Origin of the sequence: Amazonocrinis nigriterrae CENA67 (assembly GCF_016056305.1) — a bacterium.
Lineage (GTDB): Bacteria > Cyanobacteriota > Cyanobacteriia > Cyanobacteriales > Nostocaceae > Amazonocrinis > Amazonocrinis nigriterrae.
This window is the reverse complement of sequence record NZ_JAECZC010000001.1, coordinates 219,303-276,973: the sequence shown is the minus strand read 5'-3', so window position 1 is coordinate 276,973 and position 57,671 is coordinate 219,303. Positions and strand designations below refer to the sequence as shown.

41 protein-coding genes and 1 tRNA gene (1 of these 42 only partly in view) are annotated in these 57,671 nt (G+C 42.2%); 21 read left to right on the top strand and 21 right to left on the bottom strand.

Translation table 11 applies throughout. From position 1 onward, the window contains the following. Positions 1–101 precede the first annotated feature (101 nt). Positions 102–554, top strand: coding sequence for a globin domain-containing protein (locus I8748_RS01160; protein ID WP_198122855.1), 453 nt, complete (start codon positions 102–104; stop codon positions 552–554). A 241-nt stretch (positions 555–795) separates the two neighbouring features. On the opposite strand, the gene I8748_RS01155 is transcribed toward I8748_RS01160, so the two are convergent. The 3 genes from I8748_RS01155 to gap form a co-directional block, all read right to left on the bottom strand. Continuing rightward, positions 796–1,800: a transaldolase gene (locus I8748_RS01155; protein WP_198122854.1), complete on the bottom strand. Its 1,005-nt coding sequence runs from the start codon at positions 1,798–1,800 to the stop codon at positions 796–798. 289 nt (positions 1,801–2,089) lie between these two features. Continuing rightward, positions 2,090–3,520: a pyruvate kinase gene (pyk, locus tag I8748_RS01150; protein ID WP_198122853.1), complete on the bottom strand. Its 1,431-nt coding sequence runs from the start codon at positions 3,518–3,520 to the stop codon at positions 2,090–2,092. 261 nt (positions 3,521–3,781) lie between these two features. After that, complete coding sequence (gap, locus tag I8748_RS01145; RefSeq protein ID WP_198122852.1) at positions 3,782–4,825, bottom strand: type I glyceraldehyde-3-phosphate dehydrogenase; 1,044 nt, start codon at positions 4,823–4,825, stop codon at positions 3,782–3,784. Positions 4,826–5,530: 705 nt separating this feature from the next. Between gap and I8748_RS01140 the strand changes: the two genes are divergently transcribed. Beyond that, positions 5,531–5,848 carry a hypothetical protein gene (locus tag I8748_RS01140; protein WP_096558289.1) on the top strand — a complete coding sequence of 106 codons (318 nt, stop codon included), beginning with the start codon at positions 5,531–5,533 and terminating at the stop codon, positions 5,846–5,848. Between the two features lie 295 nt (positions 5,849–6,143). Here the strand turns inward: I8748_RS01140 and I8748_RS01135 are convergent, their stop codons facing one another. Next, positions 6,144–6,284 (bottom strand): hypothetical protein, encoded by a 141-nt coding sequence (locus tag I8748_RS01135; RefSeq protein ID WP_198122851.1) that lies wholly within the window; start codon positions 6,282–6,284, stop codon positions 6,144–6,146. A gap of 249 nt (positions 6,285–6,533) precedes the next feature. Here I8748_RS01135 and I8748_RS01130 point away from each other — a divergent pair, with 249 nt between their 5' ends. The 3 genes from I8748_RS01130 (at position 6,534) to I8748_RS01120 (ending at position 9,520) form a co-directional block, all read left to right on the top strand. After that, positions 6,534–7,148, top strand: coding sequence for a hypothetical protein (locus I8748_RS01130; RefSeq protein WP_198122850.1), 615 nt, complete (start codon positions 6,534–6,536; stop codon positions 7,146–7,148). A 33-nt stretch (positions 7,149–7,181) separates the two neighbouring features. After that, on the top strand, positions 7,182–7,679 hold the full coding sequence (locus tag I8748_RS01125) for a zinc ribbon domain-containing protein (protein WP_198122931.1): 498 nt from the start codon (positions 7,182–7,184) through the stop codon (positions 7,677–7,679). A 113-nt stretch (positions 7,680–7,792) separates the two neighbouring features. Beyond that, the gene (locus I8748_RS01120) at positions 7,793–9,520 is read left to right on the top strand and encodes a succinate dehydrogenase/fumarate reductase flavoprotein subunit (RefSeq protein WP_198122930.1); all 1,728 of its coding nucleotides are present in this window, start codon (positions 7,793–7,795) and stop codon (positions 9,518–9,520) included. A 242-nt stretch (positions 9,521–9,762) separates the two neighbouring features. On the opposite strand, the gene I8748_RS01115 is transcribed toward I8748_RS01120, so the two are convergent. Then, positions 9,763–10,905 (bottom strand): CobW family GTP-binding protein, encoded by a 1,143-nt coding sequence (locus I8748_RS01115; protein ID WP_198122849.1) that lies wholly within the window; start codon positions 10,903–10,905, stop codon positions 9,763–9,765. Between the two features lie 191 nt (positions 10,906–11,096). Here I8748_RS01115 and cysS point away from each other — a divergent pair, with 191 nt between their 5' ends. Next, entirely contained in the window at positions 11,097–12,542 is a 1,446-nt protein-coding gene (cysS, locus tag I8748_RS01110) for a cysteine--tRNA ligase (RefSeq protein ID WP_198122848.1), read from the top strand. A 522-nt stretch (positions 12,543–13,064) separates the two neighbouring features. Then, a complete protein-coding gene (locus I8748_RS01105) occupies positions 13,065–14,504 on the top strand; it encodes a TldD/PmbA family protein (protein ID WP_198122847.1) in 1,440 nt (479 codons plus the stop codon). A 407-nt stretch (positions 14,505–14,911) separates the two neighbouring features. On the opposite strand, the gene I8748_RS01100 is transcribed toward I8748_RS01105, so the two are convergent. From I8748_RS01100 to I8748_RS01090, 3 genes are all read right to left on the bottom strand, one after another. Beyond that, positions 14,912–15,832 carry a phosphodiester glycosidase family protein gene (locus I8748_RS01100; RefSeq protein WP_198122846.1) on the bottom strand — a complete coding sequence of 307 codons (921 nt, stop codon included), beginning with the start codon at positions 15,830–15,832 and terminating at the stop codon, positions 14,912–14,914. Positions 15,833–16,047: 215 nt separating this feature from the next. Next, positions 16,048–17,292 (bottom strand): DUF4912 domain-containing protein, encoded by a 1,245-nt coding sequence (locus tag I8748_RS01095; RefSeq protein ID WP_198122845.1) that lies wholly within the window; start codon positions 17,290–17,292, stop codon positions 16,048–16,050. 1,088 nt (positions 17,293–18,380) lie between these two features. Further along, positions 18,381–20,690, bottom strand: a complete 2,310-nt coding sequence (locus tag I8748_RS01090; protein ID WP_198122844.1) for an IMS domain-containing protein — start codon at positions 20,688–20,690, stop codon at positions 18,381–18,383. Positions 20,691–21,488: 798 nt separating this feature from the next. Here I8748_RS01090 and pdhA point away from each other — a divergent pair. The 3 genes from pdhA to I8748_RS01075 all read left to right on the top strand — a co-directional run bounded on the left by pdhA (position 21,489) and on the right by I8748_RS01075 (position 23,626). Continuing rightward, complete coding sequence (pdhA, locus tag I8748_RS01085; protein WP_198122843.1) at positions 21,489–22,523, top strand: pyruvate dehydrogenase (acetyl-transferring) E1 component subunit alpha; 1,035 nt, start codon at positions 21,489–21,491, stop codon at positions 22,521–22,523. A 100-nt stretch (positions 22,524–22,623) separates the two neighbouring features. After that, a complete protein-coding gene (locus I8748_RS01080) occupies positions 22,624–23,493 on the top strand; it encodes an aldose epimerase family protein (protein WP_198122842.1) in 870 nt (289 codons plus the stop codon). Between the two features lie 61 nt (positions 23,494–23,554). Continuing rightward, positions 23,555–23,626, top strand: a tRNA-Lys gene (locus I8748_RS01075). A gap of 88 nt (positions 23,627–23,714) precedes the next feature. On the opposite strand, the gene I8748_RS01070 is transcribed toward I8748_RS01075, so the two are convergent. Both I8748_RS01070 and I8748_RS01065 read right to left on the bottom strand, forming a co-directional pair. Continuing rightward, the gene (locus I8748_RS01070) at positions 23,715–23,948 is read right to left on the bottom strand and encodes a type II toxin-antitoxin system HicB family antitoxin (RefSeq protein ID WP_198122841.1); all 234 of its coding nucleotides are present in this window, start codon (positions 23,946–23,948) and stop codon (positions 23,715–23,717) included. After that, positions 23,948–24,238: a type II toxin-antitoxin system HicA family toxin gene (locus I8748_RS01065; RefSeq protein WP_225896273.1), complete on the bottom strand. Its 291-nt coding sequence runs from the start codon at positions 24,236–24,238 to the stop codon at positions 23,948–23,950. Before I8748_RS01065 ends, I8748_RS01070 begins: the two co-directional genes overlap by 1 nt. A 24-nt stretch (positions 24,239–24,262) precedes the next feature. Here I8748_RS01065 and I8748_RS01060 point away from each other — a divergent pair, with 24 nt between their 5' ends. Beyond that, positions 24,263–24,949: a Uma2 family endonuclease gene (locus I8748_RS01060; RefSeq protein ID WP_198122840.1), complete on the top strand. Its 687-nt coding sequence runs from the start codon at positions 24,263–24,265 to the stop codon at positions 24,947–24,949. 280 nt (positions 24,950–25,229) lie between these two features. Further along, a complete protein-coding gene (fba, locus tag I8748_RS01055) occupies positions 25,230–26,312 on the top strand; it encodes a class II fructose-bisphosphate aldolase (protein WP_198122839.1) in 1,083 nt (360 codons plus the stop codon). Between the two features lie 292 nt (positions 26,313–26,604). Here the strand turns inward: fba and I8748_RS01050 are convergent, their stop codons facing one another. Both I8748_RS01050 and I8748_RS35580 read right to left on the bottom strand, forming a co-directional pair. Then, on the bottom strand, positions 26,605–27,150 hold the full coding sequence (locus I8748_RS01050) for an EF-hand domain-containing protein (protein WP_198122838.1): 546 nt from the start codon (positions 27,148–27,150) through the stop codon (positions 26,605–26,607). A 560-nt stretch (positions 27,151–27,710) separates the two neighbouring features. Continuing rightward, positions 27,711–27,842 carry a hypothetical protein gene (locus I8748_RS35580; RefSeq protein ID WP_263975711.1) on the bottom strand — a complete coding sequence of 44 codons (132 nt, stop codon included), beginning with the start codon at positions 27,840–27,842 and terminating at the stop codon, positions 27,711–27,713. On the opposite strand from I8748_RS35580, the gene I8748_RS36195 reads away from it, so the two are divergent. The 5 genes from I8748_RS36195 to I8748_RS01025 all read left to right on the top strand — a co-directional run bounded on the left by I8748_RS36195 (position 27,781) and on the right by I8748_RS01025 (position 33,799). Then, positions 27,781–27,999: a chitin binding peritrophin-A domain-containing protein gene (locus I8748_RS36195; protein ID WP_225896277.1), complete on the top strand. Its 219-nt coding sequence runs from the start codon at positions 27,781–27,783 to the stop codon at positions 27,997–27,999. The genes I8748_RS35580 and I8748_RS36195 overlap by 62 nt on opposite strands. A 380-nt stretch (positions 28,000–28,379) precedes the next feature. Beyond that, complete coding sequence (locus I8748_RS01040; RefSeq protein ID WP_225896272.1) at positions 28,380–29,189, top strand: DsbA family protein; 810 nt, start codon at positions 28,380–28,382, stop codon at positions 29,187–29,189. Between the two features lie 150 nt (positions 29,190–29,339). Continuing rightward, positions 29,340–30,539, top strand: a complete 1,200-nt coding sequence (locus I8748_RS01035; RefSeq protein WP_198122836.1) for a hypothetical protein — start codon at positions 29,340–29,342, stop codon at positions 30,537–30,539. Positions 30,540–30,687: 148 nt separating this feature from the next. Continuing rightward, positions 30,688–33,189, top strand: coding sequence for a phosphoenolpyruvate--protein phosphotransferase (gene ptsP, locus I8748_RS01030; RefSeq protein WP_198122835.1), 2,502 nt, complete (start codon positions 30,688–30,690; stop codon positions 33,187–33,189). A 307-nt stretch (positions 33,190–33,496) separates the two neighbouring features. After that, on the top strand, positions 33,497–33,799 hold the full coding sequence (locus tag I8748_RS01025; RefSeq protein WP_198122834.1) for a protealysin inhibitor emfourin: 303 nt from the start codon (positions 33,497–33,499) through the stop codon (positions 33,797–33,799). A gap of 87 nt (positions 33,800–33,886) precedes the next feature. Here the strand turns inward: I8748_RS01025 and I8748_RS01020 are convergent, their stop codons facing one another. The 9 genes from I8748_RS01020 to I8748_RS00980 form a co-directional block, all read right to left on the bottom strand. Next, positions 33,887–34,909 carry a tetratricopeptide repeat protein gene (locus I8748_RS01020; protein WP_198122833.1) on the bottom strand — a complete coding sequence of 341 codons (1,023 nt, stop codon included), beginning with the start codon at positions 34,907–34,909 and terminating at the stop codon, positions 33,887–33,889. Between the two features lie 271 nt (positions 34,910–35,180). Next, positions 35,181–37,517, bottom strand: a complete 2,337-nt coding sequence (locus I8748_RS01015; RefSeq protein WP_198122832.1) for a WD40 repeat domain-containing protein — start codon at positions 37,515–37,517, stop codon at positions 35,181–35,183. Positions 37,518–38,083: 566 nt separating this feature from the next. Beyond that, positions 38,084–38,473 (bottom strand): hypothetical protein, encoded by a 390-nt coding sequence (locus I8748_RS01010; RefSeq protein ID WP_198122831.1) that lies wholly within the window; start codon positions 38,471–38,473, stop codon positions 38,084–38,086. 373 nt (positions 38,474–38,846) lie between these two features. Next, the gene (locus I8748_RS01005) at positions 38,847–39,452 is read right to left on the bottom strand and encodes an exopolysaccharide biosynthesis protein (RefSeq protein WP_198122830.1); all 606 of its coding nucleotides are present in this window, start codon (positions 39,450–39,452) and stop codon (positions 38,847–38,849) included. A 317-nt stretch (positions 39,453–39,769) separates the two neighbouring features. Beyond that, positions 39,770–40,699, bottom strand: coding sequence for a lipid kinase (locus I8748_RS01000; protein ID WP_198122829.1), 930 nt, complete (start codon positions 40,697–40,699; stop codon positions 39,770–39,772). 505 nt (positions 40,700–41,204) lie between these two features. After that, the gene (locus I8748_RS00995) at positions 41,205–42,071 is read right to left on the bottom strand and encodes a nitrate ABC transporter ATP-binding protein (RefSeq protein ID WP_198122927.1); all 867 of its coding nucleotides are present in this window, start codon (positions 42,069–42,071) and stop codon (positions 41,205–41,207) included. Positions 42,072–42,284: 213 nt separating this feature from the next. Next, entirely contained in the window at positions 42,285–44,288 is a 2,004-nt protein-coding gene (locus I8748_RS00990) for an ABC transporter ATP-binding/substrate-binding protein (protein ID WP_198122828.1), read from the bottom strand. A 127-nt stretch (positions 44,289–44,415) separates the two neighbouring features. Continuing rightward, positions 44,416–45,255 carry a nitrate ABC transporter permease gene (gene ntrB, locus I8748_RS00985; RefSeq protein WP_198122827.1) on the bottom strand — a complete coding sequence of 280 codons (840 nt, stop codon included), beginning with the start codon at positions 45,253–45,255 and terminating at the stop codon, positions 44,416–44,418. Positions 45,256–45,362: 107 nt separating this feature from the next. Next, on the bottom strand, positions 45,363–46,745 hold the full coding sequence (locus I8748_RS00980; RefSeq protein ID WP_198122826.1) for a CmpA/NrtA family ABC transporter substrate-binding protein: 1,383 nt from the start codon (positions 46,743–46,745) through the stop codon (positions 45,363–45,365). An 853-nt stretch (positions 46,746–47,598) separates the two neighbouring features. On the opposite strand from I8748_RS00980, the gene I8748_RS00975 reads away from it, so the two are divergent. The 4 genes from I8748_RS00975 to I8748_RS00950 form a co-directional block, all read left to right on the top strand. Beyond that, positions 47,599–49,056 (top strand): protein adenylyltransferase SelO, encoded by a 1,458-nt coding sequence (locus tag I8748_RS00975; protein ID WP_198122825.1) that lies wholly within the window; start codon positions 47,599–47,601, stop codon positions 49,054–49,056. Positions 49,057–49,699: 643 nt separating this feature from the next. Next, positions 49,700–55,888, top strand: a complete 6,189-nt coding sequence (locus I8748_RS35970; protein WP_318781175.1) for a PAS domain S-box protein — start codon at positions 49,700–49,702, stop codon at positions 55,886–55,888. Further along, positions 55,885–56,868 carry a GGDEF domain-containing response regulator gene (locus tag I8748_RS00955; protein ID WP_198122824.1) on the top strand — a complete coding sequence of 328 codons (984 nt, stop codon included), beginning with the start codon at positions 55,885–55,887 and terminating at the stop codon, positions 56,866–56,868. The genes I8748_RS35970 and I8748_RS00955 overlap by 4 nt, the downstream gene beginning before the upstream one ends. Before the next feature lie 336 nt (positions 56,869–57,204). Further along, positions 57,205–57,671 carry the start of a S8 family serine peptidase gene (locus I8748_RS00950; RefSeq protein ID WP_318781174.1) on the top strand. Its footprint extends 1,441 nt past the window's final position, so 467 of the gene's 1,908 nt are visible here — the first part of the coding sequence; its start codon is at positions 57,205–57,207; its stop codon lies off the right edge, out of view.

The following is a 57,671-nucleotide window of genomic DNA, read 5'->3' as shown; positions in this document are numbered from 1 at the left end:
CCTACACATAATTTAACCCCTTCTCTGAGCTAGCTCATAGTCATTAATATCAATATCCTTTAAATTGAAGTTAATCAAGATTCCAACTGAGTAAAGAAAGAATGGTTAGCCAAAAAACAATAGATATCGTGAAGTCTACAGCACCTGTCTTAAAAAAGAACGGTCAGCAAATTACGACTCGGATGTATGAAATTATGTTTCATAACCATCCAGAGATTAAAGAACAATTTGATATGTCTGCTCAAGCAAATGGTTCTCAACCAGCAAAGTTGGCTTCAGCAGTTTATAGTTATGCTACTCAAATAGATAATCTACCTGCTTTAACTTCAATGGTCGAAAAAATTGCCCATCGTCATGTAGATACTCATGTTTTACCAGAACAATACCCGATTGTCGGAGAGAGTTTGCTGCAAGCAATCAAGGATGTATTAGGTGAAGCAGCCACAGAAGAAGTAATGGCAGCTTGGACAGAAGCTTATCAAGCCTTGTCTGAAGTTTTCATTAACAGAGAAGATAATATCTATAGGGATGAATTGGCAACTCAAACGCCCTAGTTAACATATGAAGTGGCTTCTGTCTCAAATTAATATTTTTTACATATTTAAATGGAAGCGGCTGTTGTTTTTGATAATTTGACTAATAAATGCGATCATCTTGATCGCATTTTGTTTTATAGAAAAGCCTTTTGCAATTCTGTTGAAAAAGGGTAAAAGAAAGGAGAAAATTCTCTTTCCTTTACCCTGGCACTTTTTCTAACTTTTGCAATAAGTTTTGATGACTATCATCATTCACTTGCTAGTGGCTGACTACTACCTCTTCTTCAAGGCGAGTTAGTCTTTGTGCCAACAGTTTTTCTAATTCTTCCAACGCTTTAGTAAAGCCTTGAATACCTTCTGATAGTTTGTCAGTTGCCATGCGGTCAGCAGCGTGCAATTGATCAAAGGTAGCTTTGTCGATGGATATCTTTTCAACTTCCAGGTCTGCTACTTTGGCGGGGTCAAGTTTGCGTGGTAGTTCGCCGATGGTCGCTTGTAATTCAGCTAAAAGTGACGGAGAAATTGTTAGCAAGTCACAACCGGCAAGTTCGGTAATTTCGCCGACGTTGCGGAAGCTGGCCCCCATAACTTCGGTTTTGTAACCAAATTTCTTGTAGTAGTTGTAGATTTTGGTGACTGACAAAACTCCTGGATCTTCAGCAGAAGGGTAGCTATCCCGTCCAGTATCTTTCTTGTACCAGTCGAGAATGCGTCCGACGAACGGAGAAATCAAGGTGATACCGGCTTCTGCACAGGCGATCGCTTGGTGCAAACCAAATAACAATGTTAAGTTACAATGAATACCTTCTTTCTCCAGAATTTCCGCAGCGCGAATGCCTTCCCACGTAGAGGCAATTTTAATCAGCACGCGCTCTGGGCCAATTCCCGCAGCTTTGTATTGGGCAATCAATTCTCTAGCTTTAGTGACAGTCGCTTCTGTATCGTAGGACAAGCGAGCATCTACTTCTGTGGAGACTCTTCCGGGGATAATTTGTAAAATCTTCAATCCGAAGGCTACTGCTAGACGATCAAAAGCTAGAGAAACCACCTGTGCTTGGCTGGCTCCTGCTCCTGCATCTTTCTTGGCCTGGAGTAAAGTTTGATCAACAATTTCTTGATACTCCGGCATCTGGGCCGCAGCAGTAATCAGTGAGGGATTGGTGGTAGCGTCTTGGGGTTTGAACTTCTCGATAGCCTGAATATCCCCTGTATCTGCAACCACAACAGTCATTTGGCGCAATTGTTCTAGTAAAGTCTTAGACATAAAAGCCTCCGTGATGTTTTTTTTAGGATTTACCCTATTCCCTCTTTTTTAAATTCGTTCCTGCTCCTTACAATTCTGATTTTGGCAATTTTTCTTAACTATTGCCGTCTTTTACTAGCTTCAGCCTCATGTCAGGGGATGAGGGGGATGAGGAGGATGAGGAGGATGAGGGGGATGAGGGGGATGTAAGAGAATAATAGTTCTTCCCCCACTCCCTCATCTCCTCCCACTCCCTCATATCCTCCACTCCCTCACCTCCCCTCACTCTCTCAGCCTTATTCTAGATGCCCTATGCAGTAATTGGCTGTCCAATAGAATGCACTTTAATTAAACTAGTTGTTCCTGATTTACCAATTGGCACGCCAGAGGTAATTACCACTTTGTCACCTTCGTTCACCAAACCCATGTCTAGGACTGTGTTCACCACATTCATAAACATTTCTTCAGCATGATGGACTGGCGGAATGAGTAAGGGTATCACACCCCAAGAAAGAGCTAGCTGATGGTAAGCAGTTTTATCAGGAGTCAGGGCAATGATTGGCGTGGTTGGTCGGTATTTAGACACTAGTTGCGCTGTACCCCCTGAAGAGGTGTTACAAAGAATTGCCTTCGCGCCGGTTTCATAGGCGATGCGACACACTGCTTCTGCCACAGATTCTGTGACGCTGAGACTACCTGCTTCATGACACCATGCATGTCTGCTACCTTCTTGCAAAGACTTTTCTGTCCGTACAGCGATATTGTGCATTACTTCTACGGCGGCGGTGGGGAATTGCCCCACGGCAGTTTCACCAGAAAGCATGACTGCATCCGTACCATCCAAGATGGAGTTGGCAACATCGGTGGCTTCGGCACGGGTGGGATCGGGGGCGCTAATCATGGACTCCAGCATTTGCGTAGCTGTAATCACTGGCTTACCAGCTTGATTACAACGGCGAATAATATCTTTTTGAATCAGCGGTACTTCATGAATGGGCACTTCCACCCCCAAATCACCACGGGCTATCATGATGCCGTCGGCAACTTTGAGGATAGAATCAATTTGCTCTACTGCTTCTGGTCGTTCGATTTTGGCAATCAAGCGAATCGAAGCACCAGCTGCTTCAATCATGCGCTGGGCAGGTTCTAAGTCTTGTGGCGATCGCACAAAGGAAACTGCCACCCAATCCACACCCAACTGAATCCCAAAACGCAAATCCATCAAGTCTTTTTCTGTAATGGAACTTACAGGTAAGGGAGTTTCTGGTAAATTTACGCCTTTATGAGTGGAAATTAAGCCGCCAATCTTCACCAGCGCTCGAATTTTATCAGCATCGCGATCGCTAACTATCAATTTGACGCGACCATCATTAATCAAAATTGATTCGCCTGGACGCACCATTGCAAACAAAGTTGGTAATGGTAGCGGCAGTTCGTCAATACTATCGCCTTTCTCTTGCAAGACAAAAGTAACTTCATCGCCAGCTTCGACTTTTAGCCCTTCTGGTGGTAGGGTTCCCAAGCGAATCTTGGGGCCACACAAGTCTTGCATGATGGCGATCGGCTTTTGCTTCTCAGTACTAATCTGCCGCAGATGCCTGGCAGTTTGAGCATGAAATTCATAGGCACCGTGAGAGAAATTCAGCCGTGCCATGTTCATCCCAGCTTCTACCAAAGCTTGTAGCCGATCAGGTGCAGATGTAGCAGGGCCAACAGTACAGATAATTTTGGTTCGGCGCATAGGGATTAGGGGGTTGAGGAATAACCTGCAACATGGACGCTTTGTGCTTGTGCGATCGCCTAGCTCATCCATATTACAGGTGTTTCATATTACTGCTGTTCTATGTAAAAATACTTTTTATTCAGTTCTTGCAGTCATATATCATTTGTCCCAAATCCCGAAAGTTGGTAGTTAGTTGTTAGTTGTTAGTTGTCAGTTGTTTATGTAATTGTTAACTCCTAACTCCTAACTCCTAACTCCTAACTCCTAACTTTTAATTAATTAAACTGCGGCGCCCACGGGAGCGAGTTGTTCTTTCTGTGCCATCGCCAAAATTAGGTCAACTACACGATTCGAGTAGCCCCACTCGTTGTCATACCAAGCAACTACCTTAAAGAAGTTGGAATTTAGTTCGATTCCAGCACCAGCATCGAAGATACTAGAGTGACTATCACCTTGAAAATCGGTAGAAACCACTTCTTCATCGGTGTAACCTAAAATACCTGCTAACGGCCCTTCTACAGCTTGCTTCATCGCCGCACAGATTTCTTTGTAACTGGTAGCTTTGGCAGTTTTGAAGGTTAAATCAACCACAGAAACATCGGGAGTGGGTACTCGGAATGCCATACCTGTTAACTTGCCCTTCAATTCTGGTAAAACTAGTGCCACAGCTTTAGCTGCACCAGTGGAAGAAGGAATGATATTTTGGGCTGCGCCTCGACCACCGCGCCAGTCTTTTTTACTGGGGCCGTCTACGGTTGGCTGGGTGGCAGTCATGGCGTGGACTGTGGTCATCAACCCTTCGGTCAAACCAAAGTTATCATTGATGACTTTAGCGATAGGAGCCAGACAGTTGGTGGTACAGCTAGCATTGGAGACAATTGTATCTTTGCTAGGGTCAAATAGGTGATGATTGACACCAACTAGCAAAGTAGGAACCTTTTCTGGATCTTTAGTAGGAGCGGAAATTACCACTCGCTTTGCACCAGCTTTCAGGTGGTTTGTTGCTCCTGCATGGTCGGTGAACAATCCTGTAGATTCTACAACATAATCTACACCTAATTGTCCCCAAGGTAATTCTGCCGGATTTCTTACCGACACGCAAGGGATAAAATGCCCATCAATAACAATACCGTCATCTTTGGCTTCAATTTTGTTGTTCAACTTACCATGCGTTGAATCATACTTCAAAAGGTAAGCAAGGTTATCTGGTGGTACTAGGTCGTTAATGCCTACAAACTCGATATTGGGGTTGTTGAGTCCAGCGCGAAGCACAAGCCGTCCGATGCGGCCAAATCCATTGATGGCAACTTTCAACTTCGTCAAAATTAAACCTCCTGTCGTGGAAAGCTGAAGAAAAAAACAAGGTTAAAAGTCAACGGGTCGCGGCGTTAGCCAAGTACAAACATCAGAGTCCCTAACCAGATTTTGAATTGGTTGGAGATGAACGCCGCTCCGTGACTGGGTACTGGGTACTAGGTACTGGGAAATTGTGACAAAATTCGGGAGGGGTTTGAACCGCCTTCCATCATTTTTCTGTTTTAAACCCAATACCCAATCCCTAATCACCCTTCGGGTTCGCCAGTCGCTCATGGGGGACTCGGGGCCCCCACGACCGAAGGGAGTGGGGATTGGGGGAGAACCCCCAATCCCCTTACGGGTTCGGCAGTTACTCCACTTGGTGAGGGAGTTGCCGTCTTGGCGCTTTGCGTCGATGGCAAACTCCCGAACCCGAAGGGAGAAACCCCAAGACCGTACTGCCTCACCGCGCTGGCTCACCAGTCCCCAGTCCCCTTTACAAGAAATTGCTTTTTACTCTTTACTTATAACGATCCTGACAGTATCAGTCGGTTAAAGCATATTTGCTTGGCATATTTTAAGGTTTGCACAACCTTCACTTACATCCCTCTCTGACTCAAAAAGATTTATTGTGAAGTGATATTACAAACCTTGCAAAAATATTTAGAAATTGTCAGCAAGCCAAACATGGTTCTAACGTAGAACCTATAGGAGAGACTTGAGGCAAATATGATGAACAAGAATAATATTCAAAACTATCGGTTTGTCTGTACCCTGACATTTGGTGATATATACGGTCAAATAATTGTTTGGTTAATCACAATTACTATAAGTTTGGCATCGGCTTTGGCGTTGATGGGTGCCAGACGACCAGTTTATGCCTTAGCAACGGTGGGACTTGTAGTGCTGCTATCGTTGCCTTTCTTGCTATTTGCTTTTGTGACTACATTATTAAATCATATTGAATTAGTTTCTGTAGACGCAAATACAAAAACTGAACCTATACCTGGGAATGTTTCCCAGCAAAAACCTATACAAGCAACTAGCTGAAGAGTTAGTAGGGACGCCATACCTTGCGCCCCTACAGGAGTTTGGAAGCTGAAATTATGTCCCTGTCTCTAGGCAGGGAATTTTTTTGTAGAGACGCGATCGCAGTTGGTAGGGTAGCCAGTGCGTTGCGGTGTTAGCGTAGCGATCTTCGACGTAGGAGCGTCAGGGGTCGCAGACAGGCGCGGTGAGGCAGTCCGGTCTTGGGGTCTCACGCCACTCCCTTTGGCTGTCGGGAGACCCGCCCACGGGGGTGGCTCCCCAAGTGGAGGAACTGCCGTTAGCAAGAGCGGTAGCGTTAGCGAAGCGGTAGCGAGGAACGAGCGTCGGTACGAGCGTCACCCGTAAGGGTTTCCGGCGATCGCTCTTGAGAGCGCGATTTTCGACGCAGGAGCGTCACCCCCGATCTTCGCAGCAGTAGCGAGCTTGCGAGCGTCACCCGTTCGCTCTCCTGCGTTTCCGTTCGCGGCCTTCGTCTTTGAAGGAGAAGGGTAGGGAGGTTTCCTCCGTTGAGTGCAACTGGCGTTGTTTTGTCGTGTAGCGCAACGCACCAACACTAATTTACCGTGCGTTAGGACGTTCCGTCCATAATGCAGCCTCCATGCTTTTAGCCAGAGAATGAAAATGAGGAGAGACGATTGCTCCTCTCGTATCCTACAAACTCTGTAGGATATAATAAAATCTAGGTATGGTAAATCTAACACTGACGCTAAAACTTCCATTTTATCGACTCAATCAGGCCAAAGCGGTTGAGTTTGATCGGCTAACTGCTATCAATACTCAAGTTGCAAATGAACTGTTGCAGATTGATATTAAGGAGCGAAAAAAGCTAACTAGTGCGGCATTTCATCATGTTGAGATTGGTTCAATGTGGATCAATCAAACAATCAGGAATGCCAATGCAAAAACTAAAGTTAAGAAGTTCAAGCAGATGTGGCTTGAGGTGAATAACCAAGGTTTTGAGATTTTCAGAGCGGGAGATTTATACACGGTTTCTTTCAGCCTTTATCGAGGCATAAAAGGCCGCATCCCTATTTCTATTCATCAAGCTTCCCATACTGATATTTTGGACAAACTAATTTCTCTTGAAGCCAAATTAGGTTCTCTAAAACTCTGTAAGTCCAAAAAAGGTATTTGGTATGCACTCATTTCTGTGTCGATGGATGTTCCCGACGCAAGTGAAGTTAAAGGCTGGATGGGAGTGGATAGAGGACAAAATAATATTGCTGTTGCTGCACTGCCAAAGGGGTTTGGTAAATTCTGGAAAGGTGGACGGGTCAAGCAGTTGAGAAGACAATTTTAACGCACTCGCTGCCGACTCCAGCAAGCTAATCAAATCAAAGAAGTAAAGCGACTAGAGCAACGTGAAAGACGTATCATCACCCATATTAACCATGTCATTTCAAAGCAATTGGTACAGTTGGCCAAAGACTTTGGAATGGGATTAAGGTTTGAGAATTTGTCTGGTTGTCGTCAGACAATGAAACAGAAGAAGAAAACTAAATCTGATGCTGCTAAAAACCGAGATACATGGGCATTTTATCAGCTTGAATTGTTTATTAGATATAAAGCAATTCGTGCAGGTGTACCGATTGAATCTGTACCAGCACCATATACAAGTAAATCTGATCACCGTAATGGTGTTCTGGGTGTCAGAAATGGTGATTGGTTCAGAGGATTAGACGGGTATCGTTGTAACGCTGATTGGAATGCTTCACAGAATATAGGTCAATGGGTAGGTTTTTCATGCCCTTTGGATTTTCAGAAAGCTGTAGCTGTAATGGCTATAGTTGATGTAGAGGGTGGGGTCAATGACAGTCCCCAATTAGTGTGAACTGTCTAATCGGGTGGATTTATCCCCCGATTAGACAACTGCTAGAATCACCGTCGATTTATCGTGGTGAGTGTCAAAATAGAACAGCAGTTATTTGCGATCAACGTCTAAGTATGTTGGAACATGATGTGATTATTGTTGGGGGTGGGTTGGCGGGATGTCGCGCGGCTGTGGAAATTGCCCGAACTGACCCCCAATTAAATATTGCTGTGGTTGCTAAAACCCATCCGATTCGTTCTCACTCGGTGGCTGCACAAGGTGGTATGGCTGCATCACTAAAAAATGTGGATTCACAAGACAGCTGGGAAGCACATGCTTTTGATACTGTTAAGGGTTCTGATTACTTAGCAGACCAAGATGCAGTGGCAATTCTCACCAAAGAAGCCCCAGATGTAGTGATTGACCTGGAACACATGGGTGTTTTGTTCTCTCGTTTGCCGGATGGTCGCATTGCCCAACGGGCTTTTGGTGGACATTCCCACAACCGCACTTGCTACGCTGCTGATAAAACTGGTCACGCGATTTTACACGAATTAGTTAACAATCTGCGGCGTTACGGCGTACAAGTATATCAAGAATGGTACGTCATGCGTCTGATTTTGGAAGAAGGACAGGCTAAGGGTGTGGTGATGTTCCATCTTTTAGATGGGCATATAGAAGTTCTGCGGGCAAAGGCAGTAATGTTTGCTACAGGAGGTTATGGTCGCGTTTATAACACCACCTCTAATGATTACGCATCTACAGGTGATGGTCTAGCAATAACCGCGATCGCTGGTTTGCCCTTGGAAGATATGGAATTTGTGCAATTTCACCCCACTGGCTTGTATCCGGTAGGAGTGCTGATTTCCGAAGCTGTGCGGGGAGAAGGTGCTTATTTAATCAACTCCGACGGCGATCGCTTTATGAAAAATTATGCGCCTAGCCGCATGGAATTAGCTCCTCGTGATATTACCTCACGAGCGATCGCTTATGAAATTCGCGCTGGTCGTGGTATTCATTCTGATGGTAGGGCTGGCGGGCCGTTTGTCTACCTGGATCTGCGTCACATGGGCAAAGAAAAAATTATGAGTCGTGTCCCCTTCTGTTGGGAAGAAGCACACCGCTTAGTTGGTGTTGACGCTGTGACTCAGCCTATGCCAGTACGCCCTACCATTCACTATTGCATGGGCGGGATACCAGTGGATACTGACGGACGAGTTCGTAGTAGTGGCGATAATTTTGTTGATGGCTTCTTTGCTGCTGGTGAAACAGCTTGTGTTTCCGTACATGGTGCCAATCGTTTGGGGAGTAATTCGCTACTAGAGTGTGTAGTTTATGGTAAGCGGACTGGGGCTGCGATCGCTCAATATGTGCAAAAACGTAAGTTACCCACTGTAGATGAGCAAAGTTACATTACAGAAGCCCAGCAACAAATCCAAGCCTTGTTAGAACAGCCAGGACAGTATCGGATTAATCGAGTCCGTCAAGCCTTCCAAGATTGTATGACTGAATACTGCGGCGTTTTCCGCACTGAAGCATTAATGCGTGAAGGTTTACAAAAGCTAGAAGAATTACAACAACAATATCCAAAAATTTATCTAGATGATAAAGGCAGTTGTTGGAATACAGAAATTGTAGAAGCTTTAGAATTGCGGAGTTTGATGGTAGTAGGTCAGACGATTTTAGCATCAGCCCTAAATCGCCGAGAAAGTCGCGGCGCACACTTCCGTGAAGATTATTCGCAACGAGATGATGCTAATTTCCTACAACACACAATGGCTTACTATTCACCTGCAGGTATTGATATTCAATATCGCCCAGTGACTATTACTATGTTTGAGCCACAGGAAAGGAAATATTAAACAATGATAAATCGAGGGGACTGTAACCGCCTCGTCCACCTCGATTAAAAACAGGAGTATAAATTTTATAACTATTGACCAGAGCCTATCTGTTTTTAAATCACATGCGCGAGATAAAAAAAGATTTATGCAAGAAGTCCATTGTAAACGCTGAAAATAGAGGGGAGTGAAGAGTTAAAAGTTATAAATAATGAATTTTAACTCCTAACTCCGCGCCTCCTAACTACTAACTTTTGATTTAATTACTTTCCAAAGCCCTTACCGCGACTTGTGGAAGGTAAACAAATGCAGTTTTCTAATTGAGTGAGTAAAGTCTCACGATCTAGATTTTGACCAATCAACACTACCTGGTTTTTTGGTTGACCTTTCCACTCATCATCATCCAAAGTAAAGCGCTTACCACACAAGTGGAAAATATGACGCTTCGGACTTTCATCAAACCACATAATCCCCTTTGCCCGGAAGATATTTGTAGGTAATTGATTATCTAAGAAATATTGAAACTTCCTAATAGAAAAGGGTTTATCACTCTGAAAAGATATTGAGGTAAAACCATCATTTTCTAAATGGTCGGAATGATGGTGATGATGGTGGTCATGATCGTGGTGGTCATGACCGCACGCTGAATGATCGTGGTCGTGGTCGTGGTGGTCATGGTCGTGATGGTCGTGATCGTGATGAGCATGATCGTGGTCATGGTCGTGGTGATCATGCTCATCAGTAGCATCAAAATACTTATCAGACTCAAACAGACCGACGCTGAGAATTAAAGGTAGTGGCACTTGCGATCGCGTGGTGCGTATGATTCTCGCTCCTTCTTTGACTTCATCAATTTTCCTTTCTAACTCGTTTAAAGTGGATTCTTCAACCAAATCAGTCTTGTTGAGCAGAATAATATCACCATAGGAAATTTGACTATAAGCCGCCTGAGAATTGAATAAATCCAGGCTGTAATTTGCTGCATCTACCACAGTGATAATCGAATCCAGACGAGTTAAATCTCGTAATTCTGTACCGAGAAATGTCAGAGCAACAGGCAAGGGGTCAGCTAGTCCAGTTGTTTCTACGACCAAATAATCTAGATTTTCTTGGCGTTCTAAAACTTTGTAAACGGCCTCTACTAAATCATTATTAATAGTGCAGCAAATACAACCGTTATTCAGTTCCACCATGTTCTCTCCAGTGGAAACAATTAACTCGTTGTCGATGCCTATTTCACCAAATTCATTGACTAGAACCGCAGTTTTCAACCCTTGTTGGTTGTTCAGAATATGATTGAGTAAAGTCGTCTTGCCACTACCGAGAAACCCAGTAATAATTGTTACTGGCATTCCTTGTTTGGGCGCATCCATTGCTTGAGATTCAGAAGTAACGGCTGATTGCATAGCGCTGTTGTCAAAAAGTCAAAAAATTAGGAGAAAATTCTGTAGACACTTGTGCGAGTTTCCGTAGAGTACAAGAAATTCACAAAGGTAGCGCAGAGAGTCCAGAAAACACTAGCATAGTGATGCTGGACTGTCATCCCAGCTGCTTTACCCTATTATTGCGTATCTCTCTATTTCAGCATTACTCTGTTATGACCCTAACCCTCTACAATACCCTCACTCGTCGTCAGGAACCTTTCACAACAGTCGAACCAGGCAAAGTTAAGATGTATTACTGCGGCGTGACGGTTTATGACTACTGTCATTTGGGTCATGCTAGAGCTTGCATTGTTTGGGACGTAGTGCGCCGATACCTGAAGTTTATCGGCTATGAAGTGCGCTACATCCAGAATTTTACCGATATTGACGACAAGATTCTCAATCGCGCACGTCAAGAACATTCAACGATGGAAGCTGTGGCCGATCGCTTTATCAAAGCATATTTTGAGGATATGACCCGCTTAGGCATCAAGGAAGCCGATGAATATCCCCGTGCTACCCACACAATGGATGGCATTCAGCGGTTAATTCACGAATTGGAAAATAAAGGCTTTGCTTACCCGGCTGACGGCGATGTTTATTATGCAGTGCGGCAGTTTTCTGAGTATGGTAAACTTTCTGGACGCAAATTAGAAGATTTGCGAGCGGGTGCAAGCGATCGCGTTAACGTCGAAGATCCAGAATATCAAAAGAAAAAAGACCCCTTTGATTTTGCCTTGTGGAAAGCAGCAAAAGCAGGAGAACCCGCTTGGCAATCTCCTTGGGGTGCTGGTCGTCCAGGGTGGCATATCGAATGTTCCGCGATGGTGCGCGATCGCCTTGGCGAAACCATCGATATCCACGCTGGCGGCGAAGATTTAGTTTTCCCCCACCATGAAAATGAAATCGCTCAATCTGAGGCGGTGACAGGCAAACCCTTATCTCGTTACTGGCTACACAACGGTATGGTAAAGGTAGATGGTGAAAAAATGTCCAAATCTTTGGGCAACTTTACCACCATCCGCGACTTACTAGACCGAGGAGTTGACCCAATGGCAGTGCGGTTATTTGTGCTGACAGCACAATACCGTAAACCCATCGATTTTACCCATGAAGCCCTCACTGCTGCTACCAACGGTTGGCACACCCTTAAAGAAGGTTTACTCTTTGGCTACCAGTATGGGGAAAAACTTGGTTGGGGAGTAGAGAATTCTTCCCTACTCACTGAAACTGTTGAACGCTTTTGTGAAGTTGTCAATGATGACTTTAATTTTCCTGGTGGGTTAACAGTGCTGTTTGAATTAGCTAAAAAACTACAACGCGAGGGAAATATCTTCGTGCATCAAGGAAAAACCGAAACACCACCTGATGAGTTAAAAAAACAGTGGCATACACTGGTGACTTTAGCAGGAGTGTTGGGTTTAGAAGCCAAAAAAGAAGCGGAAACTACCACCAGTGTTGGCCCAAGCGATGCCGAAATTGAAGCGAAAATTCAGCAAAGACAACAAGCACGTCAAGCTAAGAATTTTGCAGAGAGCGATCGCATCCGTAATGAACTCTTAGCACAAGGAATTACCCTTATTGACAGTCGCGATGGCACTCGATGGCATCGTAATTAGGCTAGGGACTGGGTACTGGGAACTGGGTACTAGGAAAGAATCATAAAATCTCTCAATTCCCCATGACCCATTCCCAATTCCCAATTTACAAGTAATGTATGATTTTGCGTAAACGCTGCTGCATATAAGGCGTAACTATTGAACAGTCACTGTATAAATTATTTATGGATAGCGAGTGTAGGGGTAATTTGAGAAAATCTTTTTTTGCGTCTGAGATTATTGGCTGAAGATAGAGGCGCTATTTGCAATATACTAGTAAATTCAAATAATCAACCGCTATCAGATTCAAGTAAACCAAGAGCTAGTGCATCCAGATTGCCAGAAAATTAAATTAATTTTTATAGTTAAACCAACTATACTCACCTAGAAGTTAGGAGTTAGTCAGTGGTCAGTAGTCAGTAGTCAGTAGTAATAAGAAATACAACTAACAACTGACAACTAACAACTGCCCAAAACTTAACACTCAAATATGTAATATACATAATAAATTTTCATTCCTGCCGTCGATATCATTATTTAAATATGTGGTCTGAACTCACAAAAGCGATCGCTACTTTTGACATTCCCGCTGATTGGATTGGCATTAGAGTTGTTAAAGAAAATTCCACTACCCGTTATGTTCGTGATGCTTTACCCCAAGTAAACGGCAAAACCTCCACTATGGGAGCTATGTTGGAAGTTTTGGTGAATGGGTGTCTTGGTTATGCAGCTACCAACTCTTTAGAATTATCATCCTTACAAGCTGCTGCCGAAACAGCGTATAAACAAGCACTGGCTGCTAGCTTGTGGTGGATATATCCCTTCCGTGAAAGTGAACGCCCTAAAGTTGTGGGTGAATATAAATCTTCGTTTTTACAGTCATTAGATACTCTCAGTCCTGGGGAAATCAACGATTTACTGATTCGCATTTGCCAGGGTCTAAAAATTAACGACAAAATTGTGCAAACCAGCGCCAGCGCCACTACTAACGAGCGAGAGAGTTGGTTTGTGAGCAGTAATGGCTCAGAAGTGTATCAAAAAATCATATCTTTAGAAACTAATTTCGGTGCTACTGCCGAAGATGGGGGAATTGTCCAGCAACGCAGTAACAATGGTTGGCAAGCACACTCTTACCAAGGCGGGTTAGAACTTTTACAGATACAAGACTTATGGCAGCGGGTGCAGCAAATTGGTGAACAAGCAATAGAACTATTGACAGCAGAAGAATGCCCAACCACACGCACCAATTTAGTTTTAGCTTCAGACCAAATGATGCTGCAAATCCATGAAAGTGTGGGGCATCCCCTAGAAATCGACCGGATTTTAGGAGATGAGCGTAACTACGCTGGAGGTAGCTTTGTTAACAAAAGTGATTTTGGCAAACTAGTATATGGTTCGCCGTTAATGAACATTACTTTTGATCCCACCGTACCGGGGGAATTTGCCAGCTATAGCTTTGATGACACAGGTGTTGTAGCAACACGGGAGTATTTAATTAAAGAAGGTGTACTTCAGCGGGGTTTGGGCAGTTTGGAGAGTCAAGCAAGAGCTGGTGTACCGGGAGTAGCTTGTGCGCGTGCTTGCTCATGGAATCGTCCGGCGATCGACCGCATGGCAAACTTAAACTTAGAGCCAGGAAACGTCAGCTTTGAAGAAATGATCACTGGCATAGAACACGGCGTTTATATGGAGTCTAATCGGTCTTGGTCAATTGACGATCGCCGTTATAAATTTCAGTTTGGTTGTGAATATGCCAAATTGATTGAAAATGGTAAATTTACCAAAACCCTGCGTAATCCTAACTATCGAGCTACAACTCCAGAATTTTGGCATAGCTTAATCCAAGTAGGGGATGCTGCTAACTGGCAAATGTACGGTACTGCCTCTTGTGGCAAAGGCGAACCAAATCAAGCCATTTCCGTAGGACATGGTTCACCTGCTTGCCTATTTGCTAACGTCGAAGTTTTTGGTGCAGGAAGTTGAAAAAGGGGGAAGTTAGGAGTTATTTGAAATATTTGTCAGGACTTACGCAGCGAGATTATTTGTTGAGGTCGGGAATAGAGCAAACGGGCAAACGGGCATTGGGGATCTTTTTCTGCCCCATGCCCCAGCAAGAGCCTAAACCCTTTATTTCTCGTTTACCATGTGTAAGTCCTACTTGTTTTTCAACATCTAATACCAATTTGAAAAATGATTCCGACAGATGGATTGTCCAAAAGCTCAGCTACTAACTCTTTCACAATCCCTTCGGGTGACGCTCGCGCTTTTCGCACTTCGCTCTTGAGATCGGCAGTTGCTCCACTTGGGGAACCACCCCCGTGGGCGGGTCTCCCGACAGCCAAAGGGAGTGGCGTGAAACTCCAAGACCGCACTGCAAGAGGATAGAATTTTTATTTTTTATAAATTAAAAATGCAGAACCAATTGGCCCAAAGTTTTCTACATATATTTTTTGATTGTAATATAATCCAGGAGACATTCCTCCATCAAATAACATTCCTTCTTGAATATTACCTAAACAATTATTGCGTGCTATACCTTTAAGAACATCATCGAACATATCTGGCTGCAATTCTTGATTCACTGGGGAAACCTCAATCTTGGAATTAGCTTTTAAGTCATTCACTAAAAGAATTACATAGCCTTTATTAGTAATAGCTACCATAGAGCGATTAGTCGCTTGTTTACAAGCAAATTCTCCTAAAGCTTGACAAATATCTTTGAAATTCGCTTGTCGATAGAATCTACCATTACCTCCTACTAAATTGTAATTAAGAAGATTCATTTCTCTTCTACCAGTTTGAATAGTAGCCTTTCGCTCTCGCGGTTGACCTCCTGAAATACCGAAAGAAGAACGCTTGTTTTTAAAGGCTCCTGAATACTCTACACCACGAGAAATATTTAAGCCTTGGGGTTTATCATCAGTGCCTATATAATCCGCGTTAATTGCTGCTAAGGGCCTTTGCCCATTTAATGTAGAATTTTCGTCAGTAATGATTTCACGAAAAGTTTTTGGCACATATTCTTTACGGAAATTTCCCCTAGCATCCTTAGCATAAAGTTTATGAGATAAGCCCACATTGACTTTAAAATCTAATGATGGTGATTTGGGATTAAAAATGATTACATGGTTTATACCAGTTTCAGATTTATTACCCAGATTATTTGTCTTGAAAAACTCAATACCAAAATTTGGATCTTCACCCGGACAACTTTTAGAGAGTTTCGGCGCTGAATTGGCCTCAATTGCTTTACAACCTGACAATAAGCATATAGTAATCACAGATAAAAAAACTATTTTTTTGATAGACATATTATTAAAAAGTAATAGGTTTTGCTTTCATGTTGCTACACATGGGGTGCAGGGGAAATGAGGGGGATGAGGGGGATGAGGCAGATAAGGGAGAAATAACAACTGACAATTAAAACTAAAAACCCGCTACAGAACGACTATAGCGGGGAATAATTCAAAATTTCAATCTGGGGTTATCTAACATCCACAATCATCTGTAAGTTAACAGATGTAAGTTAGGAGAGCCATTCTAAAACAGCTTCTTCCTTAGTATTGGTATTTCTGGATGGAGTTTCACGATTAAATTTCATGTGAATTGATCGTGTTTGTTCACCATCGGCAGCAACAGCCAGAATCGGATAGTCAATTAAACCATCTTGGAAGGACATCTGGAAGCGGAATGTACCATCTGGATTCAGCTTAATTGGACGACCGCCAATTGTCACGGTAGCATCGGGTTCAGTTGCACCATAAACAATCAACTCAGCATCAGCAATTAACCAGAACTTGCGAGGACGCACTGGTACGGCGGAAGCAGAGAAGCCAACACCAGACATACCCACACCAGATGCAGTCAATCCTGAGACAGTGGGAACTGCCCACAGACCTACACCAGATGGGAAGATGTAAGAACTAATTGCTTGTTCAGGACGTACAGAACCTGGTACATGCTGCTGAGAACCGAATAGAGAACCAGCAACCCGTTGTGCTTCGGCAGATTCAGCCAAGCCAAAGATTTGGTCGTAGATGGGATTACCGTTGCCATTGGCCGTAGCTGCAAATTTCTTGGCAGGAGGTACGAGTTCGTATACAGTCTTACTACGCAAGTCTTCTTCAAAGTTAACGGTGACGAAGACATCCTCAATCCAATCGGATGGATAAACAGGAGGAATGTGTACGCGAGCAGAACGAGCTAATACTAACCAACGTCCATCAACAGCACGGTAGCCGATGTCAATGACATAATCGCGATCGCTTACTGGAACTGGTATATACCATTCCCTTGCTAGCTCATCAGCAGGATATTCCTGAATGCTGTGTGGGCTTTGGTGATCGAGATTGATGTCGGTAACATCATAGATCCTCAGTGCCAGTTGTTGTCCCCCTTGTCGGCGCAGTTCCTCTTTATGTTCATTGGGAACATCCCAGTAAGTGTAAGCCCACTGAGGATCGCGGGGTAAAAGTACAATCCGGCTTTCACCGTAACCTTGTGGCAAATCTGCGAGTCCTTCATCAACATCAGCCAGAGAGCCACCGGTACGATCTTCTTGTCCTAGTTCAAATTTTGCTGCTTCCACGGTTTCCTGTGCCTCCAGTGAACGAGATGGGCTAAGCGAAACTTTGTTGCGCTGGACTTCTTGAATCGCTGCCAGCAGTTGAGATTTACGCATTCGGCTATAGCGAGAGATGCTACATTCGCTGGCAACTTTTCGTAGTTGCCTCAGTGTCATCTCTTCTAGCGGTGGGCGTTCTTTTGCCATGAATTTGGCCTCCAGTAGTTTGAAAGGTAAATGATATCCCCGGGTTTTAAAGAATGCTGAGCTAATACGCGTCTAAATTACACTTTTTTGATAAATGTGTCAGTTGTCATTAGTCAATAGTAATTTGCTATTCACCACTGACTATTGACTGATGACAAGCTTAACGATTGAATATGTACTTTAAATGCGAATAGCTTATGCATAATGTCATCCACCCCAGATGAATTTCTTATTCCTGACTCCTGGTTTTGCCCAGTTTTTAACGTTTACCAGTTAACAGTTATTAGTTATTTAGTTATCAGTCTGAAGTTAGTTGCTGGTGAAGCATTCCAACTATTTGCCTGATAATTTTTGACTTTTCACTGTTCACTGATTTGAAGTTTTTTAGTGTGATTTTAAATTGAGGTTCACTCCCTTTCAATTCCTTATTAATGCCAAAATCAGCATTTCTTTGGGATCGGAGGAGTTCTTGTTGTTAAATAAATATTAACCAGTAACCCTGTGTTGGGATCAAGGGGTTTGACGGCACTTTTTGACCTGTTCCACGAATTTATCAGCCCTTTCGGGATCAAATTGTCATGATTTCATAACATATATGGTTGGAGCTACTCTGGGATCAAGAGTATTTGTCATGCTTTTATGACAATTTAATTTGGGATGAGCCAAATACCGGAATCCATAAAGGAAGGGCAACAAGTAATAACAGAGTGGAGAGAATGATAAAGTAAAATCCAGTTGAGAGAAATGAGTGTGGATTAGATAAGGAGCGATCGCCAAGCCCACAAAACCTGTATTTCCCAAAACAGCGCATAGTAGAACACTGCATTGAGTAGAAGATTTAAGCCAATAGCTAGAAAGTGATAGTCAGCGGTCATTGCAGAGTAACTTGTGGTTACAATCAACAACTGACCTTTACGGGTGACGCTCGTTTTGACGATCCTTCTCCCAAGGGGAGACGCTACGCGTAGCTTGCTTCTGCGTAGCAGTACGTTGCTACCGCTTCGCGGTAGTGGGGCGACTGTCGCCAAAGCCGTCCCACTGCCTCACAACTGACAACTGACAACTTAGCCTCAAAACTCTTGCTTAGCTTAGTAGACAACTAACATATTCTGAATGCGCCACACACCTTCCTGTCGAATCAAATCATATCGAACGCGCAAACTTTCATCAGAAGACTTTTTTCTTTGACCGTTTTCATAGAATTGTGTTGCTTCCTTCACCGTGGCTTCTACGATTACGTGGTCTGAGTTTGTCTGAGAATTATTGAGAGATTCCACCTTGACGCTGTGGTTGTACTTGCGATAACGGTTGTCTGCCCTATCTTGCTGAGCTACTAATCGCCACTGAGATAAAGCTGAACCAGTTAAAATATTCTTTAATTCATCAATTTCATGGTTGGGGCCTAAAGCGGCAGCTTTGGTAGAAAGCCAAGTCTCAATCACTTCTTCTGCCGTCGTCGCTGTCAGAGGCCCTTCTGGTGATTGCAATTCGCTACTGCTGTCAGGAATAGGTATTGGTGGTTGGTTCAGTTTTAGAGCTAATTGTTCACCTTGCAAAGCTGGTGCAGGCGACAACAGATTTTTCAGCCATCCAAAAGTTGTGGATATTAATAACCACAAAACTAGTATACCCAACAAAGAAGCAAATCCCATCCAAATTAATCGGGTTTTTCCTTGTAAGCTGTTGGCAATGGTTCGCCTTTGCTCTTGATAACGCTGGCGATTTTCCCGACTAGCGCTTTGAGTTGGCTTTCGCCTTCTTCGCTTTTGGGTTGGACGGGGTGGAGAAGATTTGGCTGAGCCATTCAGGTTTTGATTAGTAGCTCTAGCAGTGCGTTCAGCAGTAGAAAGCGGCCCCATAGTTGTTTTTGGTTTAGCACTCCCCGCAGATGAGGGAGTTGGTGATGTATTTGGTCTGCTTGTGGAAAAGTTTGAATACTCAGGTCTTTTATAGTTTGGTGTATCTGGTAACTCTGGGTCAGAAGTTGGATTTTGATGGAATTGTTGAGTAGTGCCAGTGGAATAACTGCGGTGACGGTAACTATTTGTCTGGGGTTGGGAAAAAGATTGACGATTAATGACAGCCCACTCATTAGTGGTTTCAGCGTCTGTGGGTAAGCCTTCTAAATAAGCTTGTACCTGTTGGTTAGCAAAGTAATCTTTCAGTAAAGCTTGCTGCCTAGACAAATCTCGAAAGTGGGGAAATACTTCAGTTTGTAACCATTGTTCTGCGTATAAACACAGCCCTGGGAGCAAGTCGGGAGAGTCTTGAGATTTTTCCCGGATATAAACTAAGACTTCGTACTCTTGACTGAGTTCTAAAACACGAGTAGCTTCTTCAGTTTGTCCTAGTAATAACGCGCATAACGATTGTTCTAAATGTACATCTTGGCGCTTGCCCAGATGTATAAGCATTTGCTTAGCCTGACGAATTAAAGCTGGTTGACGTTGGGTAAATCCGCGTGCTATCAGGGCGTAAACAGCCAAATAGATGGCAACAGCAGAGGGACGCCTGCTTTCTGCTTCAAAGAGTTTGTGTTGTTCTGCGACTGTGAGGTGGTTACGTAATTGCTGAATAAAGCGCAGAAAATCATCAATATTTAAACCTGATTCATCATTGCCACTACCATCAATGCCACCGCGATCGCTTAAAATACCATGCAATAATTCTAAGCCTTGGCGGCGTTCGGCTGTCTTTTCTAGAGGCAGTGCCAATAATTCTAAAATCCGATAGGGTCGTAGCTTGTAAAGATCAGCCTGCATTTCAGCTTGTACACTAGGGAACAAGCCTTCACGAGCTAGCATTTCTTGACCAGTTTCCAAGGAAACGGCAGCATTTTCATAGTGACCCTGTTGCCATTGCTCACGGCCTAGTTCTAAGCAAGCTAGAGCAACAGTTAGTACAATATCTGGATGCTCAGCACTTTCAGTGAATTCTTCAGTTGCCAGATTATTGTCTGTTCTGGCGACTCCTGTACCGTTTTGGTTTGATAAGTACCCATAACCTAGTTTTAGTACTAGTTCGTATTCTCCTAATTCTTGGAGAACTAATAAAGCACCAACTAATTCTTCTGGGGCAATGTCGATACTGAGACTTTGAGTGTCAGGATCGCTATTGCTGCTTTCAGTACGGTCTGCCAATGCTACCCTGGTGGTAGCATTGCCATCAGGATCATAGGCATGAGCAAGATAAATTTGGTCGTAACTGCTACGTTCTTTTGGATCTGATAAAACCACGTAAGCTTCTTCTATTAATTGTTTGCGAGAAGAAATAGCTGCTACTGAATACTCTCGTCGCGGCAATTGTACAATGCGATCGCTGTATGCCTGCCGCAACTGTTCATCACTTGCCGCTAATGGTAGTCCTAAAATTCGGTAGTAATCTAGCGGAATTCGCACAGCCTACTTCCCCTGCACCGTGATCAACATAAATTAACCTAGAGCATTCCAGGCATGTAAAACCGTGCCATAATAAAACGGTTATAATACCGTGAGTTACCTACACTATAAAGTGTACGTTGCAACAATTAGTTTTATCTCTTCCCGAAATTAGAATCATATTTTAGTACTAACTTTTTGTCATCGCCTAGAAAGCGCTGACACATTGTCTTAATTCTTAGTATTTTCGCCGCTAATAACTGGTATAAGCCTTCAGCACTATCTTTGAAACCATAATGACCTTTGTTAGTGGTACAGAAGTTGTACTAGCACCCAATGTATAAGTTATGGTATTTTCAATAACTGCCTGCTTACACGGTCAGAGAAACACCACAAGGGTAGATTTGATAACTTAAAGAACAAGATGCTATCATGACTTGCACTTTAATTACAACTATCCACCCAGAGAATAAGGGTTTTTCTGTCTATTTCTTCTAAACTGTTCATGGATATGCAGAAACCGAGATATTCTGTTTGATAGCTTATAAACTAAAGCGGGAAATGGAAAAACTCAACAGAGTAACTGTTGCTGTTGGGGTGAGAGCCTCATTGAGGTAGTCTGAAAAATCAGAAATTCGCACTTTTCATCCTGCCTATTCTCCATAATCCTTTTTGGTGCATAACTCGCATAAATCTAAGTTTGCTGAGGTTGGTGGCTCCAGCACATTCAAAGCTTGGCAAAAGCAGATAATGTGTGAGAGCATCCCATTTTTTGAGATAGTAAATTGCAGTTTTACTACAGGAATAGTAAAAAAATATATGGTTCAAGAACGGACGTTGCCTACATTTAATGCTACCACCACCCAGATTACTAAAGAAGAAGGGTTACGGTTGTACGAGGACATGACACTAGGGCGCTTATTTGAAGATAAATGCGCTGAGATGTACTACAGAGGCAAAATGTTTGGTTTTGTCCATCTTTACAACGGTCAAGAAGCTGTTTCAACTGGTGTCATTCAGGCAATGCGTCCAGGAGAAGATTTCGTAGCTAGTACCTACCGCGACCACGTTCATGCTTTGAGTGCGGGAGTACCAGCAAAAGAAGTGATGGCAGAGTTATTTGGTAAAGCCACAGGCTGTAGCAAAGGACGTGGTGGTTCCATGCACATGTTTTCTGCCAAACATAGGTTGTTAGGTGGTTATGCTTTTGTCGCTGAAGGTATTCCGGTAGCGGCTGGTGCAGCTTTTCAAAGTAAATACCGCCGAGAAGTGTTAAAAGATGAAACAGCCGACCAAGTAACAGCTTGCTTTTTTGGGGATGGTGCTGCTAATAACGGTCAGTTTTTTGAAACCTTGAATATGGCAGCTTTATGGAAACTGCCAATTATTTTTGTGGTAGAAAATAATAAGTGGGCGATCGGCATGGCTCACGAACGGGCAACTTCTCAGCCAGAGATTTACAAAAAAGCCAGTGTGTTTAACATGGTGGGCGTAGAAGTAGATGGAATGGATGTGCTAGCAGTGCATACCGTGGCTCAAGAAGCAGTCGCCCGCGCCCGCAAAGGAGAAGGGCCGACATTAATTGAAGCGCTGACCTATCGTTTCCGGGGACATTCTCTGGCAGACCCAGATGAACTCAGAAGCAAAGATGAGAAAGAATTTTGGTTTTCTCGTGACCCAATTAAAAAGCTGGGTGCTTATCTGGTAGAGCAAAATCTGGCAGATGAAGATGAACTCAAGGCGATTGAGCGTAAAATTCAGGATGTAATCGACGATGCGGTGAAATTCGCCGAAAGTAGCCCTGAACCAAACCCCAGCGAATTGTATCGCTTTGTGTTTGCGGAAGACGAGTAAAAAGTTAGGAGTTAGGAGTTACGAGTTAGGAGTTAATACTGACAACTGACAACTAACAACTGACAACTCCTAACTCTCCCTCAACTTAGGACTAAAATTTGTGTTTACCATTGCAGTCAAAGAGCAACAATACAAAACCTACATCCTTTCTGATGAAACTGCGGCTTCTCAACTGGAAGTAGTGCCAGAACGCGGCGGTATTATTACTCGCTGGCGCATCCAAGGGCAAGAAATTCTCTATCTGGATACTGAACGTTTTGCTAATCCCGATTTGAGTGTTAGAGGTGGGATTCCGATTTTGTTTCCGATCTGCGGGAATCTACCAGACAATACCTACACTTACAAGGGTAAACAATACACTCTTAAACAACATGGCTTTGCCCGTGATTTACCTTGGGAAGTAACTGACCAAGTGACCCAGGATAAAGTTAGCCTTACCCTCGTCCTCAATAGCAACGAGCAAACAAGGGCAGTTTATCCTTTTGATTTTCAATTAACTTTCACTTACGAACTCCAAGGTAATAGCCTAGAAATTCGGCAGCAGTATAAAAATCTCTCGTCTACAGCTTTGCCATTTTCTAACGGTTTTCATCCCTACTTTGTGACAACTGATAAAACTCAGCTAGAGTTTGAAATTCCTTCCCAGGAATATCAAGACCAGAGAACAAAGGAAATTTATCCTTTTAACGGTAATTTTGATTTTAATCTGGATGAAATTGACGTTGCTTTTAAGCAGCTAAGCAGTAAATCTGCTGCTGTAATAGACAACAGCCGTAATTTCAAGCTGACTCTAGACTACGGCGACGACTACCCCATTTTGGTGTTTTGGACACTCAAAGGCAAAGATTTCTACTGTTTGGAACCTTGGAGCGCTCCCCGCAACTCTTTAAACACCGACGAACATCTAACTGTGTTAGAATCAGGGGCTAGCTACACGACATCTGTAAGGTTAACGGGAAATTTTTTCTAAACCCCTTTACAAAACTACAAGTGTTTGTGCTATAATGGCAAAGTTGCCAAGGAAAACGAAAGGGTCGCTAACTCAACGGTAGAGTACTCGGCTTTTAACCGATTAGTTCCGGGTTCGAATCCCGGGCGACCCATAAAATAATCAAAGATGCTAGCTGATGCTTTGAAGGTGGAGTAGAGGCGAGTATTGTTGTAAATGGGAAGCTTAAGAAGGTGATCGCTCTATAAGGAAAATAATTTATTCCGCGCTGGTGCAACAGGAATATCTTTCCCCTTTTCTTGATAATCTTCTTTAACCAATTCCCAAGCTAATTTCAATTCCTCTAAAGCTTGTTGAGGTGTATCACCAAAAGCTGATATATTAGGCATTTCTTGAAAATGTGCCAGCCAGTCTCCTTGTTCATCAACATACAAATTAATCGTAAAACCATTAAAATCATCTTTACTTAAAGGCATTAGTCTTCTACCTCTTGATATTCAAAAAACTGCTGAATTTGATAGAGTTTTGCTTTTCCATCTTTGCGAGGCTGAATCGGTAAAGGTTGACCCTTGGGTGAATACCATAAGCGATGACTTCCTTTTTGACGGCTAAATTGCCATCCATTCTGGCTTAGAAGAGTTTCAAATTCATCAAAAGTCAGATTGTCTGGGCTGCTCTTAGCTTTTTGCCATAGCTTTTCTCTTTTAGTCATAATATTTATGATAATCAGGTTATAAAGTTCTTCTTGCTGGCTTTTTAAAAGCATAGGCTAACCCCAAGTACCATCGTTATGGTGAAAACACCTCCACAAAATTGGACAATTCCCCTTCTGGAAAATGGCGACAAACTCAACCGCTATGAATTTGAGCGACGCTACAACGCCATGCCTAACTTGAAAAAAGCCGAATTGATTGAAGGAATTGTCTACATACCTGCTGCTCTGCGTTTTAGAAGTCATGGTCAGCCGCATGGTAGGATTGTGGGATGGCTCGGTACTTACGAAGCTTCAACTCCTGGTGTGGCGTTGGGTGTTGAACCGACTGTCAGGTTAGACCTGGATAATGAACCTCAACCAGATGCAATTTTAATCATTGCGCCAGAAGCAGGTGGACAAGCAAGGTTGAGTAACGATGATTATATTGAAGGCGCACCAGAGTTAATTGTAGAAATTGCCGCTAGCAGCGTCGCCATTGACCTCCATGCCAAAAAACAAGCCTATCGCCGCAATGAAGTTAAAGAATATATTGTTTGGCAAGTCCTCGATCAGAAATTGACCTGGTTCTATCTAGAACAGGGTGAGTATCTAGAATTAGCACCTGATGAAGGAATTCTGCAAAGTCAGGTTTTTCCAGGTTTGTGGTTAGCTGTGCCAGATTTATTAGCAGGGAATATGCAGCGCGTATTGACTGTTTTACAAGCAGGTATACAGTCTCCTGAACATGCAGCATTTGTTCAAAGATTAGCGCCTTTTGTGTGAGGCGATCGCTTATTGAGCAAATTTTGGAGCGTGGGGAGCGATCGCTTTAATTATTTTGCATCCATAGCTACCAGAGTGACTAAACATAGGGTAGCTCATTGTACAGTAGTATAAAGTAACTCTAAAGCATATTTATATTAATATTGTCGTAAACTTTTTCAACATAAGCACACAACTCTAGTTATAATTTCCTATAAGTTGAAAAAACTCTTAAGATTTAGCGTAACTATTACGCTTCTCTGACACTGACTAGCTGACAACCATATTAGGAGGACTATCTATGGCGCTTGTACCATTGCGGCTGCTGCTGGATCACGCGGCTGAAAACGGTTACGGCATCCCAGCTTTCAACGTTAACAATTTGGAACAGATTCAGGCGATTCTGAAGGCTGCTGTAGATACAGATAGCCCCGTAATTTTGCAAGCTTCTCGTGGCGCTCGTGCTTACGCAGGAGAAAACTTCCTCCGCCACCTGATTTTGGCAGCAGCAGAAACCTATCCTCAGATTCCCATTGCCATGCACCAAGATCATGGTAATGCACCTTCTACTTGCTACTCAGCAATTAAAAATGGCTTTACCAGCGTCATGATGGATGGTTCACTGGAAGCTGATGCTAAGACCCCTGCTAGCTACGAGTACAACGTCAATGTTACCCGTGAAGTAGTGAAAGTAGCTCATTCTTTGGGTGTCAGCGTCGAAGGTGAACTCGGTTGTTTGGGTTCTTTAGAAACTGGTGCTGGTGAAGCTGAAGATGGTCATGGTTTTGAGGGTACACTCGACCACTCTCAACTGCTGACTGACCCCGACCAAGCGGTTGACTTTGTAGAGCAAACCCAAGTAGATGCTTTGGCTGTTGCTATTGGCACAAGCCACGGTGCTTACAAGTTTACTCGCAAGCCAACTGGCGAAATTTTGGCAATCAGCCGTATTGAAGAAATTCACCGCCGTCTGCCAAACACCCACTTGGTAATGCATGGTTCCTCTTCTGTACCAGAAGATTTAATTGCCCTCATTAACGAATATGGTGGTGCAATTCCTGAAACCTACGGTGTACCTGTAGAAGAAATCCAAAAAGGTATCAAGAGCGGTGTACGTAAGGTCAACATTGACACCGACAACCGCCTAGCAATCACTGCTGCTGTGCGTGAAGCTTTAGCAAAAGCTCCCAAGGAATTTGACCCCCGTCACTTCCTCAAGCCTTCTATTAAGTATATGCAGAAGGTTTGTGTTGAGCGCTATCAGCAATTTGGCACCGCTGGCAATGCTAGCAAGATTAAGCAAATTTCTATTGATGATTTTGCTGCTAAGTATGCCAGTGGCGAATTGAATGCTGTTGTTACTAAAGCAGCTGCTAAAGTTTAATTCTGTCAAAAATTAAGTAGGGGCAAAGCGTTGCTATGCTCCTCAATGACAGAGGGTTTTAATATTGATATACATAAACCGGGTAACTTTAAAGTTATCCGGCTTTTTGTACGGCTATATATAGCTGGGGACTGGAAACTGGGTGAAAAGTCTTTGTCTTGAAAAGTTCAGATCGGCGTCAGCCGCCGCTCCGACTTTTGGCTTTGTGTCTTGGATAAAGTCGAGCTACCCTTGTGATAACCCGAAGGGAAAAATGGATAAAGTCGAGCTTAGCACTCAGCAGTTTGCTATATCAGTAATAACCATAAAACAAGTTCCCAGTAGCTTCTGGATTCTCCCCACAGAATTCTTTTATCAGCTGTAAATACTCTTGTTTGAAGATATAACCGTCACCGTTGGTATCGAGTTTTTGAAAAATTTCTTCGTATCCACTGGCGTTAAAACCAAATGCCGTGAGCAACTGTTTGTATTCTTCTACAGCAATTTTCTCATCACCATCGATGTCTATTACTTCAAACAAAGTCGCCATTGGTTTTTGCCAAGCTGCTGCTGAAGAGCCCTGATCTACAGCGTATTGCTGGCTGTAACTTTCAATCCATTCATCTAAAGAAACTTTGTTATCTTTATCAATATCGGCATTAATCCAGTAATCTTCCCACATTGATATCAGCTGATTGTGCAGATTTTCATAATCAGATGAACCAGGTTCCCAACCACGTATCCGCGCAAAATTAGCAGTAATTTGATCAAAGTCTTCTCGATCTACAAATCCGTTTTTATCGACATCTAAGCCTTGGAAAAGAACTGCCATTTTTTTATTTAATAGTTCAGATCCCATAATTTAAACACCTCACAAAAATTAATTTTTGTTTGTAATTTCAGCGAATACCATAAGCTTGGTACAATTTGAAAATTTTGATAAAAATTAAAGACAATACAACATTTGAGTTGATTACTTCCTGCTTTCAGCTTTTTTGAAGCATGGAGGATTCACTTTATTGGATAGCGATCGCTCAATTGATGATTTCATCTAAACTTCAGGTTAAGGATGCTATTGTGATCTCCTCATAGTGATTAAAGAGGGATTAAGAAAAGGTAGTAACGGTTACATCAGAATTTCACGCCACAAAGGTGTTTGCAGAGTGCGATCGCACAGTGGCTTCCTCAGTGGAGTAACTGCCCTGTGGGTTGCAATGATTATAGGACTGTAACTCAATAACTAGGCTGGAGTAATAGCAACTTTTTTGCTTTCTTTTTTAAGTAAATTTACGTTATACTACTTGCTTTATCAAGCTAACATATGTATTCTTGATGCTAGATAAGAACAATTCAAGCTTGCAAGCACGAATAAGTTAACGGGTAATTTGTAGCAATACTTAAAGCAACAAGGAGTTAAATTCAGATGAAGAAATTTTTGTCACCTGTGATTTCTGCTTTTCTGGTAATTGTAGCTGTCTTAGGACTCTTGCTGAACACAGCCCAGGCAGAAGAACTACCACCAGTATCTTGCCCTACTGAGGATTTTGACATTGTTAAACTTCTTCCTCATGAGACAAGATGTGACGTTTACTATAGATGTGACCGAGGAGTCCCTATACTTATGCCATGTGCCCCTGGTTTATACTTCAATGCTGTTTTAGAAGTTTGTGATGTGCCTGAAAAATCAGGTTGTACACCAAAGGAGTGATAAGTTGAAATGGGAGCATTCCAAATGTGTAAAAACATATTTTGTCATTGCGAGCCTCATGAAATAAAGCGTTAGCTCAAAGAGCCTACATTCCGCTTCATAACCTTCGCAATGACTAGTTTTATGTTAATAAATTTGCAAAATTGGGATGCTCCAAGTTGAAATTGACTCATAAAAATTATATTAATTCATCAAAAATTCAAACACAAAAACATGCGAAACAAATAACATATCTGTTGCTATAAATTGTTCTGTAACCTATTTTAAAACTGAGAATTATCTATATACATTGAATTTTTATCGTTGATTTAATTAGTTCTTCTTTTCACCACGCAAAAATTTTGTCATACCGCCAATAGTGGGTTTCAGGACTGATAAATATGAGGAATATACACTTTGATATGTATCGATATTTGAGACGTTCAGTCTTTTTAGCAGGGCTTTTACTGCTTTGTTTTACATTACTCATTTGGTCAATGCCTGCACAAGCTAACACCAATATTAATCAAGCAGGTAATTCTATTAATTCTCAGTTAGAAGCTGAAGTTTTGCAAATTATCCGTAATCATCCAGAAGTAATTAGAGAAGCTTTACAAGCCGAACAGCAACAACAACAACAACAGCAACAACAAGCTAAACAGTATATTAAGCAGCTGCTTCAAGAAAATCCTAGCAGTGTGATTGGTGAATCTCCTGTGACTGGTGCGACAGAGAAAAAGATTGTTTTAATAGAGTTTTCAGATTTTCAATGTCCTTATTGTGCTAAGGCTCATAAAACATTGAAGCAATTCATAGCCAAACATAAAAATGAAGTCACATTAGTGTATAAACATTATCCTTTGAATTCGATTCATCCGGAAGCGATCGCTGCTGCTAAAGCAGCTTGGGCGGCTCAAGCCCAAGGAAAGTTTTGGCCTTATCAAGATGCTTTATTTAGCAAGCAAGACCAATTAGGCGAAACTTTGTACATTGCGCTATCTAAAAAACTCAAACTAGATTTAGAACAGTTCAACCAACAACGTAATTCAGAAGAAGTAAATACTGCTATTGAAAAAGATAAAGAATTGGCTGAAAAATTAGGAATTCGAGGTACTCCATTCTTCTTCATCAATGGTGAGACTTTATCTGGTGCTGTTCCATTATCAAAACTAGAAAGTGTACTGGCTCACGCGCTCAGTGAGCAAGCATAATCAGCTAGCAAATTATTTCCATTAGACTTGTTTAAATTATTAAAGCTTAATATTCCCGACTTCTTTGAGAAGTCGGGAATATTGTTCATCAATTTATAACTGCTATAATATAAAATTGGTATTACCTAAGATTTATTTAAAAATATATTGATGAATGCTGTAATCATCTTCTTTTCTTTCTTAGTACCGCTTGTCAGTAGCCTGTTGATTGCTCAAGCTTCCAACCCTTTATCTACCTATCAGCCGCTTCATGTCATAGATGGTGCAGCTTTATATAGAAAACAATTAAATGATGGTAACGAAGCTTATTTACAAATTATCGATCTGCGTAAAATGCACATAGACCAACTCATTGGAGAGGTCGATAATATGGGTTTAGGTCAAGGTAAATATTACAAAGGTGAAGGTAAATATTACAGCCCATTTTTTCAGAATAAGTTATTTTCAGGAGTGGCTGAAGAATACCAAAAACTTTATATTAATGATGTTTTCTCCATTATTAACTGTTCTTTTTTTGAGCAATATCAATCCAGTACACAGTTATCTTTTCCCATTAAATTAAATGATATAGTCATCACTGGTGGAAATAGTCCCTATGGGCCTGTCAGACAACCAAAAAATCAGAATTACCGTATAGTCCGTCTCAAAGCTTTGGTTTGGGATGACAAGCAAGCATACATTACCGATTACAATCCTGTTACTGGTGCGCCTCTAAATCAAAAGAATGTGAAAAATGCCATAGTCACTTATAAATACAGTGACCATCCAGCAAAGGTATTAGCCCAAAATCCAGCGAATAAATACCAAGTTATCGGTACATTAGATAAAGATGGTGTGAAAGGCAATGAACTGTTGCTGATTATGACTGTAAACTCTGCAACACTAGATGAAGCTGCCGATTTATTACGCAAATTGGGAGTGAAAGGCGATATCATTACTGTTGACGGCGGTCGTTCAACTTATCTATTTAATTCCCAAAGAGGAAACATTATCGTTCCTCAACTTGCTAATCTAGAAGCAAATCCTACCTTCCGTCACTTACCTCATTATCTGGGATTCCGCAGAAAAAGCAAAAAGCCAATTGCCTCACAAATTCTTGTCAGTCAGCCTGTTGGTAAAGTACTGCTGGAAAAAAATCAACCTTATTTAATATTGTGGCGAGATAATCTTGATGGCGAAGTCACAATTAAGTTGTACGATGGTGAGAAACTTGTCCAAAATATCTCTAAAAGCACCGCTAGTGATGGGGTTTATGAGTGGACACCGCACATAGCCCTGAAAAAAGGCTATTCTGTTCGTATTTCTAGCCAGAAAAACCAGAAAGTTTTTGGACAGTTGCAATTGCAATGAAGATAGGTGCTGTTCTTAGTGAAGCAGTCGCAGTCTTGGCGCTTTGCGTCGATCGCGAACTGCTGAACCCGAAGGGCGGTGCGAGATCAAATAATGGAATGGGTAACTGGGTAAGCACAAGACTCTCAACAAAGTTGATGGTGTTGCAGTGGTTGGAATTGTTATCGTTTCTCACAGTAAACTACTAGCGCTTGGTGTGCAGCAACTCGCAGTACAGATGGTTCAGGGTAATGTCCCCCTGGCTGTCGCAGCAGGTATTGAAGACGCTGAAAACCCACTGGGTACAGATCCAATGCAGGTTTATGAGGCGATCGCTTCTGTTTTCAGCGATGATGGTGTATTGGTATTAATGGATTTAGGTAGTGCTTTGATGAGTGCAGAAATGGCTATAGAATTTCTGCCAGAAGCACAGCGAAAACAAGTATATTTATGTGAGGCACCTTTGGTAGAAGGTGCGATCGCTGCTGTAGTTGCAGCCGCTGCTGGGAAAAACATTCAGCAAGTTATCGCAGAAGCACGGGATGCTTTAGTAGCAAAAGCAACTCAGTTGGGGATTGTCAGTGGTCAGTTGTCAGTTGTTAGTGGTGAATTTGAAAGCCATTCAGAATACCCAACTCAGGAAATTCGCTTAACTGTCAGCAATAGGTTAGGATTACACGCGCGTCCGGCGGCTTTGTTTGTTGCAACTGCATCTCGGTTTCAATCGCAAATCAAGGTCAAGAATCTCACTAGAAATACTGAATTTGTCCGGGGCGATAGTATCAACCAAGTAGCAATTTTAGGGGTACGTCAAGGACATGAACTAGCAATTAGTGCCACTGGTGCTGATGCTGATGAAGCACTGGCTGCTTTGCAAGCATTATTTGCTACTAACTTTGGTGAAGATGATACTGCTTTGCCTCCTGTGACTACACAACATCAAGTTACCCCAGCTACTCCTGGCGAACTCTCAGGAATTGCTGCTTCTCCAGGAGTAGCGATCGCGCCTGTTGTCCATTATCAATCACCCATAATTCCAGTACCGCAATATCACGTAGACAATCCCGAAACAGAGTGGCGGCGGTTACAAACAGCAATTCACACTGCACAGCAAGAAATTCAAGCACTGTTTTCACATGCGTCTATTCAAATTGGCGATGCTGAAGCCGCTATCTTTGATGCTCATCTGTTATTTTTAGAAGACCCGGTGTTGTTGGAAGCTGTTCACGAACGTATTTTGGATCACCACCTCAATGCTGAGGCTGCTTGGCAAGCTGTGGTGGATGAAGTAGCAAATTCTTACCGCACCCTTGAGGATTCTTACCTACAAGAACGAGTTGAGGATGTTGTGGATGTGGGGCAAAGGGTGCTAAGGCTGTTAGTGGGAAATGTTCCTAGTGAACTGCATCTAGCAGAACCAGCCATTTTAGTAGCGACAGATTTAACTCCCTCGGATACCGCTGCACTAGACCCAACAAAGGTACTAGGTATTTGTACTACTCATGGTAGCGCCACTTCCCACAGTGCAATTATCGCCCGGACATTAGGCATTCCGGCAGTCTTGGGTGTAGATACAGATGTGCTACTCTTGGAAGATGGTACACTGATGGCACTCGATGGTGAGAGTGGTAAAGCTTGGGTAGAACCAGAGCCAGATATCCTCGATTTACTAGAGGCAAAAAGAGAAGCTTGGCAAACTGCTACTCAAGAAGCACAAGCTGCGGCACATCAGCCAGCAATTACCCGTGATGGCAAGCAAGTTAGGGTTTTCGCCAATATTGGTAGTATATCTGATGTGCAAGTTGCTGTGGCTAATGGTGCTGAGGGAGTGGGACTGCTTCGCACCGAGTTTCTGTATTTGGGGCGAACAAACGCACCCACAGAGGAAGAGCAATACACAGTATACCAAGCGATCGCTCAAGTTTTGGATGGTCGTCCGTTAATTATTCGTACTCTCGATGTCGGTGGTGACAAACCGCTTCCCTATATAGTCAAGGTTCCAGAAGCCAACCCATTTTTAGGTTGGCGAGGAATTCGTTTTTGTTTGGATCATCCTGATTTGTTCAAAACTCAGTTGCGGGCAATTTTACGAGCTAGTGCAGGGCATAATATTAAGGTGATGTTGCCGATGATTGCTACTGTCACTGAGGTACGGGCGGCTAAGGCAATTCTGAATGAAGCTCAAGCTGAACTGAAACAAGCTAATATTGCCTTTGATAAAGCGATCGCAGTAGGCATTATGATAGAAGTACCAGCAGCAGTAGCGATTGCTGATCAGTTAGCTGGGGAAGTAGACTTTTTCAGTATAGGTACTAATGACCTCAGTCAATACGTAATGGCAGGCGATCGCACTAACCCGCGAGTAGCTTCTTTAGCTGATGCACTACATCCGGCGGTGTTACGTATGGTACAACAAACTGTTCAAGCTGCCCATGCAGCAGGAATTTGGGTAGGATTATGTGGTGAACTGGCAGCAGACACCTTAGCAACACCAATTTTACTAGGTTTGGGGCTGGATGAATTAAGTGTGAATCCCCAAACTATACCTGTAATCAAGCAGGCGATCGCACAGTTAAGTGTAGATGAGGCGGTTGCGATCGCTGCATCAGCATTACAACAAGATTCTGCAACTCAAGTTAGAAATTTGGTTCAACAATTAACGCATAAATAAGCTGTTCTAAATCAGGCGTTGCACATCTTATCTTGATGACTGATGACTGAAATTATTAGACCTCTTGCATAAATCTTTTTTTGTATCACGCAAAGGCGCAAAGGCGCAAAGAAAAGATCGCAAAGAAGGACTTTTGCAAGAGGCCTATTCTGTATCTTCAAGAGGATGGCAAATAGTGAGGAAAGAGTGTGAAGTATGAAATATAAGGCGGTTGTGGGAATTGGTGCAAAATGTGAATTTATATCTTTTATCTTTGATGCTTGTTCTTGTTCTTACTTGTCTGCCAATCAGTGAGGTTTACTCAGCCATGAAAGTCAACTTTTCTCAGTCAGGAGGATACGCAGGCTTGAGAAGGGGTTGCGAACTGAATACAGATTCGCTTCCCCCCGATGAAGCTGCTAAGTTACAGTCATTAGTGGAACAAAGCGGTATTCTCGAAGCTCAAAGTAGCCACGCACCCAATGCTCGTGATTTGTTTAACTACAACATTACCGTCGAAACTAGTCAAGGGCAACACGCTGTTTCTTTTGATGACCTCAGCCTACCTAAAAATGCACAACCGCTAGTTAAGTATCTGCAAAGTTGTGCGAAACCACTTCCTTTTAGGTGATGGGGATAAGACTATAGCAATCCTAAGTGATTCCTTACGAAAATTCATCTCCTAGTCCCCAGTTGCTAATCCCCAGTCCCCTATCCTTTAAAGTGAATTTATGAACAACTGAACTTTTTCTAAGAGTGGGTCATATTCGATTTGCTGAGCTAATTCTTGGGCATTTTGAAAGCACGATCGCGCTAACTTTTTGCGTTTCGTCGTTAAATAAACGCTTCCCATATTTAGCAAAGTAGAAATTTCTCCCAGACAATCACCCAGTTCTTGATAAATGGCGATCGCTTGTTTGTAGTATTTGAGTGCTTGTCTGTATTCGGCGAGGTTACTGTAGGTAAAACCAATGTTGTTCAGGGTTGTGGCTTCACCAGAGCGATCGCCTATTGCTTGACGTGTCAATAGAACTTGATTGTAAAGCAATAGTGCTTGTTGAGGTTGATTTAAATCATTATAGACAGAGGCTATATTATTCAAGGTGGTTGCTTCACCAACCAAATTCTTGACAGCTTTTTGAATTGGCAGTGCTTCGTTCAGAAATTTTAAAGCTTCTTCATACTGACCTAAAGTGCTGTAGGCAAAACCAATGCCATTTAGGGTTGTGGCTTCACCAGAAAAGTCTCCTAGCGATCGCCGCCTTGCTAAAATTTGATGTTGTAGCAACAAGGCTCGCTTCGGTTCTCCCAATTTGGTATAAATCAAGGCCACATCATTGAGAGTTGCAATTTCGCCTGGAATGTCCTGCAATTCCCTGAAGATTAGCACAGCTTGCTCAAAATGCTCCAAGGCTTGCGAAAACTGCCCTAGACGGCTGTAAGTAGAACCGAGATTGCTGAGAGCATTTGCCTTTGCTTGGATGTTGTCGAGTTCAACAGCAACCTTTAGCGCCTCATGAAAACACTCTAATGCTTTTGACAGTTGCCAGCAACCGAGGTGGGCTAAACCGATGTCATTCAATGTATGACCAACTCTTGCTCGATCTGAAATTGCTCTAGCTAATTCTAAGTTCTCGGTCGCCAGGTCGAGATATTCTTGAAATTTTCCCCGTTGGTAATAACGGTGTGCTTCAACACGACGTTTTTCCCACTGTTTGACTTGGTTTGAAGATTGCGTCATCTGACCTCGGTTGCACTAGGGATGAATAGGCAGTAATTTCAGGAGAATCGACACCCTCTAAAAAGTTGCCCAATTTGAGTTAACCATTATTCTCTACCTTTAGATATGACTTGTAAATAGATAAGTCTACCTTTAGGTACTAGACTTAGGTTAAAAAATAAGTCTAGCCTAAATTCCCTAGGGAAGGAGAGCAGGGGTGCGGGGGCGCAGGGGAGCAGGGGAGCAGGGAAAAATAACTAATGACAACTAACAACTGACAACTGACAACTGACTAATGACCAAAGATTTGCCACAACCTGATACTTTTATCAGAACTGCCGCTAGCAAGAAACTTACCGTCTGGACTTAAGGCAACAGAAGTGACTATGCCTGAATGTCCGGTGAGGGTTTGCAGCAGTTCACCTGTGGCAATACGCCATGTTTTGATGGTTGTGTCAGCACTACCACTAAAGAGGGTTTGCCCATCGGGACTAACAGCTAAAGATTTCACCTCATCTGTGTGCCCAGTTAAGGTATAAAGAAGTTTACCTGTGATGAGATGCCAAATTTTGATGGTTGTGTCAGCACTACCACTAAAAAGCAGTTGTCCATCAGGACTCATGGCAATTGATTTTATCTCTCTGTCGTGACCGTTGAGCGTGCGTAATGGATCGCCAGTGCGGGGATTCCACAACCTGATTTTGCTGTCAGCACTACCACTGGCGAGGATGCTAGCATCGGGACTGATAGCCACGGCATGAACGGCGGATGAATGCCACAATGTACAAATGCGATCGCCTTTGTGCAAATGCCAAATCTTAATTTTGTTACTACCACTAGCGAGAATCTGCCCATCTGGGCTAATTGCTACGACATTAACGGGTTTTTGATGTCCTAAGAGGGTGTGGAGTAGTTTGCCTGTTTTCAAATGCCAGATTTGTACATTACTTTTCGGATGTTCGCAACTGCCAACAGCCAGAAAATTGCCATCGGGACTAACCGCTACAGATGAAACTTCGCCTAAATCTCCTGTGAGGGTACGGATGAGATTGCCGGTGTTGAGATTCCAGAGATTGATGGTTTTGTCTGCACACCCGCTGACTAAAATCTCTCCATCTGGACTAATGGCGACTGATGTAACTTTGTCGCTATGTCCATAGAGGGTATAGCCGAGATTGGGAGATTCTAGGGTGCGTTTGTATTTGAAATGAGCGATCGCATTTAACAGTTTCTCAACATCCCCAAGGTTTTGACTATCACCCACTGCCGTAAAATAATCTTTTAATTTATGGATATATTCCTCATCTTCTATTTTGATGGCAGATTGCATCGCTTCTAAGGGGCTGGTAAATTCCTGGGGGCAGACTTGACGCAGTTCCAGCCATGTGTATATTGAATATTCGATTTGTTCTTGTGCCCAAGTGCGATCGGGTAAATGAGATAAACTCTGAGCTAGTTGCAAAGCCAATTCTGGAATCCAATAACGTCGCTCTTTTTCTAAAGCTTGGTAAACTTGCTTATAACCTGTGACAATTGCTTGTAATGATTGCAAATCAAGCGCGTCTTTGAGCATACTTGGCAGCAACTCTGGTAGCAAAGGTGGCACATCATAATGCACTAAATGATAAGCATCCGCCACCCAGGCAGCAACCAAACAGTGACAAGTGATTAATACTTGGCAAAGCTTTTCAAAATCCTGATGATTAACTTGATATTGTAAAGATAACTTACTAATATCAATTCCTTTATCTTGCCATTTTTGTAACTTTTCTAAAATTGCCAAGTTGTAGACGTTATCTCTACCAAGTTGATTAATTTCTTCTAAATCTTCTCCCAGAGATAGCAGTTCATCTCTAATTTTTTTCCACTCCAAAGCCCGATTTTGAGCATATTCTTGAATAATTTCTTTATAAGGTAAACGAGCGATAGTTTTGTAGTAATATTTTTCCTGCCCCAAACCCCAATAAGCAATGCGGAAATTCAAAAAATCTCCGTCATTTTCCGACTCTAAAATTAAAATAGGCTCGGTCTTCAACGCCCCAAATAAAGCTTTAATACTCGATTCACTATGAAAACGTTTACTATCCCAAGCTCCTGCTAATAACTCTGTTGGTCTAATGGGACTTTGGAAAGAGTAATATTTATTCACAAACTCTCGTAAACCTTCAGCCAACATTAGCTCAATTTCTGAAGCACCTTCATTTCTATGGTCAAATTGATCAAAATGGACTTGTGGAGGAGCCAGAAAAATTTTCAGAGGTGTACGTCCATGACTATTGTGAAACTCTAAAATTTGTGAAGGATACAGCCTTAAAGGCCAGCTATCAAGAATTTTATGAACTTCTGGTAACTTGAGCGCTGTATCTCTCTCTTGCTTTGTGATTTGTAATTGGGTTTCGCGGTGATAAACTGCTAATTGCTGTTGCAGAAATTTTTCTTGTTCAAACCCTGTTGAACTATTATTGGTATTAATTTTACTATTGATTATTTGTGCAACTTCTTGAATTACTTGAGGAAATTGATAATTAGTGGTAGCTAAACTTTCTTCTGTTCTCTTTTGAATGAGAGATACAATTACAGGTGAAAATTCTAGTACTAGTTGAATGAGTAACCTTAACCCTTGCTCCATAAGGAGATACCTGTTAAATAAATAACATCAACACTTTATTGCCAAGATGGATAGTAGCTTGCCATTCGACAATTACTTTGTACTTCGTCTATTCTTGTGGTTCAGAAATCTAATTACTAGACCTTGCTTATATTAATACTTTAAGGGATCATTTGTGTCAATGCAATAAATGCTAGACTGAAAATGATTAAAAAATCAAGTATTAATATGTATATTTGAGAATAGCTGGATTGAAGCTTAATTACAGCCTATTAAAGCTTAATTCAAACTAAATTGGCTATATTCAAAAAATAGTTTTGACTTCCCGAAGGGTGGCAGAGGAGCAGAAGTGGAAGAATTTGTATCAGTAATTGAGTAAAATGGTATAAGGAAGAGCTAAAGCGTTGTTTAGTTAGATAAATTAACCATAAAAGCTATTTTGAGTTAATTCCTCTGTTTAATCAAATAGCACACAGCAAGATATTAAAAAGCAAAAAACCTCAGGTAGCCTGAAAGCATGGACTGAGGAATTGATTAACTATTAACTTAACTCAAAAACCCAATTAACCGTATATCGCCAAAATCAATTAAAATTTTATTCCCACTTGTCCGTTAAATCCTCTAACAGAATTGTAACCTGCACCGATGAAAAGATTATTTGTAGCGCTTATCTGAACACCACCTGAAACTGCTACACCTTTATCTTCTGAGTAATATCCAAGTCCGACATAAGGTGAAATCACTGGTAAACTCACAAATTTCAGAACATCTACTCCAGTTGCACCATCAGGGCCACTTCCCACCTCAACGCCCAAATTGAAAGCTCTCACTCCTACTGCATAGGTTGTATCGCCATCTTTGCCACCGACTGAAACCCACGGTTGTGGTATTAGTTGAGCAGAAGCTTGGTTTGGGGCAAATAAAGTTAAGCAACCTAATGATGTGATCAGTATTTTAGTAATAATCAGTCTTTTCACGCTTTTCTCCTACACTAGCTGTCACATTTTAATCGTTTTGTGATAAAGCATGGTGATTAATCGTGACGCCTTGCACTTTATCTAAGTGCCCAGTAGTGTCAAAATTTGAAGTGGTTTATAGAAATTTAAATGTAAGGTGCGCGATTCCTACGGCATAACACACCCTACTTCTAACAATATATTTGCCTGATTATTTAAGTGAAATAGCCTGAATTTTGACTTTGTTTCAATTCTTCCGGATGCAGCCCTAAATATAGTGCATAGGTGTATAGTAGATGCACCCTAAATTATTTTACAACCCTCAGCTTTTCGACTGGGGGTTTTATTTTATCTATATATAATGCCCAATTCCCGATTCCCAATTCCCCATTACCTATTTAAATATAGATGGTAACAAACTGGGGGCTAACCAAAGAGCATAACCAATAAATCCAAACAGTGCAGTAATTAAGGCAGTGAGAACGTAGCCAACGCAAATTAGCAAACCGTCAGCTTCGATGGTGGCAACCGCCAACAGTAAAATACCTACAGTCGGAAAGGGATTGGTAAAGGGAACTGGCGACATTAGCAAGATTGTCAACCAAGATATACAAAGTCCATTGATGCGCCAAGTCAAAGGATTGTTAGCTATTTTTGCCAACCGATGACGCGTGATTTTCTCTAATATCCTGGTAAGACGTTGCAGGTTTTTTAAAAGTAATTCGGCAAAAGGACGAGGAAATTTATAGCGGGCAATTTTTTTGGGTAGCCAAGGCGATCGCCTACCCAAAACCATCTGTGCTGACAACACCAAGCAGGCTGCGCCAAAAGGGCCAGCTAATCCCGGTGGCATGGGAAACAAAAAGGGCAAAACTAATAATGCAATCACCAAGCTAAAACCGCGTTCAGAAGTCTCTGTTAGAATATCGCCCAGAGTTAAATGCTGTTCAGCGAGGCGTTGCAGCAAGGACTTAATTTCTTGAGAAAATCTTAGATGCATTTGGCGTGAGTTGCCTCAATACCAGGTTTAGTTAAATATAACAATGCAAATATGAATACAAATGCATCCACAACTATTCCAGATCATAGCAAATAATATAGCAGGGAACAGGGAACAGACTTGAAAGTCTCTTAGTCTCAGTTTTTTTATGATTAGTTTATGTCCTAATCTACTTGGCAACTTCTATGATTTTGTCTTGACCGCAGATATCAACTCTATTTTGAGACGAAATCAGGATAATAGTATTTGATAAGATTCACATAATAACCTTCGCAAAATTAGTATGGGTTATGAATTACTAACTCCAAACTCAATGCTTAAGATATTTCAGTTGGTGGTACTAAAACAGCTATAGCTCTAGATATAACTCGAAAATGGGCAGGGGTATAAGTTGTGATTTCACCATCAGTATTAATGGGACGCGGTTTACGAGTAGAAATCTCTATTTCTTTTCCTTGCAACGCACGGACACTCGGCCAATGAATGTGCTGCCCATTTCGCATTGCAGGCAATAAAGGTATGATTTGCCACCAATGTTCTATTTCCAAACTATAGAGATCTAGCCTTTGATCATCAATTGTCGCATCCGGGGCTACTGCCATGCCACCACCATAATAGCGACCATTACCTACAGCAATTTGTACTGTTTTGCCCCGAAATGATTGACCATTAATCCGAATTTCTGCACTAAAGGGACGAGATTCCAAAATTACTTGTAATGCAGTAGCAGCATAAGCAAATATCCCCCAGCGGCGTTTAATTTCTTTCGTAAGTCGCTGGGTAATCTTCACACTTAATCCCAAACTAGCAACATTAAAAAAGTATTTGCCGTTTACCAAACCTAAGTCAATGCGTCGCAAATCTCCATAGGCAATTACTTTACAAGCTTCGCTTAAAGAATTGGGAATTTTTAAAGTTCTTGCCAAGTCGTTGGCTGTTCCTAGAGGTAAAATACCTAAAGGTAATTGCGTCTCAACTAAAGCATCTACTGCGGCATTCAGAGTACCATCTCCACCGCCAACAATTACCAAGTCAACTTCATGCTGATAGCGAAGTATAACTTCATAAAGATGTTTGGGGTGTTCTGTTGACTCTTCAATCAAATCAAAGCCGAGTTTCTTAAGACAATCAATTGCTTCCACAAGACCTTGCTGTCCTTGGCGGGCATGACGATTGACTAATAGCAGTGCGCGGGAACTTACAGGTAGTGCCCTTTGTAGTCTATATGTCCAATTGTCTGCGTCCATATATTCTGCTTACACTTGACTAACCAATAGTGATCTGTCTGAAATATACCAATAATTTCGTTGAGCAACCTTAAGTATAAGTTGCATTTACTACTTGATTTTTCAGTTTTGTTTTCACTGGTTGAACTTTACTGTTGATAGGTATAAAAATACCTATACAATTGAATGTTATTCTTGAATTTATAACAGAGGCTTTATTCCAATAATATAATGCCATTCAAAAACCTGATTTTGGAATTTTACACGTATATATTTGTAAAATAAATCTGTAAAGATAGTCCTAATAGTTACAAATGTTTAAGATTCAGCTAGCAAAATAGCAACTTGTTATGTCAACTGTTCATGTGTCAGATTTAAGATTGTCTACAATATTCTGAAGAAACACATTGCGTTGCAATGCACCACCGTGATTAAAAAATAAAAAAGGTAAAAGATAAGAGGCAAAAAATAATTTGCCTTTTAACTTTTACCTTGTTGCTAACCTGTGTTTTGTAGGGAAAAGCTTTTAACCAACGTCATCGTGGGCAAAGCGGTTAAAGAGAAAATCTAGGGCATAGTTACGTAGTTGGTAATATTGTGGATCTTCCATAATACGGGCGCGATCGCGTGGACGTGAAAAAGGAATTTCCATCACTTCACCAATTTTTGCATGGGGGCCATTGGTCATCATCACCAATTTGTCTGCTAAAAACAGCGCTTCATCGATATCATGGGTAATCATCAGCACTGTACAGCGGTTATCGTTCCAAATTTTTAGCAGTTCTTCTTGTAACTCTTCTTTAGTAATGGCATCCAACGCCCCGAAAGGTTCATCTAAAATTAAGACTTTAGGACGAATTGCTAAAGCACGGGCGATGGATACCCGCTGTCTCATACCGCCGGACATTTGCATTGGCTTTTTGTCCATGGCGTCAGCCAGCCCCACCATTGCTAGATGTTCCCGGACAATTGACCTTTTCTCAGCTTCTAACTTGTTGGGGTAAACGGCGTTAACGGCTAAGTAAATATTTTCAAAAGCAGTCCGCCAAGGTAGCAAGGCATAGTTTTGGAAAACAACCATTCTGTCAGGGCCGGGTTTGGTGATGGGTTGTCCTTCGAGTAAAACTTCTCCGCTGGTAGGAAAGTTAAAACCGGATACCATATTTAGTAAGGTTGATTTCCCACAGCCAGAGTGACCGATGACGCAAATAAATTCGCCTTGTTCTACGTTGAGGTTAACGCCGTCGAGTACGGTGAAGGGGCCTTTTTTTGTGGGGTAGACTTTGGTCACGTCTCTAATTTCTAGAAATGACCTGCTGCTTGTGGTAGTTGCTGATGGTCTTCTGTTGGTTTTTGTCTCGATTCCGGTGAAGCTTAAGCTGCGATTTTGCATGGTTGTGGAGTTAGAAGTTGAGGGGGAATAATGTTTTGTCTCACGCAAAGGCAAGGCAGCGCGTTGCGGGGTTCCCACGGCAGTCCGTTCAAGTCGGGAAACCCGCCCACACGGCTGCCTCCCCGTTGTAGCGACTGCCGCGCCAAGGCGCAAAGAAAAGAACGCTAAGAACGGCTTTTGCAAGAGGTCTAGTCATCAGTTATCAGTCAACGCTTAGGCGACTCTTCTGGTGGGGGAGTCTAGGATGACTTCGGCTATTGAGAAGTCGCGTTTGATTTCTAAGCTGTTGAGGTAGGCGATGGGATCATCGGCGTTGAAGGGTGTACCATCGAAGAGTTGGATGGGTTGGCGAGTGTAGCTGATATCTAAACCTAATTCTCTGGCGGCGGTGCTGAAAACGCGCACTCGGCATACTCTTTCTACGACTTCTACCCAATTTCGAGGGAAGGGAGTGTCACCCCAACGGGCTAATTGACTCATGATCCAAATTTGTTCGGTGCGGCTGGGACGGTTGATGGCAGAGTCGGAATAAAATTGATGGTGGGCATATTGCCGCAGGGGATGGTTTAGGTCGCAAGCTGCATTGTCGGGATCTTCGAGTTGGATGTATTCTAAATCGGTGCTGACGTAATCTCGCCCTGCTAAAATTCGTCTGATTTCTTCGACATTATTATGATTGGCACAGTAAGCGCAGGCTTCTAGTAAAGCTTTGGTCAATGCAATGTGGGTGTTGGGATAAGTTTCTGCCCAATCTTCGCGCACACCAAGAACTTTTCCTGGGTGTCCTAGCCATACTTCTAAGTCGGTGGCGATGGTAAAACCAACATTTTCGAGGGCGGCGCGGTAATTCCAGGGTTCACCTACGCAGTAACCATCGATGCTGCTGGCTTGCAAGTCGGCTACCATCTGGGCGGGTGGAATGATTTTCATGTCCACATCCAGGTCTGGGTCAATTCCACCAGCCGCTAACCAGTAACGCAGCAGCAAGTTGTGCATGGATGCAGGATGCACTACGCCCATTGTGTGGCGTTGGTTGCGAGTACGGAGTAAATAATTTTTGAAGTCTGATAAGGTGAGTACGCCTTGGTCGTAAAAGCGTTTTGCTAAGGTGATGGCGTTACCGTTGCGGGTCATGGTCAAGGCGGTGACAACGGGTAGGGGTTGGTTTTGATGTCCTCCCAAAGTCAGCCACATGGGCATACCTGATGGCATTTGGGCAGCATCTAAATAACCGCCTGTAATGCCATCGACGATACCACGCCAACTGCTTTCCCGCACGAGGTTAACTTCATCTAAACCATGTTTGGTAAAGAAACCTTTTTCTTTGGCGATGGCTAGGGGGGCGCAAGCTGTTAGGGGTAAAAAGCCAATTTCTAGGTTAACTTTTTCTAAACCATGACGAGCGATCGCAGATGTTTTTCTGGCGCGAATTTTCTTAATGCGTTTTTGCTGGTTGAGGAAGTAAATCATTTCACTCCGCAAGCTGTAGTAACTAGGATGTTCTACAACTTCCATGCGTTTGCGGGGTCTGGGGATATCCACTTCGAGAATGTCACCAATTTTAGATTCGGGGCCGTTGGTCAACATGACAATTCTGTCTGATAACAGCACTGCTTCATCTACGTCATGTGTCACCATTACGGCTGTGACTTCGTTTTCTTCGCAGATTTGCATTAATTGTTCTTGCAAATTGCCGCGTGTGAGTGCATCCAAAGCACCGAAGGGTTCATCTAATAGTAGCAACTTGGGACGAATTGCTAAAGCGCGGGCGATCGCAACTCGCTGCTTTTGTCCACCTGATAACATTCCCGGCTGTTTATCAGCATGGGGACGCAAACCCACCATATCAATATGTTTTTCTACAAGGGCTTTGCGTTCAGCCGCAGGTAAACCCTTCATTACCGAATCTACAGCTAGGGCGATGTTTTCTCTCACTGTCCGCCAAGGTAGTAGTGAATAATTTTGAAACACCACCATCCTGTCTGGCCCTGGTTTAGTGACTCTTTGTCCTTCCAAGGTGACAACACCTTCAGTCGGTAAATCCAAACCGGCAATCATATTTAATAGTGTGGATTTTCCACAACCGGAGTGACCAATCAAAGAAACGAATTCTCCTTTTTTGATCTGGAGGTCGATTCCTTTGAGCGCAATATATTTGCCACCACCAGTTAATGTAAAAACTTTATCAATTTGATCAACAGCAACAAATACGCTCATATGTTTTTTGTCAGTTGTTAGTTGTTGGTTGTTAGTTGTTAGTTGTCAGTTGTCAGTTGTTAGTTCTTATTTGTTTGTCCATTAACCACTAACCACTGACCACTGACTAATGACTAATGACTAATGACTATTTTTGTTCTGCTGGTAAGATTTTGTTTTGCAGCCAAGCCATTGCTTTATCGAGTAATAAACCAACAACACCGATGTAAACTAGAGCTAAAATTACTTCGCTGACGTTGTTGTTTTGATAGGCATCCCAGATAAAGAAGCCAATACCGACAATACCGGACATCACGATTTCAGCAGCGATAATTGCTAACCAAGCTAAACCGATGGCAATTCTCAATCCGGTGAAAATGTAAGGTAATGCTGCGGGAATGAGAATGTTGGTGAAATATTCTTTTTTACTCAGTTGCAGCACTTTGGCAACGTTGTTGTAGTCTTGGGGGATTTGAGTTACACCGACAGCGGTGTTAATTAAAATAGGCCAAATAGCAGTGATGAAAATCACGAATAATGCAGCGGGTTCGTTTTGTCGCAAAGCTGCTAAGGAAATGGGAACCCAAGCTAGAGGTGGTACAGTCCGCAATAGTTGAAAGATGGGATCTAAAGCTTTGGACATGGTTTTATTCACACCAATTAAGATGCCCAAGCCAATACCAACGACTGCTGCTAGGCTGTAACTGATGGCGACTCGCTGCAAACTGGCTAAAATCTGCCAAAATAAACCTTTATCTATGCCGCCTCTGTCATAAAATGGCCAGAAAATTAATACCCAAGTGTCTTGAATAACTTGTACTGGCCCTGGTAAGGTTGCGCCGGGAGTAAAAGCAAACAGTTGCCATACTACAAGGAAAATCGCGATCGCAATAATTGGAGGGATAAAATCAGGCAATTGCTTTTGCAGACGAGATATGAAGTTGTTATTAAATCTTGGGCTTGCTGGTCTTCTTTGGGCGAGTGTCATAGATTTGGTTATCCTTTAATTGGGTTAGTTGTCAGTTGTTAGTTGTCAGTTGTTAGTTGTCAGTTGTTAGTTGTTCATGATTTTTACCACTGACCACTGACCACTGACTAAACACTTACTTTCTTGATTTGCAGACTCTTTAAATACTCTTCTGGTTTTTCTGGGTCAAACTTAACGCCATCAAAAAATTCTTCTACGCCACGGGATGGGTTTGTGGGAATGTCAGCCGTAGCAATTCCTGCTTCTTTTGCAGCTTCTTTCCAAATATCTTCACGGTTAACTTTATTAATCAGTTCTCTAGCCTTAGCTGCATTATTGGCAACGTAATCTTTTGGCAAAAATCCCCAACGCACGTTTTCAACTATGAACCATAAATCGTGACTCTTATAGGGATAAGAAACATTTCCTTTTCCATCTTTCCAGTAATAAGCCGCCATTGATTTATCATCAACTTTGCGACCATCGCCCATGTCATACTTACCTTGATATGGGCCTGCAAGAATCTCTGGTGAGGGAAGATTAAAATAGTTGCGTCCCGCTAGAATTGTGGCTGCTTCTTTGCGGTTGTCAAAATTATCTAACCACTGCTGCGCTTCCATAATTGCTTTTAAAATCGCTTTGGTGGCTTTGGGATTTTTATCTACCCAGTCAGCCCTCATGGCAAAGTATTCTTCAGGATGATTCTTCCAAATCTCGGCAGTTAATGCAGCTAGATAACCGATTTTGTCTTGCACAAGGCGATAAGGCCAAGGATCGCCGGTGCTGAACGCATCCATCGTTCCCGTTTTCATGTTGGCGACAGTTTGCGCTGCTGGTACTGTTAGCAGCTTGACATCTGCGTCTGGGTCGATACCGCCTGCTGCTAGCCAGTAACGAATCCACAAATCTTGGTTGACGTGAGGAAAAGTAAATGCAGCTGTAAAGGGTGTGGAAGATTTGAGTTCTTTGAATAAAGATTTAGCGCTAGCTAGTTGCAAGCTAATACCTTTGTCTTTGTGCTTGTTAGCGATCGCTATTCCGTTACCATGTGTAATTAATTGACACAGCACATACATGGGAATTTTTTGATTACCCTTGGTAATTAAACCTTCTGTAATCAAATGTGGCATTGGCATCTGCCATTGACCGCCATCAATACCACCACCAGCTGCACCAATTTCTACGTTATCTCTAGCAGAACCCCAAGAAGCTTGTTTAGAAAGGTCAACATTGGTCATCCCATACTTTGCAAAAAAGCCTTTTTCTTTAGCAATAATTAAAGGCGCTGCTTCTACAATGGGAATATATCCTAACTTAACAGTTGTAGTTTCTGGTTTTTGTTCAGGACTAATATTAGCAACAGTCTGAGCAGTTGGAATAGCTTGAGTGCTTCCACCAGTCAGGTTTTCTGGGGGATTTCCTAAACAGCCTTTCAGGAATACAGCACCCGCAGATGCACCAGCAGTTAAAATGAATTTGCGGCGGGAAATTTGATTAAAAAATTCTGTCATAATATCTCCTAAAATGTGAATTTAAATTTTTGTAAGCATGAAAATTCAGGCAAGAAAGAGATGAGCTTTCTTACAGCTGCTGTGAGAATTTAAAGTTATAGCTAGCCATTACAACCAGCTTTTACCAGGAAAAAAGCTAGTTGTAATAACTTGGGCTTAACTTTGGTAATTAGATTACTTGAACTTTGCGGTATGCTGATGCATCCCTCAACTGGATTGAAATTAGTGTACAGGTTTTAAAGGTCAAGTGGTTAACTCTGGAAGAGAAATTATTAAATAAATATTAGATTGCACCTATAAGTAAATATTTATCATTCGCACTCTCACAACTAGTAACTCTTAATATATAAGTTATCTTCTATGGCAAGTATTATATTTATAATATGGTTTCTCTTTAGCAAGATATATCTATATAGTTCAACAAAGTCTGTCAAGAAATAGCAATCCTATATGAGTTATAAGAATTCCTAGACCAAGATCCTCGACTTCTTTAAAAAGTCGGGGATCTAATTTTTCCGAAATGTTTTTAATTACTATAGAGATTCTAGAATACAAAGTATTGTATATAAGCTATGGTTTGATTTATACTTAGTGGTAGCTTGAACTTTAACTTGGTAATTTATACTGATAAATTTTTTAGAAAGTAGCAATAATCTGGATTTAGAGCATAATCTAAGTACAATCAGCATTGACAAAAGCTGAAAACACCATGTTTTCGTTTTACACTACTTCCCATTCACTACTTCCTACTCCCCTAAAATAATGATTTGAGTATTTAAAACGACTTTTCAATATCTTCTCAAGCTTGCGCCAGAGGTACTATTGAGAGAAGAATAAATTAAGCGTGCTTGTAATGACTCTGGCTGAAACTCCCAAAAACAACAATTCTGGCAATCCTTTTCTCACCCTCAACTACGAACCAGCTATAGAATGTCTAGGTGATGATTATTACAACGAGGTCGCAGCAGAGGAATTTCCCCAACACATTCTGCGCTGGCGCAATGATGTACTGTTACCTCACTTAGGACTAGACACCCAAGCAGTCACAGATGAACATTTCATTACAGCCTTTGGCAAATTTCAGGGACGCAAACCATTATTAGCACTGTGTTATCACGGCTATCAATTTGGTGAATATAATCCTAGTTTGGGTGATGGCAGAGGCTTTCTCTACGGACAAGTACGCGCCACTGATGGAGAACTGTATGACTTTGGTACGAAAGGTTCTGGTAGGACACCTTACTCTCGTGGTGGCGACGGGATGCTCACACTCAAAGGTGGAGTACGAGAAGTTTTAGCAGCGGAAGCACTACATTATTTGGGGGTACGCACTTCCCGCTGCTTGAGTATGATTGAAACTGGTTTATCCCTCTGGCGGGGTGATGAACCTTCGCCTACACGCTCATCTGTGATGGTGAGGATGAGCAGTTCTCACATTCGCTTTGGCACTTTTGAGCGTTTGCACTATCAAAAGCGACCAGATTTAAGTAAAAAGCTGTTAGACCATGTAATTGAGTATTATTACCAACACTTAGTTGGAGAAACAGATAAATATGCTTTATTTTATGCAGAATTAGTCAAACGAGTAGCAAAACTTGTGGCACAGTGGATGGCAGCTGGTTTTTGCCATGGAGTCCTGAATACTGACAATATGTCGATTACTGGCGAAAGTTTCGACTATGGCCCTTATGCATTTATTCCTACTTTTGACCCGTACTTTACGGCTGCATATTTTGACTATTACAGACGGTACTGCTATGGCCATCAACCAGGTATTTGTCAGTTGAATTTAGAAATGCTCCAGGAACCACTAAAGGCAATTATCGATAAAGCTGACTTGGAAGTGGGTTTAGCAACCTTTAATGAGCATTATTATGCAGAGTACCATTCTTTAATGTTGAAGAAGCTGGGTTTTGAGCAGTTGTTACAACCAGAAGCTGATGAACTTCTCAAACTGACAATTCAATTTTTACAAGATAGCCAAGTTGGATATCACCAGTTTTTCTATGAGATGGCTCGCACCTTTTCACCAAAATGGCGAGACGAACCAGCATCTGTTATGAACAGTTCTGATATTGTGCCAGTACCCGGAGCATCGCCAATTTTTGATAACTGGTGCATATTGTACCATAAGATTTTGAACAATTTTGGCTTTGATAGCATGGATGTGATTGCCAAAACTCTAGCTGCTCATAATCCCAAAACTGCATTATTAAGACCAGTGATTGAGTCAATTTGGGAACCAATAATACAAGAAGATAATTGGCAACCTTTTTATGAGTTAGTTAAAAGAATTCAGTCTAGTACATAAAGACAAAAGGCAGGAGTTAGGAGTGAAGAGTTAGGAGTTCTACCCTTGCTCCTCTGTTACCCCTAATCCCCACCACGAGCGGTCGTGGGGGCCCCGAGTTCCCCTGCTCGATAGCAGTCTTGATGAGAATTCATAAACCAAATACAATATTCGTTACAATTGCTTTCAAAAAGATATCTTATTATTATTCATTTACTTGTAGCCATATTCTTGCCACAAATATAACTTTCATTAGCCGCATTTAACATGCTAATAACAACATAACTATTTAAAAGCAACATAAATGCTTGATTTAAAATACTATTAATAATATATATATTAAATACATTTAAAATCAGAATTATGTTAAAAATATATAAAACTTTGTTGCTATAGTTTCATCTATAAATTATTCTAGGTTTACAAAAAAACTGGGCTGCCTAGGGTATTTTTTGAATCTATGCAAATTCATCTATTGAGGGCAGCTTTTGGTGAACTATATAATTTTTACTTAAGAAAATTAATTACGTAATTATCCCATTGTAATGGATATTTTAATTACTTAATTTAATTGTTTAGAAGTAACAGTTATTACGTGAAATTTACCGAAGTGCTGGAGGGAGAATAAGTGGGTAGGCAGCACAGATATCATCGGTTCCGATCTGTGAACCTTTTTAGCAAACGAGTGTTGCTGCCACTTTTAATAGGTATTTTGGTATCAATTGCAGTGATCATACTCTGGCAGAGACTACTAATAGAAGAAAACTCAGACATCAGACAGCTTATTCAACAGCAGGCGATCGCAATCAAAACGGAATTAACTACTGAACTAAAAACTCACATCCTGGCATTAGAGCGAATGCAAAGACACTGGCAAATGCACAACGGCATTCCTCAAAACCACTGGGAAGCAGAGGCTGCTACCTATGTTCAAGATTACCGAGGATATCGGGCGATCGCACGAGTTGACTCTTCATTTCGGGTGCGCTGGATTGTACCATTGGCAGGGAACGAAGTTGTACAAAATCTTGATTTAAGCCAGTTATCACAACAACGCTCAGCATTGGAACTAGTACGCGATCGCCATCAAACCACTTTGACTCACACAGTTAACTTTGTCCACAGCGGCAAAGAATTTTTAGTGTGCATACCTTTATTTGTAGAAAATAAATTTGATGGCTTTTTATTAGGATTTTTTCAACATCAAGTCCTGCTGGATTCTGCTGTACATGTACCACAAGGTTACACAATTAAAGTATTTCATCATCAAGAGTTAATTTACAGCAATGAATCGCCATTAAGAGCAGGAGAGCAGGAGAGCAGAGGAGCAGGGGAGCAGGGGAGCGGGGAAGCAGGGGTAAAACTCCTAACTCCTAACTCAGCACCCAACACTCAGCACTCAGCACTCAGCACTCAGCACCCAACACTCAGCACTCAGCACTCAGCACTCAGCACTCAGCACTCAGCACTCAGCACTCAAGAATCCCCTTGGCAGCAAGAGGTAAACTTGGAATTGTATGGAATGAGCTGGCGAATACAAGCTTGCCCAACTTCAGAGTTATTAAGAAATTTGCATTCACCCTTACTAACAATCGTATTAGTTGCAGGGCTATTAATCGCTGGAACACTTACTTTAACCATCTATTTTGCTCAGGCTACCAAATTGAGCAATCTGCTGATAGCAGCAATCAATCAGGAACTAGCTCAAAGAATTATTGAGCAGGAACAAACCGAAATTGCTCTGCGTGCAAGTGAAACTCGTCTGCGACAGTTACTAGAAACTGTCAAAGTCATTCCTTGGGAATTAGACTTGAAAACCTCGCGATTGACCTACGTTGGCCCACAAGCAGAAGCTTTGCTCGACTATCCCATAGAAGAATGGTATCAAGAAAATTTTTGGATGAATCATTTGCATCCAGATGACCGAGAAAAAACCATTAAATATTGTCAACAAGCAACAGTTAGGGGCGATAATTACGAATTTGAATATCGGATGTTAGCTGCTGATGGGCGCATTATTTGGCTACGAGATGTTGTAAGTGTAGTTAAGGAAGCAGGAACTCCTACCAAGTTACGGGGGTTCATGTTTGATATCACCGATCTCAAAGCAGTTGAAGAAACTTTGAGATTGAGGGAACGGGCACTTGCTGCAACTAGTAATGGAATTGTCATTGCCGACGCTCGACTCCCTCACAATCCAATTATTTACGTTAACTCCGCTTTTGAACAAATCACAGGCTACAGTAGCGCTGAAGTGATTGGGTATAACTGCCGATTTCTGCAAGGTAAAGAAACCCAAAAATCAGCAATCAACGAACTACGAAAAGCTATTAAAACAGGAAAGAGCTGTCGGGTTATTCTACATAACTATCGTAAAGATGGCACATTATTTTGGAATGAACTGAGTATCTCTCCTATTCATGACGAAAATGGACAATTAACTCACTTCATTGGCATTCAAAATGATATTAGCGATCGCGCTTGTCAAGAAGCAGCCCTCAGAGAAAAAGAAGAGCGTTGGCAACTAGCACTCCAAGGAAATCATGATGGCATTTGGGACTGGAACGTCAGAACCAACGAAGTCTTCTTTTCTCTCCGCTGGAAGGAAATGTTGGGTTATGAAGACCAGGAAATTTCCAACCATTTGGAAGAATGGATAAAGCGAATTCATCCAGATGACTTGGAATCAGTTGTGCAAATGATTCAAGATCATTTTGCCAAGAAAACCCCCTTCTACACTAACGAGCATCGAGTACAGTGTAAGAACGGTAGCTACAAGTGGATACTCGACCGGGGAAAAGCACTTTGGGATGAACAAGGAAATGCAGTGCGGATGGTGGGGTCTTACACCGACATCACCATCCGCAAACAAATGGAAGAAGCATTAAAAGAAAGTGAAGCCCGATTTCGGACAATGGCAGACAGTGCCCCTGTTTTGTTGTGGGTATCTGACACTAATGCCCTGCGTACCTTCTTTAATCAAACCTGGCTAAACTTCACTGGACGAACTTTAGAACAAGAACTTGGTCATGGTTGGGCTGAAGGAGTCCATCCAGAGGACTTACAAAATAGCCTCGATACCTATTTTAGAGCCTTTGCAACCCAGCAATCATTTGAAATGGAGTTTCGTCTGCGGCGTTATGACGGTGAATATCGCTGGATTTTGGATACTGGCATCCCAAGATTTAATTCTGATGGTAGCTTTGCAGGTTTTATCGGTTCCTGTGTTGATATTAGCGAACGACAAGCCGCACTGCGCGAACGCAAACTTGCAGAAGCATCTCTGCGTCGCCAAGCTCTGACTTTTGAGAACATGCATGATGGCGTTATCATCACCGATCTAAAAGGAAATATTGTTGACTGGAATCCTGCTGCTGAGAGAATCTTTGGCTATAGCAAAGCAGATGTTTTGGGTAAAACCCCCAGTATATTAAATAAACCTGAACAAAACACAACACTTACTGCCGCAATTGTTGAAGAACTTAATCACCAAGGACGCTGGTCTGGTGAAATAGTCTTTATTCGCAAAGATGGCAACGAGAGAATTTGCGAAACAACAATATTACCCTTGCACGATGAACAAGGGCAAACTTTTGCTACCATTGGCGTGAATCATGATATCACCGAACGCAAACGTGCAGAAGCAGCACTCAGGGAAAGTGAAGAGCGCTGGCAACTAGTAATCGAAGCTAACCAAGATGCAATTTGGGATTGGAACATCATCACAAATCAAACTTTTCGCTCTGCCAAGTGGGCTGAACTTGTAGGAGAACCAGACCATCAGCTGATTATCAGCTATGATGATTGGGTCAAATCCATCCATCCTGATGATTTCGACTGGGTAATAGCCATTCAGCAAGAGTATCTCAGTCGGCAAATACCCAACTATATTGTTGAGTATCGTTTGCGCTGTCATGATGGCAGCTATAAGTGGGTACTAGTACATGCTATCGCTCAATGGGATCAACAGGGTAATCCAGTGCGGATGGTTGGCTCAACCAAAGACATCACCGAACGCGTAAAAGCACAGGAGACACTGCAACGACAATTACATCGGACGCTGCTGCTTGAACAAATTACTCACAAAATTCGTCAGAGTCTCGACACCAAAGAAATCTTCCAGACAGCCGCCACCCAAATTGGTCAAGCGTTTGGTGTAAGCCGCTGTTTGATCCACTCTTACATTAGCGACCCCACACCACGCATTCCCATAGTTGCAGAGTATGTTGTCTCTGGTTACAGCTCCATGCTGAACATGGAGATTCCCATGATTGACAATCCTCATGTGCAACAGTTGATGGCACAGGATACGGCCATGTCTAACGATCAGCCCCTTTGCATCTACACCTCCCCAGATGTGGAAGTTAATGGTTTACCTGCTGTGACTGAATCGAACTGCGAAGAAATTGGGCTGAAGTCCATGTTGTCAGTCCGCACTTCCTATCAAGGACAACCTAATGGAGCAATTAGCCTACACCAGTGCAACCATTTTCGCCAGTGGACACCAGACGAAATTGAATTACTAGAAGCAGTTGCATCTCAACTAGGTATTGCACTAGCACAGGCTCATTTGTTAGAGCAAGAAACTCATCGACGGGAAGAACTCACTTGGAAAAACTTTGCTTTAGAGCAAGCAAAGCGTCAGGCAGAAGCAGCAAATCGAGCTAAAAGTGAGTTTTTAGCAATGATGAGTCATGAGATTCGCACTCCCATGAATGCTGTTATTGGCATGACAGAACTACTGCTAAATACTGAACTGACTTCCCAACAGCAAGACCTTGTAGAAACAGTTCGTACTAGCGGAGACGCTTTGCTCACTATTATCAACGATATTTTGGATTTCTCCAAAATTGAGTCGGGCAAGTTAGAGCTGGAAAAACAGCCTTTTGATTTGAAAGCCTGCGTAGAGCAAGTAATTGACATTTTAGCCCCGAAAGCAGCCCAAAAAGATATTGCACTGGCTTACCTAATCTATCCGCAAGTACCTGTGCAGATTGTCGGTGATTTGACTCGTGTACGCCAAATTTTAATGAATCTCCTCAACAATGCCATTAAATTTACCAAAGAAGGAGAAGTAGTACTATCTGTTCGTGCCAAACAACTTGAATTGGGAATTAAGGATTGGCAATATTTAGATAAAAATTCTCACCCCAACCAAATCCTCAAAAAAATCTCTACCCAGTCCCCAGTCCCCAGTACCCAGTCCCCAGTACCCAGTCCCCAATACTCAGTCCCCAGTACCCAAATTCTATTTAGCATTGAAGACACAGGCATTGGCATCCCCCCAGAAAAAATGGAGCGGTTATTTCAACCCTTCACTCAAGCAGATGCTTCCATGACTCGACAATATGGTGGTACGGGACTGGGGCTGGTGATTAGCAAACGCTTAGGTGATATGATGGGCGGCAGCCTTTGGGTGGAAAGTCAGGGTTGTGTCGGTGGTAATCCTTCTTTGGGATGGCAAGGTGAAAAGCTAGTCTGTTCAACTCACTCTTTCCCAGGTTCTACTTTCTATTTCACTATTACTGTGCCAGTGGTTGCCAATCCACAGCCAGGTGAATCTCATATTTATTTAGCCCAGCTTGCTGCTAAGCGCTTGTTGATTGTGGACAACAATCCTACTACTCGCAAAATACTCAGCTTGCAAGCCGAGTTCCGGCAGATGCAAGTTTTGACTGCTAAGTCGGGTGAAGAAGCTTTAGCTTTAATGAGCAAGGAAACACAGTTTGATATCGCTATTGTGGATATGCAGATCCCACAGATGCATAACTTCACCCTAGTTCGGGAAATCTGCAAACTTCCTGGTTATCAAAACCTGCCTTTGGTAATATTGACTTCCTTGGGTAAATCAGAGATTAGGTCAGACTTTGATGATATCGAGTTTGTTACCTATTTGAGCAAACCCATCAAACAGTCTCAACTTTATAATGTTCTTGCCCAGGCTTTGGGAGATCAGCCTCTGCTAACTACTGTCTCTCGTCCTCATCCTCCTGAAACTGCTTCGTTTTTGGTAAAACGAGTACCACTGCGAATTCTTCTGGCAGAAGATACAGCTATGAATCAAAAAGTTGCTCTTTTGATGCTGCGGAAAATTGGTTATCAGGCAGATGTCGCAGCCAATGGGCTAGAAGTCCTCCAAGCATTACAACAAAAGCCATACGACATAGTATTAATGGATGTCAACATGCCTGTAATGGATGGTCTGGAAGCCAGCCGGAGAATTTGTCAGGAATGGGAAGTTAGTTCTCGTCCTTATATTATCGCCATGACTGCCAATGCCATGCGGGGCGATCGCGAAGCCTGTCTGGCTGCTGGTATGAATGACTACATTAGTAAACCTGTGCAAATTAAGGAGTTAACTCAAGCACTGAGCAAATGCCAAGTCCGCCTTAGTTCTAAATTAACTTCCCAAACCCAGCAAGCTACAGATACGAGTTTTCAAAGCACATTGGGGGAAAAGCAAAACTTCACAAAATTGAAAACTCAGAATTTAGAACATGTCACAATTGATGTCAAAATTCTGGATTCTTTGCGAGATATGTTGGGAGGAGATACGATGGCATTTGCAGAACTAATCAATTGCTATCTCACTGAAACCCCCAAGCTGATCAAAAACATCAAAGCAGGCGTCACAAATCAAGATGCCCAAGCTGTATGGAAAAACGCCCACAACCTCAAGTCTAGCAGTGCCTCTGTAGGAGCAGCACTCTTAGCACAGCTTTGCAAACAGTTAGAAATACAAGGACAAAGAAACAATCTCCAAGGAAGTTTAGAAATCTACTTACGGCTTCACAAAGAATTTGAACAAGTCAAAACTGCTTTGCAAACAGAACTGGAGAAATTGGAACAATGACCACCATTTCTCCAGAAGAGCCATCTTTAGTTCTAATTGTTGATGATGAACCTTTTATTAGGATGCAGTTACGGCTTTCTCTACAGTGTGAAGGCTATCGCACCGTAGAAGCTCAAGATGGTAGAGAAGCTTTAACTATTTTCCAACAACGGCGCCCTGATATAGTGCTACTTGATGCAATCATGCCAGATATGGATGGATTCGATTGCTGCACTCAATTGCAATGTCTGGATTCTAGCAAATACACTCCTATTTTGATGATTACAGGATTAGAGGATCAAGAGTCTGTTGACCGTGCATTTGAAGTGGGTGCCATCGATTATGTTACTAAACCAATTCACTGGCCAGTTTTGCGTCAGCGGGTAAAACGCTTGATTCAGCAATCTCAGCTTCAGCGACAGTTGGAAGCAGCTAACCAAGAATTGCAGCGATTAGTAACTATTGATGAGTTAACCCAAGTAGCCAATCGTCGCCGATTTGAAGAGTATTGTGCCCAAGAGTGGCAACGCATGGCACGGGAACAACTGCCTTTGTCTCTTATTCTTTGTGATGTTGACTTTTTTAAATCATACAATGATACTTATGGACATCAAGCAGGCGATCGCTGTCTTCAAGCAATTGCTAAAGCGATCAAAAATACTGTAAAACGCCCTGCTGATTTAGTTGCCCGTTATGGAGGTGAGGAATTTGCTGTGATTCTACCTCAAACAGATGCAGAAGGCGCTCTTGTTCTAGCTCAAACAATTTGTTATGCTGTCAGTACACTGGCAATTCCCCATAACAACTCACAAGTTAGTTCTTATGTGAGTATTAGTGCTGGGATCGCCACAGAAATCCCTCATCCCAATTCTGACTTTCAAGCAATTATTGCCGCAGCTGATCGGGCCTTGTATCAAGCAAAAACAGAAGGACGCGATCGCGTTCAGCTCTACAACAAACAATCATCCCCTACAATTACTGTCTACCCTTTTCCCCCTTAATTTTCAGTATTTTCATCAGGACTTACGTACAGGTAAGGAAATTGAACCTCGCACCACTTGAAGTGGCATGATTCCTGCCTTTTCAACATACCCTGAAAAGTCAGCGCAGCCAACTCGGTACAGAGCAAACGCCACAATTTTTGATTTGGCGGTCTTTAATTAGTGATGGGAACAGAGCAAACACTCATTTTCCCTACACCCTACACCCAACCCTCCACACCCTTCTTGTTGACTTTTTCCAACTATGTTGGTATTGTTGATTTTCAGTATACAATTCAACTTTCAGTTGGATAGTACTTAGGCATTAATTAGTGATTCATCAATAAAAGTACCGAAGTGAAATTTACACAAGAAAATAGCAGCATTCTTCATCAACTTACTAGAAAGGGTAACTCTTTTAAAGAGTATACTAATCACTATAATCATCAGTTCAGTATTTACGATATATTCAGATCAAGCCTTCATAGTAGTTTTTTAGTTCAGAAAAGCAGTGCATTATCATCAAATAATAGTACCGCTAATACAACTGTTTCAAATAATATAAATAGTAATTTTACTGCTCAAACCATTGCTATTACTCCTGCACAGCCAGACCTCATAGTACAAAATGTTGTATCTTCTGGTTCAACATCTGTTGGTAGCACTATCACACTAGACTACCAGGTCAAAAACCAAGGCACTGAAAATGCCTTCTCTAGCTATACTCTTTTTTATCTATCTAAGGATAAAAATGTCAGCGATGATGATATTTACTTAGGCTCAGACTACGTTGATAGTATTGCAGCAGGTGCTTATAGTTCAGA

Coding starts and splice junctions, on each gene's coding strand:
- I8748_RS01100 (WP_198122846.1), bottom strand. CDS start 15,832: ATGTCTATCAAAAAAATAGTTTTTTTATCTGTGATTACTATATGCTTA.
- I8748_RS01140 (WP_096558289.1), top strand. CDS start 5,531: ATGAACAAGAATAATATTCAAAACTATCGGTTTGTCTGTACCCTGACA.
- I8748_RS01040 (WP_225896272.1), top strand. CDS start 28,380: ATGAGGAATATACACTTTGATATGTATCGATATTTGAGACGTTCAGTC.
- I8748_RS01160 (WP_198122855.1), top strand. CDS start 102: ATGGTTAGCCAAAAAACAATAGATATCGTGAAGTCTACAGCACCTGTC.
- I8748_RS01095 (WP_198122845.1), bottom strand. CDS start 17,292: ATGGCAAAAGAACGCCCACCGCTAGAAGAGATGACACTGAGGCAACTA.
- I8748_RS00995 (WP_198122927.1), bottom strand. CDS start 42,071: ATGCAAAATCGCAGCTTAAGCTTCACCGGAATCGAGACAAAAACCAAC.
- I8748_RS01115 (WP_198122849.1), bottom strand. CDS start 10,905: ATGCAATCAGCCGTTACTTCTGAATCTCAAGCAATGGATGCGCCCAAA.
- I8748_RS01005 (WP_198122830.1), bottom strand. CDS start 39,452: ATGCATCTAAGATTTTCTCAAGAAATTAAGTCCTTGCTGCAACGCCTC.
- I8748_RS35580 (WP_263975711.1), bottom strand. CDS start 27,842: ATGTCAAAATCCTCAGTAGGGCAAGATACTGGTGGTAGTTCTTCTGCC.
- I8748_RS01020 (WP_198122833.1), bottom strand. CDS start 34,909: ATGACGCAATCTTCAAACCAAGTCAAACAGTGGGAAAAACGTCGTGTT.
- I8748_RS01060 (WP_198122840.1), top strand. CDS start 24,263: ATGGTGAAAACACCTCCACAAAATTGGACAATTCCCCTTCTGGAAAAT.
- I8748_RS01015 (WP_198122832.1), bottom strand. CDS start 37,517: ATGGAGCAAGGGTTAAGGTTACTCATTCAACTAGTACTAGAATTTTCA.
- I8748_RS00975 (WP_198122825.1), top strand. CDS start 47,599: ATGACTCTGGCTGAAACTCCCAAAAACAACAATTCTGGCAATCCTTTT.
- pyk (WP_198122853.1), bottom strand. CDS start 3,520: ATGCGCCGAACCAAAATTATCTGTACTGTTGGCCCTGCTACATCTGCA.
- I8748_RS01000 (WP_198122829.1), bottom strand. CDS start 40,699: ATGGACGCAGACAATTGGACATATAGACTACAAAGGGCACTACCTGTA.
- I8748_RS01065 (WP_225896273.1), bottom strand. CDS start 24,238: ATGCTTTTAAAAAGCCAGCAAGAAGAACTTTATAACCTGATTATCATA.
- I8748_RS01155 (WP_198122854.1), bottom strand. CDS start 1,800: ATGTCTAAGACTTTACTAGAACAATTGCGCCAAATGACTGTTGTGGTT.
- I8748_RS01025 (WP_198122834.1), top strand. CDS start 33,497: ATGAAAGTCAACTTTTCTCAGTCAGGAGGATACGCAGGCTTGAGAAGG.
- I8748_RS01120 (WP_198122930.1), top strand. CDS start 7,793: ATGTTGGAACATGATGTGATTATTGTTGGGGGTGGGTTGGCGGGATGT.
- I8748_RS01105 (WP_198122847.1), top strand. CDS start 13,065: ATGTGGTCTGAACTCACAAAAGCGATCGCTACTTTTGACATTCCCGCT.
- fba (WP_198122839.1), top strand. CDS start 25,230: ATGGCGCTTGTACCATTGCGGCTGCTGCTGGATCACGCGGCTGAAAAC.
- I8748_RS00980 (WP_198122826.1), bottom strand. CDS start 46,745: ATGACAGAATTTTTTAATCAAATTTCCCGCCGCAAATTCATTTTAACT.
- ntrB (WP_198122827.1), bottom strand. CDS start 45,255: ATGACACTCGCCCAAAGAAGACCAGCAAGCCCAAGATTTAATAACAAC.
- pdhA (WP_198122843.1), top strand. CDS start 21,489: ATGGTTCAAGAACGGACGTTGCCTACATTTAATGCTACCACCACCCAG.
- I8748_RS01050 (WP_198122838.1), bottom strand. CDS start 27,150: ATGGGATCTGAACTATTAAATAAAAAAATGGCAGTTCTTTTCCAAGGC.
- I8748_RS01070 (WP_198122841.1), bottom strand. CDS start 23,948: ATGCCTTTAAGTAAAGATGATTTTAATGGTTTTACGATTAATTTGTAT.
- I8748_RS00990 (WP_198122828.1), bottom strand. CDS start 44,288: ATGAGCGTATTTGTTGCTGTTGATCAAATTGATAAAGTTTTTACATTA.
- I8748_RS00955 (WP_198122824.1), top strand. CDS start 55,885: ATGACCACCATTTCTCCAGAAGAGCCATCTTTAGTTCTAATTGTTGAT.
- I8748_RS01035 (WP_198122836.1), top strand. CDS start 29,340: ATGAATGCTGTAATCATCTTCTTTTCTTTCTTAGTACCGCTTGTCAGT.
- I8748_RS01130 (WP_198122850.1), top strand. CDS start 6,534: ATGGTAAATCTAACACTGACGCTAAAACTTCCATTTTATCGACTCAAT.
- cysS (WP_198122848.1), top strand. CDS start 11,097: ATGACCCTAACCCTCTACAATACCCTCACTCGTCGTCAGGAACCTTTC.